Here is a 56,976-nt window from a genome sequence, read left to right as displayed (position 1 = left end):
ATCTGCGCGATACCTGTAGGAGCGGGCGTGCCCGCGAACACCGGCGCAGCCGGTGCCATCCACCGCGCAGGGTTCTTCGCGGGCATGCCCGCTCCCACATGTGCTCCCGACAGACGTACGAGGAAGCCAGCCACCTTCCTCGACGTCGCCGTCACGGATTGACTATGATCCCGCCTTGAACGTTTCAGCATGTTTCAACAAGGATCCAGATGTCAGTTCAGGAATTACCCCCCCTCCCTAGCAAAACCACCGTCGCAAAGATGGAAGCCGCCATGGCGCTGGGCAGCTTTGCGATCGGCACTGGCGAGTTCGCCATCATGGGCCTGATGCCCGACATCGCCAGTAACCTGCAATTGAGCGAGCCCCAGGTGGGCCATGCCATCAGCGCCTATGCGCTGGGGGTGATGGTCGGCGCCCCGACTCTGGCGATCATCGGTGCCAAGCTGTTGCGCAAGCACATGCTGCTGTTGCTGATGGCGCTGTATGCCCTTGGCAACCTGGCTACCGCCTTCGCCCCCTCGTTCGGTGGCCTGGTCGCCTTCCGCTTCATCAGCGGCCTGCCCCATGGCGCCTACTTCGGCATTGCGGCGGTGGTGGCGTCGAGCATGGTGGCCAAAGACCAGCGGGCGGGGGCCGTGGCCCGGGTGATGATGGGCCTGACCTTGGCCATGTTGCTCGGCAACCCGGTCGCCACCTTGCTGGGCCAGTATTTCGGCTGGCGCTCGGCGTTCGTATTGGTCGGCGCGATAGCCCTGTGCACCATAGCCCTGGTCTGGCGCTTCGTGCCCCAGCGCCACGATGAAACGCGCAGCGACCCGCGCAAGGAACTGCAAGCCTTCACCCTGCCGCAAGTGTGGATGGCGCTGGGCATCGCCTCGATCGGCTTTGCCGGCATGTTCTGTGTGTTCAGCTACCTGGCGCCGACGATGTTGCAGGTAACCCAGGTGTCGCCGCAGTGGATTCCGTTCGGCCTGGCAGCGTTCGGCGTGGGCGGCATCGTCGGCAACATCGCCGGCGGCAAACTGTTCGACCGCCTGCAGTTCCGCGCCGTGGGGCTGGTGCTGGTGTGGTCGATTGCCGTGCTGCTGTTCTTCAGCGTTGCCGCGCAGGCGCTGTGGAGCCTGCTGCTGGGCATTGGCCTGGTGGGGACCATGATTGCCCTGGCGGCACCGTTGCAGATCCGCCTGATGGACATTGCCCATGAAGCGCCAAGCCTGGCAGCGGCGTCGAACCATGCGGCGTTCAACCTGGCCAATGCGCTGGGGCCGTGGCTGGGTGGCATGGCGATTACCGCGGGCATGGGCTGGACCAGCACCGGCTACATCGGCGCAGCGACGGCGCTGGTCGGGCTGGGGATCTACCTGGTAGCACGGCGGATGAAGGGCGGGCACTGAAACGGGGCTGCCATGCAGCCCATAAGTCATTGAATTAGCGAGGCCCCTATGGGAGCGGCTTTAGCCGCGAACACCGGCGCAGCCGGTGCCATGCACCGCGTTGGATGCTTCGCGGCTAAAGCCGCTCCCACAGGGTACGAGGATCGCTTGCGAATTCAGTTATCTGTGCGACAGCGCGGCCCAAAGGGCTGGGCAATCTCCCACAGAGACCGCACAATGCTTTAAATTTGTGCGGTCCCTGTGCGGCCCCTGATTCAACGATCAACGCGGCAGGCTGACCCTTGCCACCTCGGCAAAATAGCGGGCCCCGGTCGCCAGGATCGCATCGTTGAAATCATACGAAGCGTTATGCAACGGCGTAGCCCCCGCCTCGCCCTCGGTACCATTGCCGATGAACACGAAGTTGCCCGGCACCTGCTGCAGGAACGCACCGAAGTCCTCGGAAATCATCATCGGCATCACTTCGGCATTCACCGCCTGCGCCCCCACCACATTGCGCGCCGCCGTCACGGCAATTTCCGTGTTAGCCGCCCAGTTCACCGTCGGCGCAAACTCGTGGCTGTACTCGAACCGGCAGGTTGCACCGTGCAAGTGGCAGATACCCTCGCTGATCTCGCGCATGCGCTTCTCCAGCAAGCGTTGTACCTCGGGGCTGTAACTGCGGGTGTCGCCCTTGATCGTGACATGGGTAGGTATCGCATTGCGGATGCCATCAGTAATGAACTCGGTGCAGGAAACCACTGCTGAAAGGCTCGGGTCGACATTGCGCGCGACAATGGTCTGCAAGGCCAGCACGATCTCGGCACCGATCACCATCGGGTCGATGCCCATGTGCGGCCGTGCGGCATGGGTACCCTTGCCCTGGATGTGGATGACGAAGTTGTCCTCGCTGGCCATGATCCCGCCAGCCCGCGTGGCAATATGGCCAGCCGGCATGCCCGGCATGTTGTGCGCGCCATACAGGGCATCGACCGGGAAGCGCTCGAACAAGCCATCGGCCATCATCGCCTTGGCCCCGCGTCCATGCTCCTCGGCCGGCTGGAACAGGAAACGCACGGTACCGTTGAACTTGCGCTCGCGGCACAGCAGGTCTGCGGCCCCCAGTACCATCGCCATGTGCCCGTCATGGCCGCAGGCGTGCATCTTGCCGTGGTTGCAGGACGCATGGGGCCGTTCATGCGCCTGTTCGGTGATGTTCAGGGCATCCATGTCGGCACGCAGGCCGATCACGCCCGGGCCGTCACCGACAGTGAGGCTGGCAACCAGGCCAGTGCCACCGATGCCTCGGTGCACCTCCAGGCCAAAGCTGGCCAGGATGCTGGCGACCTGTTCGGCAGTGTCGAACTCTTCGAAGCCGGTTTCCGGGTGGCGGTGAAACGCGTGCCGCCAGTGCTTGAGGCGCTGTTCGAATGCAGGGTCATTGCTCATGCTTGAAGTTCCTGTTGCTGGGCCAACGTCGGGCGTTGACCGGAAGGGCCGGTATAACCTGGCCCTCAAGGGGTGGATCAGGTGCGTACCCAGGTTTGCTGGCGTGCCAGTACCGAGCTGGCCGACTCGCCCAGCAGATCGGCGTAGACGCCAGGGGCGGTGGCGCCTTCGGTACTGATGAAGAGGATGCGGGCGTTGCCGTCGAGACCCAGGTCGGCAGCTGCGCCAGCATCCGTTACCAGGTGGGCAAGCCCGGCCAGGCCGGCGACGCTGGACTCACCCGCCACCAGTGGAATGTCGCGAGCGCTGCCAGCCGCCAGGCGGCGCATGGCGGCAACAGCCTGGTCATCGGTGATGGTCATGAAGTAATCGACGCTCGGCTCAAGGAATCGCCAGGCCAATGGCGATGTCTCGCCGCACGCCAGGCCCGCCATTACCGAGTCCACCGAACCGGTCGCCCTGGCCGGTTTGCCGAGCAAGGCACTCTGGTACAGGCAGTCCGCCTGCTCCGGCTCGACCATGACCATCAATGGGCGTTGTGCGCCGTAGTGCTCCCACAGGTAGCTGACGATGCCAGCCGCCAGGCCACCCACCCCGCCCTGCAGGAACACGTGGGTGAAAGGCGGCTGGCCGGCAGTGGCTTCGATGATTTCTGCGGCGATGGTGCCGTAGCCCTGCATCACATCACGCGGGATCACTTCGTAGCCCTCATAAGAGGTATCGGAAACCACGGTCCAGCCGTTGCTGGCCGCCAGCTCCGCAGCGTGCTGGACCGACTCGTCGTAATTGCCGGCAATGCGCACGATCCGCGCGCCGTAGGCGGCAATCGCCTGCTCGCGCTCTATGCTGACGTTGGCATGCAGCACGATCACGCAGTGGCAGCCGATGCTTTGCGCGGCAGCCGCCAGGCCCTTGCCATGGTTGCCATCGGTGGCGCTGACCACGGTGAAGGGGGCCAGCAGGTTCGCGTACTGGCCTGCCAGCAAGCCGCGCGGGTCGAACTGCTGCGCGGGGAAGGTACGCAGGATCAGCCGGACCAGGGCAATCGGCGCGCCCAGCGCCTTGAAACTGCCCAGTTCCGAACGCACCGATTCGTCCTTCACCGTCAGCTGGGCAACGCCCAGCTCCGCGGCCAGGTCAGGCAGGCTGTACAGCGGCGTAGCACCTGCATTCAAGCGCGCCCAGCCGGCCAGCCACTGGCGGCTTTCTTCAGCCTTGGCGATGCTCATCACCTCCTGCAACGCTTGCGGGTAAGGCTGGCGGACAGCCTTGGGGTTGGAAACAAACATGCGGCACTCCTTTATACAGGCAACAGGAAGCCCATGCCGCTGAAACCAGGCTTCAGCGGGCGGGGCATTACAGTGGGGATCAGGCGTGGGTCAGGCGACGGCTGACGACATCCAGCAGCACCTGGGCGCCCTGAATCAGTTGTTCGTCATCGGTATGCTCGCGCGGGTTGTGGCTGATGCCGCCCTGGCTGGGCACGAAGATCATCGCGGCGGGGGCAATGCGGGCGATCATTTGCGCGTCGTGGCCGGCGCCAGAGGTCATGCGCCGATGGCTGAAACCGAAACGCCGGGCCGAGGCTTCGATGGCATCGGCCAGCCCTGCGTCGAAGATCACCGGCTCGAAACGCACCAGGCGCTCGGTGGTAATGGTGACCCCTTCACGCTCGGCGAGCGCCTCCAGGTATTGGCTCAGGCGGTTTTCGGCGTAAGCCAGGCAGGTTTCGTCGGGGTCGCGCAGGTCAACGGTGAAGGTGGCCTTGCGCGGGATGACATTGATCACGTTCGGCTCGAACTGCATGCAGCCGACCGTGGCCAGGGTCGTGCCGGAATCCACGGCCATGGCGCGCAACTCGGCGACGATGGCACTGGCGACGAAGCCTGCATCATGGCGCAAGTGGGTCGGCGTGGTGCCGGCATGGTTGGCGTGTCCCTTCACCTCTACATGCTGCCAGGAAATGCCCTGCAGGTTCTCGACCACGCCGATCAGGGTGTTTTCGGCTTCGAGGACCGGCCCCTGCTCGATATGCAGTTCGAGGTATTCGTGTGGCACGATGGCGCCAGGCTCCAGCGTGCCGGCATAGCCGATGCGCGCCAGTTCATCGCCAAGGCGCGTACCGTCGGTGCCAAGGGTATCCAGTGCCTGTTGCAAAGGCAGGCCGCCGGCGTAAACCAGTGAGCCCATCATGTCGGGCTGGTAGCGCACACCCTCTTCATTGGTGAACGCGCCGACGGTGATCGAACGCTCAGGCAAGCGCCCGGCCTCACGGTACGCCCGAACCACCGCCAATCCGGCCAGCACGCCATAGCAGCCATCCAGGGCTCCGGCGTTGGTGACAGTGTCGATGTGCGAACCGATCATCAGCGGGCTTTGCTCGCCGCTGTCAGCGGCTGCGCGTAACGTACCGAAAATGTTGCCGATGCGGTCGACCTGCACGTCGAGGTCAAGCTCGCGCATCCAGCCGACCAGCAGGTCGCGCCCGGCCTTGTCGGCATCGCTCAGGGCGATCCGGGTGCGCCCGCCATGCGTGGCGTCAACACCTACCTGGCCGAGTGCACGGATCTGCTGCAGCAGCAAAGCGCCGTTCAGTTGCAGTGGGGTACTCGCATTCATCAACCGTTTCTCCATGGGTGAAAAGCCTTGGCTCTACACCGCCGTTCTTGTTCACGGGAAATTCTATTCGCTCGCCGCGTATGAAAATCTTGATTTTTGGCCAATTCATGCACTTTTATTACGCACTTTCGGCATTTACCGCTGTTCGCCTACGGAGCCCCTCCCATGCCCCTCGATCACTTCGACCTGGCCCTGCTCGATGCCGTGCAGCGCGACGCCGGCACTTCACAGCTGGACCTCGGTGCGCAGGTCAACCTGTCCTCGGCGGCGGTCAACCGGCGCCTGAAGAAGCTGGCGGCCGACGGCGTGATCCGCGGCACGGTGGCACAGGTGAACCCGGAGCAGCTGGGGTACACGCTGACCGTGATCACCGAGGTTGAAGTGGAGAACGAGCGCCTGGACCTGCTGGACGAGATGAAACGCGCCTTCCTCGCCTGCCCGCAGGTGCAACAGTGCTACTACGTGGCCGGGGAATGCGATTTCGTGCTGATCATGCTGGTGCGGCACATGGAGCAGTACACCCAGCTGACCCGTGAGCTGTTCTTCGAGAACAACAACGTCAAGCGCTTCAAGACACTGGTGTCGATGAGCAATGTGAAGACTGGCCTGTTCGTGCCGACCCTCACGGATTGAAGCCTTTACTGCGAGCCGCTGTAAGAGCGCGCAAGTTGACAGTCAACTTGTCCAGGCTGGCCAGCCCCGAGGAAATGATTACAATGCGCGCCCCGACCTGAAATATGTTTTTCTCATGAAATCACTGCTTTACGCCGTATCCTTACTATTTTCCTTCACCCTCCCCGCCCTGGCCAACCCGCCGGCGACCTTCACCGAGGCCAAGGTAGTGGCCAAGCAGAAGGTGTACATGGACCAGGCCAGTAGTGCCATGGGCGACCTGTACTGTGGCTGCAAATGGACCTGGGTGGGCAAGTCCGGCGGGCGTATCGATGCCGCCTCGTGTGGCTACCAGACCCGCAAGCAGCAGAACCGAGCAGAGCGCACCGAATGGGAGCACATCGTGCCGGCCTATACCTTTGGCAACCAGCGCCAGTGCTGGAAGAACGGTGGCCGCGAGCATTGCGTGGATGACGACCCGGTGTTCCGCGCCATGGAGGCCGACCTGTTCAACCTGTACCCGGCAGTAGGCGAGGTCAACGGCGACCGCAGCAATTTCAACTACGGCATGGTTGCTGGCAATGCAGGGCAATACGGGCAGTGCAGCACCAAGGTCGACTTCGTGCAGCGTGCTGCCGAACCCCGTGACGAAGTGAAAGGCCTGGTCGCCCGCACCACCTTCTATATGTACGACCGCTACAAGCTGAGCATGTCGCGCCAACAGCAACAGTTGCTGATGGCCTGGGACAAACAGCACCCGGTGTCGGCCTGGGAAAAAGAGCGTGACCGGCGCATTGCCGCGATCATGGGGCATGCCAACCCCTTCGTGACCGGGGAACGCAAATGGACCGCCAACTACAAGCCGGTCGGCAGTGGCGTGGTGCAAGCAGTGCCGGCGAAGGCTGCCAAGCCAGAGGCCAAGCCGAGCCTGGCCAGTGCCGAGTCGGTAGGAGCGGTGCTTGGCAACCGCAACAGCCACGTCTATCACCTCTCCGTCGGCTGCCCGGGCTATACCCAGGTTACCGCGAAGAACCAGGTCACCTTCGCCACAGAGGGTGAGGCGCAGGCAGCGGGGTATCGCAAGGCGGGCAACTGCCGCTGATCGGCCCCCTTGCAATCGATCGGGCTGCACAGCAGCCTGATCGAATGACCATCCGTCGCCCAGACGGCACCCCACTCCCCGCCCCCAGCCCAACGAATGACAGATCATCCGCAAAGGAGACGTTCCATGATCCGCATTCGCCCACTCTCGCTGTGCCTTGCCCTTGCCCTGGCCGCCGCCACTGGCACCAGCCTGGCCGCCACCGACACCCATACCGACAGCCACCCGCAAACCGACCAGTCCGGTGGCAAGACTGCCGGTGAAGGTAGCAGCGTCAACAGCCCTGGCAGCAGCAAAGGCAACGACAGCAGCGATACCGGCAGCAACAGCGATGCCGCCGACGGCGCCGCTGGCGGCTCCAACAGCACCGGCGAAGCCACCGGTTCCGGCGCCGGGCGCACCGGCGGCACCGCCGAGGACCAGGACAGCCATTGAGGCCAGCCTGGGCTACACTGCGCCCGAACGCCCTGCCGAGGATTCACCATGAACCTCAAACCCTGGCTGCTTGCCGCCCTGCTGCCGTGCAGCACCCTGGCCGTCGCTGGCGGCCAGGGTGCGCTGTCGATCAGTTCGTCGTCGTTCACCGATGGTGGCGTGATCGCCCTGCAGCAGGTTGGCCCGGACCCGGCCTGCGGCGCTGGCGAAGAGCGCACCCCGCAACTGAGCTGGGACAACCTCCCCGCAGGCACCCGGTCGCTGGCCCTGATCATGTTCGACCCGGACGGCGGCAAGGGTATTGGCGTGGTCCACTGGATCGCCTACAACATTGACCCGGCCCAGGATGGGCTGAAGGAAGGCATCGCCGGGCTGACCGGGCCAGGCGTGACCGTGGGTCGCAACTCGCGGGGCACGCTCAGCTACCGAGGCCCCTGCCCACCCGCCGGTGACAACCCGCACCACTACGCACTGACGCTGATCGCCACCGACCTGCCATTGGGCACCCTGCCCGAGGGCCTGGACCGCAGTGGCCTGCTGCAACTGCTGCAAGGCCACGCGCTAGGGGCGCAGAGCCTGGTCGGGCGCTATGGCCATTGAACCATCCAGTACAAAAACAAATGATCGCCCCCATAGCATTTATCCATTGAATGGCCCGACCGAACTGAAGTAAGCTCGGGCTCATTCACTGGAGAGCAACATGCCAAAACACACCCGCAACCACGCCAACCACACCGGTCGCACCCTGCGTCCTGTGCTGGCCGTTGCCGGCTGCGTGGCACCTGCCAGCTATTACTTCGGGTATTGGTTTAGCCACTAGGCGCCGATACCCACACGGCGCCCACCTTCGAGGGGCCGCCGAACATGAGAATACTCAAACCCCCGGTCGGCTTCCCGACCGGGGGTTTTGCTTTTCAGGCCTTTGAACAACACCGATTCACATTGAGGACAGATTCATGAACTACGCCACCTATTACTACGCAAACACCTACGCCTGGCGATTTAGCCAATCCCGTTCGGGCCAGCCTGCCGCCTCCGTTCGGTCTTCCACAGGTGGCAATGCAGCAGCCAATACGAATTCAACGATCTGTCGAACACCTCGATAGGGCCGACCACGCGGGCCAGAACCCGCCGTCCGCCCAGGGAAAAAACGCCATGCAAGCTTCCAGCCTCGCCCTGACCCAGCCGCAAGCCGCCAACACCACCGTCACCCAGCGCCTGCCCAGCCCGCACCTGCTCAAGCAGCAAATGCCGCTGTCCAGCGAACTTACCCAGCAAGTCCATGCCCACCGCCAGGCCATCCGCGACATCCTCGAAGGCCGCGACCAGCGCCTGCTGGTAATCGTTGGCCCGTGCTCGATCCACGACCCGCGCTCGGCCCTGGAATACGCCGACCGCCTGGCCGCCCTCAGCCGCGAAGTCGACGACAAGCTGCTGCTGGTGATGCGCGCCTACGTCGAAAAGCCCCGCACCACGGTCGGCTGGAAAGGCCTGGCCTACGACCCGCACCTCGATGGCAGCGACGACATGCACGCCGGCATCGCCCTGTCCCGCGGGCTGATGCTGAACATGATCGAGCGCGGCCTGCCGGTCGCCACCGAACTGCTGCAGCCCATGGCCGCCGGCTACTTCGATGACCTGCTGGCCTGGGCCGCGATTGGCGCACGCACCACCGAATCGCAGATCCACCGCGAAATGGTCAGTGGCCTGGAGCTGCCGGTCGGTTTCAAGAACGGCACCGACGGCGGCATCGCCATCGCCAGCGACGCCATGCGCAGCGCCGCCCACCCGCACCGCCACTTCGGCATGGATGCGCAGGGTTACCCGGCCATCATCGAAACCCTGGGCAACCCGGACACCCACCTGGTGCTGCGCGGCGGCCACAAAGGCCCGAACTTTGACGCCAACAGCATCGCCATGGCCCGCCAGGCACTGGCCAAGGCCGGGCTGCAAGCGCGGATCATGGTCGATTGCAGCCACGCCAACAGCGGCAAGGACCCGGCGCGTCAGCCGGCGGTATTCAACGATGTGCTGGAGCAGCGCATGGCCGGTGACCGCTCGATCGTTGGCGTGATGATCGAAGGGCACCTGTTCGACGGCTGCCAGGCGCTGGGCAAGGGCGCGCTGAAATACGGCGTGTCGATCACCGATGGTTGCCTGGGCTGGGCCTCGACCGAAACCCTGTTGCGTGAGGCGGCACAAAAACTGTAGGCAGCGGGTTGCAAGCCTGGCGAGACATACCCCGGACAAGTGCGCTAGGCTTGCCTTTTTACCCCAAGGAGCAGTACCCATGGCCCGTGCAACCGCCCGCCACATCCTGGTCAGCAGCGAAGACAAGTGCAAAGAACTGAAAGCCCAGATCGAAGCAGGCGCCGACTTCGCTGAAATTGCCAAAGCCAACTCCACCTGCCCGTCCAGCCGCCAGGGCGGTGACCTGGGCTCGTTCGGCCCGGGCCAGATGGTCAAGGAGTTCGACACCGTGGTGTTCAGCGCCCCGATCAACACCGTGCAAGGCCCGGTGAGGACCCAGTTCGGCTACCACTTGCTGGAAGTGACCAGCCGCCAGGACTGATTCACCTGTTCAGGTGATGAGATCCCCTGTGGGAGCGGGTGTACCCGCGAATGCGTCAGCCCAGACGATGAGGCTGCATGCTCGGACGCATTCGCGGGCACGTCGCAGCGGCGCACCGCCGCTCCCACAGAGATTGTGGTGCCTGTTCCTGCTTTGCTTGGCTGTCAACGCCCACGCCGCCCCCACCCACGCCCTCACCGTCTACGGCGAAGCACCCCGCTACCACGCCGGCTTCCAGCATTTCGACTACGTCAACCCAAACGCCCCCAAAGGTGGCATCCTGCGCCGTTCGGCCATCGAGATCGGCCAGTTCGACCATATCCTGCCGTACATCGACAAAGGCATCGGCGTCAGCGAGGTCGATGGCCTGCTGTATGCGCCACTGGCCGTGCGCTCGTTCGATGAGCCCTACACCGTCTACGGCCTGATCGCCCGGCGCATGGAGCGCGGCCCGGACGATGCCTGGCTGCGTTTCGAGATCGACCCGCGCGCCACCTTCGCCGATGGCAAGCCGGTGCGCGCCGAGGACGTACGCTTTACCTTCGAGCTGCTGATGAGCAAGGGCAGCCTCAAGTACCGCACCCAGTTCGCCGATGTTGCCGCCGTCATTGTGGAAAGCCCGCACAGCGTGCGCTTCGACTTCAAGCCCGACCACGGCCGCACCCTGCCACTGGACCTCGCCGGCCTGCCGGTACTGCCCGAACACGACTGGCAGCAGCGCGATTTCGCCAACGGTGCCGGCTTCGACAAGCCGGTCGGCAGCGGGCCGTACCGTATCGGGCACATCGACAATGGCCGCAGCATCACCTTCGAGCGCGACCCCGGCTGGTGGGCGCGCGACCTTCCGGTCAGCCGTGGGCGCTACAATTTCGCCAAACTGCGCATCGAGTACTTCGGCGATACCGAAGTGGCGCGGCAAGTGCTCAAGGGCGGTGGCTACGACTACAACCGCGAATTCTCTGCCACCGCCTACACCCTGGGCTACAACGGCGCGCAACTGGAGGACGGCCGCCTGCAGCGCGCCCACCTGGGCCCGGCCAAGCCGCAGGTGGCCCAGGGCTTTGTGTTCAACCTCGACCAGCCGCAGTTCAAGGACCGTCGCGTGCGCCAGGCGCTGGGCATGCTGTGGGACTACGAGTGGAGCAACCGGCAGATGATGCGCAACATGTACATCCGCCAGCAGAGCGTGTTCTCCAATACCCCACTGGCCGCCCGCAAACTGCCGGATGCAGGCGAGTTGAAACTGCTCGAACCGTTGCGCGGCAAGGTACCGGACGAAGTCTTCAGCACCGTGTTCACCGCCCCGGTCACCGATGGATCAGGGATCATCCGCAAGCAGCAGCTGCAGGCACTGGCGCTGCTCGAGCAAGCCGGCTGGCGCCCCGAAGGCGACCGCTTGGTGAACAGCCAGGGCACGCCGCTGGCGTTCACCTTCCTCAATGGCCAGGCAGGCATGGAACGCCTGCTGCTACCGTGGAAGCGCAACCTGGCCCAGATTGGTGTGACCCTGGACATCCGCAACGTCGACTCCGCCCAGTACGTCAACCGCCTGATGGCGCGTGACTACGACATGATCGTCACCGGTTACCCGGTCACCCTGTCGCCCGGTGCCGAGTTGTACAACTACTTTGGCTCGGCAGCGGCCCACGACCCCGGGTCGAATAACCTGATGGTGCTGCAGGACCCCGCCGTGGACCGCCTGATCGACGGCCTGGTGCGCGCCGACACCCAGGCCGACATGCTGCACCACGCCCATGCCCTGGACCGGGTGCTGCAATGGAACTATTACTGGATCCCCAACTACTACCCGCCTGGCAGTTCCACCGTCTGGTGGAACCGCTTCGGCGTGCCCAAAGTCCAGGCTGCCTATGACGAAGGCCTGGACACCTGGTGGGAAGTCAGCCCCACCGCGCTGACCAACGCGCAAATGGCCGAACGCCGGAAATCCTCGCCATGACCGCCTACATCCTGCGCCGCCTGCTGCTGATCATCCCGACCTTGCTGGCGATCCTGCTGGTCAACTTCGCCATCGTCCAGGCCGCACCGGGTGGCCCGGTGGAACAGGCGGTGGCACGCTTGCAAGGGATTGGCGGCGGCGCTCCCGGCGCCCGGGCCGAGGTGGTGCACGGCGAGTCACGGGCCACCCGTGGCCTGGACCCGAAACTGATCGAGGAGATCAAGCGCCAGTACGGCTTCGACAAATCCGCCCCCGAGCGCCTGTGGTTGATGCTGGGCCAGTATGCCCGGCTGGACTTCGGCAACAGTTTCTTCCGCGGCGCCAAGGTTACCGACCTGATCCTCGACAAGTTGCCGGTCACCCTGTCGCTGGGCTTCTGGGCCACGCTGATCACCTACCTGGTGTCGATCCCGCTGGGCATCCGCAAGGCGGTTCGCCATGGCAGCCGCTTCGATGCCTGGAGCAGCGCGCTGATCGTGGTTGGCTATGCCCTGCCCTCGTTCCTGTTCGCCCTGTTGCTGATCGTGCTGTTCGCCGGCGGTACCTCGCTCGACTGGTTCCCGGTGCGCGGCCTGGTCTCGGACAACTTCGACGAGCTCAGCCTGCTGGGCAAGGTCGCCGACTACTTCTGGCATCTGGTGCTACCAGTCGGCGCCCTGGTGATCGGCGGTTTCGCCACCCTGACACTGCTGACCAGGAACGCCTTCCTCGACGAGATTTCCCGGCAATACGTGGTTACCGCCCGCGCCAAGGGCCTGAGCGAGCGTCGGGTGCTGTATGGCCACGTGCTGCGCAATGCCATGCTGCTGGTGGTGGCCGGATTGCCGCAGGCGTTGATCACGGTGTTCTTTGCCGGCTCGTTGCTGATCGAGGTGATCTTCTCGCTCGATGGCCTGGGCCGCATGAGTTACGAAGCGGCTGTATCGCGGGACTACCCGGTGGTGTTTGGCACGCTGTTCATCTTCACCCTGGCGGGCCTGCTGATCCGCCTGATCGGCGATCTGTCGTACACGCTGCTCGACCCGCGTATCGACTTCGACACGAGGGCGCACTGATGCTTTCACCGATTTCGCGTCGTCGCCTGAAACGCTTTCGCCGCAACCGCCTCGGCTGGGTCTCGCTGTGGCTGTTCGCCGGCCTGCTGCTGCTGAGCCTGTGTGCCGAGCTGGTGGCCAACGACAAACCGCTGCTGCTGGGCTACAAGGGCGAGCTGTATGTGCCGGCGCTCAAGCGCTACAGCGAGCAGCAGTTCGGCGGCCAGCTGCCGTTCCAGCCGGACTACCGCAGCGCCTATGTACGCCAACTGATCGAACAGCAAGGCGGCTGGATGCTGTTCGCACCGATCCCGTTCAGCGCCGACACTCCCAACTACGACCTGCAAGTGCCCACCCCCAGCCCGCCAAGCGCGAGCAACTGGCTGGGGACCGACGACCAGGGCCGCGATGTGCTGGCCCGGGTGCTGTATGGCACGCGGGTGTCCTTGCTGTTCGCCTTCGCCCTGACCCTGGTCAGCGTGCTGATCGGGGTGACGGCCGGGGCCTTGCAGGGCTACCACGGCGGCTGGGTCGACCTGTTCGGCCAGCGTTTGCTGGAGGTGTGGTCGGGGTTGCCGGTGCTGTACCTGCTGATCATCCTCAGCGGGTTCGTCGAGCCGGACTTCTGGTGGCTGCTGGGGATCATGGCGTTGTTCTCCTGGCTGACCCTGGTCGATGTGGTGCGCGCCGAGTTCCTGCGCGGTCGCAACCTGGAGTACGTGAAGGCCGCCCGGGCGTTGGGGCTGTCAGACAGCCAGGTGATGCTGCGGCATATCCTGCCCAACGCCATGAACGCGACGCTGACCTATGTGCCGTTCATGCTGACCGGGGCGATTACCACCCTGACTGCACTGGATTTTCTCGGTTTCGGCATGCCGGCCGGGAGTGCTTCGCTGGGTGAACTGGTGACCCAGGGCAAACAGCACCTGGAGGCGCCATGGCTGGGCTTCACCGCGTTCTTTGCACTGGCGGTGATCCTGTCGCTGCTGGTGTTTATCGGGGATGCCTTGCGTGAGGCGTTCGACCCAAGGGGATAGTTTTTCAGGTCTGGCCACTTCGCGGGTAAACCCGCTCCCACAGGTACCCCACAGTCTTCAGGATTTGTAGTGAACTTGTGGGAGCGGGTTTACCCGCGAAGTGGTCGGCCCCGCTTATACAGATTTCAGGATTTTTACCCATGCACGACAGCGACAGCCTCAAGGACTACCCCCAGGTACGGCAACTGGCGATCCGCTCGCTGTTCGAAATCATCGAACAGTCCAGCGAAGGCACGGTAATCGTCGACCGCCAGGCGCGCATCGTCTGGATGAACGAACGGTATGCCCGGCGCTTTGGCCTGGCCGACGCGGCCAGCGCCATTGGCCAACCCTGCGAAGCGGTGATCCCGGGCAGCCTGATGCGCGAGGTGGTGAGCAATGGCCGGCCGATACTGCTGGACATGCTCGACACCCCGAACGAGCCGCTGGTGGTGATGCGCCTGCCCATCCACGACGACCAGGGCGCGCTGATCGGCGCCATCGGCTTTGCCCTGTTCGATGAGTTGCGCAGCCTGTCGCCGCTGCTCAAACGCTACTCCAGCATGCAGCAGGAGCTGGCCTCGACCCGCTCGCAGTTGCGCGCACGCCAGGCCAAGTACAGCTTCGCCCAGTTCGTCGGCAGCAGCGCCGCCAGCCTGGAGGCCAAGCGCCGCGCACGGCGCGGTGCGAGCAGTGACTCGCCAGTGTTGCTGCTGGGCGAAACCGGCACCGGCAAGGAGCTGTTGGCCCATGCCATCCACGCGGCGTCGGCGCGGGCGCACAAGGCGTTCGTCAGCATCAACAGTGCGGCGATCCCCGAGACACTGCTGGAAGCCGAGTTCTTCGGCACCGCCCCCGGTGCCTTTACCGGGGCTGATCGCAAGGGCCGCAGCGGCAAGCTGCAACTGGCCGAAGGCGGCACGCTGTTCCTCGACGAGATCGGCGACATGCCGCTGGCCCTGCAGAGCAAGCTACTACGGGTGTTGCAAGAAAAGGAGTATGAGCCGGTCGGCTCGAACCAGATGCTGCGTAGCGATGTGCGCATCATTGCCGCCACCTCCATCGACCTGCAGGCCGCCATCGCCCGCGGGGCATTCCGCGCCGACCTGTATTACCGGCTGAATGTGCTGCCGATCGAGGTGCCGCCACTGCGGCAACGGCTGGAGGACCTGCCGGCGCTGTGCGAAGCCATATTGGGTGAGCTGGGCAGCCAGTATGAGTTGGAGGCCGAAGCGCAGCAGCTATTGGCGCGGCATGCATGGCCGGGGAACATTCGCGAGCTGCGCAATGTGCTGGAGCGGGCCACGCTGCTGGCGGACCAGCCGCGGCTGGGGGTAGCGGATCTACGGGCGGCATTGGGGCCGTTGAGCCCGGTGGCGGCTACGCCTGTGCGGCAGACTTACCGCGAGGCCTGTGAGGCGTTTGAGCGGGAGCTGATTGCCGGGGCACTGGCCGAACATGCGGGAAATGTACCGGAAGCTGCGTCGGCGTTGGGACTGGGGCGGTCGACGCTGTACAAGAAGATGGTAGTACTTGGTCTCTGATTGGAGACTTTTGTTTCCATTTCAAGATTGCCGCGAGGGCTTTGCCCTCGATCGCGACACAAGGCGGTTCCTACAGGAGATCGCGGTTCACTTGTAGGAGCGGCCTTGTGTCGCAATGGGCCGCAAAGCGGCCGCAACGTCTCAAGCCAGAGACAAAAAAACACAAGAAAACAAAATACTCATATAAATCAATGAGTTAAAAACTGGCACGATTCCCGCTATCTCCTGCTCACCGATAAAAACAAGACTCACCCAGGAGACTCACCCGATGACCGTGCTCATCGCCCTTGCCGCGCTGGCCCTGCTGATGCTGGCTGCCTACCGTGGCTACAGCGTAATCCTCTTTGCCCCCATCGCCGCCCTCGGCGCGGTACTGCTCACCGACCCGTCCGCCGTGGCCCCCGCATTCACCGGGGTGTTCATGGAGAAAATGGTCGGCTTCATCAAGCTCTACTTCCCGGTGTTCCTGCTGGGCGCCGTGTTCGGCAAGCTGATCGAGTTGTCCGGCTTTTCCCGCTCGATCGTTGCCGCCGCCATCCGCGTGCTCGGCACCCGCCAGGCAATGCTGGTGATCGTGCTGGTCTGCGCCCTGCTCACCTACGGCGGTGTCTCGCTGTTCGTGGTGGTGTTCGCGGTGTACCCGTTCGCTGCCGAGATGTTCCGCCAGAGCAATATCCCCAAGCGCCTGATCCCGGCAACCATTGCCCTGGGCGCGTTCTCGTTCACCATGGACGCCCTGCCCGGTACCCCGCAGATCCAGAACATCATCCCCAGCACCTTCTTCAACACCACCGCTTGGGCCGCGCCCTGGCTGGGCCTGATCGGCACGCTGTTCGTGTTCTGCGTCGGCATGGCCTACCTGCAACGCCAGCGCAACAAGGCCCTGCGCGCCGGTGAAGGCTATGGCAGCGACTTGCGCAACGAGCCGGAAACCGCTGCCGACCTGGCCCTGCCCAACCCCTGGCTGGCCCTGTCGCCGCTGCTGCTGGTGGGGGTGATGAACCTGCTGTTCACCCACTGGATCCCGCAATGGTACGGCCCCAGCCACAGCCTGCAATTGCCCGGCATGAGCGCGCCGGTGCAAAGCGATGTGGCCAAGCTCACCGCCATCTGGGCAGTGCAGGCGGCGTTGCTGGTAGGCATCCTGATGGTGCTGGTGTGTGCCTTCGGCGCCATCCGCTCCCGCCTGGCCGAAGGCAGCAAAAGCGCCGTGGGCGGTGCCTTGCTGGCGGCCATGAATACCGCCTCGGAATACGGTTTTGGCGCGGTAATCGCCTCGCTGCCGGGCTTCCTGGTATTGGCCGATGCCCTGCGCGGCATCCCCAACCCGCTGGTCAACGAAGCCATCACCGTGACCTTGCTGGCCGGTATCACCGGCTCTGCCTCGGGCGGCATGAGCATTGCCCTGGCGGCAATGGGCGACAGCTTCATCGCCGCCGCCAATGCCGCCAACATCCCGCTCGAAGTGCTGCACCGGGTGGCTGCCATGGCCAGCGGCGGCATGGACACCCTGCCGCACAACGGCGCGGTCATCACCTTGCTGGCCGTAACCGGGCTGACCCATCGCGAGGCCTACAAGGACATTTTCGGTATTACCCTGATCAAGACCCTGGCGGTGTTCGTGGTCATCGCCACGTTCTACGCCACCGGCATCGTCTAAGGAGCTTTGCATGACCCTCAAAGGCAAGACTGCACTCGTCACCGGATCCACCAGCGGCATCGGCCTGGGCATTGCCCAGGTGCTGGCCCGCGCAGGCGCCAACATCATGCTCAACGGCTTCGGCGACCCGGCACCGGCGCTGGCCGAGATCGCCCGGCACGGGGTGAAGGTAGCCCATCACCCGGCCGACCTGTCGGACGTGGCCCAGATCGAAGCGCTGTTCACCCTGGCCGAGCGCGAGTTCGGCGGCGTCGACATTCTGGTCAACAACGCCGGTATCCAGCATGTGGCGCCGGTGGAGCAATTCCCGCTGGAAAGCTGGGACAAGATCATCGCCCTCAACCTGTCGGCCGTGTTCCACGGTACGCGCCTGGCCCTGCCCGGCATGCGCATGCGCAACTGGGGGCGCATCATCAACATCGCCTCGGTGCATGGCCTGGTCGGCTCGACCGGCAAGGCGGCCTATGTGGCGGCCAAGCACGGCGTGGTCGGCCTGACCAAGGTGGTAGGCCTGGAAACCGCCACCAGCAACGTCACCTGCAATGCCATCTGCCCTGGCTGGGTGCTGACCCCGCTGGTACAGAAGCAGATCGACGATCGTGCTGCCAACGGTGGCGATCCGCTGCAAGCGCAGCACGATCTGCTGGCAGAAAAACAGCCATCACTGGCCTTCGTCACCCCCGAACACCTGGGTGAGCTGGTACTATTCCTGTGCAGCGAGGCCGGTAGCCAGGTTCGCGGTGCCGCCTGGAACGTCGATGGTGGCTGGTTGGCCCAGTGACGGGCGGCCTGGGCCTGGCGGCGGTCTTGCATTCGTTTATCTGCAAGGAGGCCCTATGCGCCCAACCCCGATGACCGCGATCCTGGCCCTGACCCTGGCTGCCGCCGCTCCCGCGATGGCAGCCAGCCTGAAGGACGTCGCGCCCTACCCCGAGGCGGAAAAAGGCTTCACCCGGCAGGTCATCCACCTGCCGGCCCAGGCTGATGAATCGGCCTATCAGCTGGAAATCCTCGCCGGCAAGACCCTGAAGGTGGACTGCAATCGCCAGCGCCTGGGCGGCAGCCTGGAGGAGCGAACCCTGGAAGGCTGGGGCTACAGCTACTACCACCTGGACAAGGTCAGCGGCCCGGTCAGCACATTGATGGCCTGCCCCGATGGCAAGAAGACCGAGGCCTTCGTGCCAGTGGTCGGTGAAGGCTTCATGCTGCGCTACAACAGCAAGCTACCGGTGGTGGTGTATGTGCCCAAGGATGTCGAAGTGCGCTACCGCGTCTGGAGCGCGTCGCAGGACGTGCAAAAGGCTAAAGTAGAGTAACGCGCAAGCCCCTGCTGCCAGGGGGCTTCTTCGCGGGCACGCCCGCTCCCACAGGATATCACTGGGCTGGATGTCTACGCTGTACCTGTGGGAGCGGGCGTGCCCGCGAATAGGCCGTCGAATCCAAATGATCACCTGGAGGTTCGGCATGAACGATGTGCTCTGGCGCCCCTCCACGGCGCAGATCGAGGCCAGCCGGATGGATGCCTTCCGCCGCCGGGTCAACCTGCGCTACAACCTGCAACTCGACGACTACCAGGCGCTGCACCGCTGGAGCATCGAGCAGCGCCCTGCCTTCTGGCAAACCCTTGCCGACTATTTCCACGTTCACTGGTATACCCCGCCGAGCCAGGTGCTCAGCGAAGGGCCGCAGATGCCCGAAGCCCAGTGGTTCGCCAACGCCACCCTCAACTTCGCCGAACACCTGCTGCGCCGCCGCGACGACCGCCCGGCCCTGGTCGCCGTGCGCGAAGACGGCCAACGCCAGCAGTTCACCCATGCCCAGCTGGCCGCCCAGGTGGCCGGCCTGCAAAAAGCCTTCAAGGCCGCCGGCATCGTCCCCGGCGACCGGGTAGCCGCCGTCATGCCCAATACCTGGCAGACACTGGTTGCCATGCTTGCCTGCACCAGCCTCGGTGCGGTCTGGTCCAGTTCCTCGCCCGAGTTCGGCGTACATGGCATCATCGACCGCTTCGGCCAGATCGAGCCCAAGCTGCTGATCGCCTGCGCCGGCTACCAGTACGCCGGCAAAGCCATCGACCAGGTGGACAAGGTGAACCAGGTGTGCGCGCAGTTGCCCGGTCTGGAACGGCTGATCGTGGTGCCCCATACCCGCAATGGTACGCGCGCCGGCGAGTTCCTGGCCGCCAACGTCAGCCTATGGGATGAGTTCTTTCAGCCTGGCGGCGCCCCCAGCTTCACCCCGCTGCCCTTCGACCACCCGCTGTACATCCTGTACTCCAGCGGCACCACCGGCGTGCCCAAGTGCATCGTCCACCGCGCCGGCGGCGTGTTGTTGCAGCACCTGAAGGAACATGGCCTGCACAACGACCTGAAGGCCGATGACGTGCTGTTCTACTACACCACCTGCGGCTGGATGATGTGGAACTGGCTGGCCAGCGGCCTGGCGGTGGGCGCCACGCTGGTGCTGTACGACGGCTCGCCCTTCCACCCCGGCCCCGAGCGGCTGCTGGACCTGATCGACGCCGAGGGCATCCAGGCCTTCGGTACCAGCGCCAAGTACCTGGCGGCGCTGGAGCAGGCGGGCCTGGAGCCTGCGGCAAGCCATCAACTGGGGCGCTTGCGCCTGCTGTTGTCCACCGGCTCGCCACTGTCGCCACACAGCTACGACTACGTGTACCGCAAGATCAAGGCCGACCTGTGCCTGGCGTCGATGTCCGGCGGCACCGATATCGTCTCCTGTTTCGTGCTGGGCAACCCGACCCTGCCGGTGCGCCGTGGCGAAATCCAGTGCAAGGGCCTGGGAATGGCGGTGGAGGTGTGGAACGAGCACGGCCAGCCGGTGCAGGGCGAAAAAGGCGAGTTGGTGTGCACGCGCAACTTCCCGTCCATGCCTCTGGGGTTCTGGAAGGATACGGACGGCAGCCGTTACCACGATGCCTACTTCAGCCAGTTCCCGGGGGTGTGGGCCCAAGGCGACTATGCCGAACAGCGTGCCGATGGCGGGCTGGTGATTCATGGCCGCTCCGATGCGGTTCTCAACCCCGGTGGCGTGCGCATTGGCACGGCAGAGATCTACCGTCAGGTGGAAAAGGTCGAGCAGGTGCTGGAAAGCGTGGCCATCGGTCAGGACTGGCAAGGCGATGTGCGGGTGGTGCTGTTCGTTCGCCTGCGTGACGGCCTGAAACTGGATGAGCCCCTGCGCCAGCACATCCGCCAGGTGATCCGCCAGTACACCACGCCCCGCCATGTCCCGGCGGTGATCGCCCAGGTCGATGACATCCCGCGAACCATCAGCGGCAAGCTGGTGGAATTGGCGATTCGCAATGTGGTGCATGGCCTGCCGGTGAAGAACACCGATGCCCTGGCCAACCCCGAGGCGCTGGAGCAGTTTCGGGATCGCGAGGAGTTGCGTACCCCATAATGAAGGTATTCACCGTCATTGTGGGAGCGGCCTGGTGTCGCGATAGGGCCGCAGGGCGGCCCCAGAAATTCATGCATCGCTGCTGAAATCCTGGGGCTGCCTTGCAGCCCTTTCGCGACGCAAGGCCGCTCCCACAATGGTCTCAACCCGGCTCGATCAGGCATAATGCGCGCCTTTTTCGCCCCCGAAGCACAGGTACCCCATGAAAGCCCAAGCCCGCCACATCCTGGTCAAGACCGCTGACGAAGCCGAAAAGCTCAGGCAGCGCATCGCCAATGGCGAGGCTTTCGACGTGCTCGCGAAAAAATTCTCCATCTGCCCTTCGGGCAAGCGGGGCGGCGACCTGGGTGAAATCCGCCCCGGGCAGATGGTCGGCGCCATTGACCAGGTGATCTTCAAGAAGCCCCTGCGCGTGGTACATGGGCCGATCAAGAGCAAGTTCGGCTACCACCTGGTGCAGACCTTCTACCGCGATTAAGTGCGACGCGCAGCCAGCAGACCCAGGCCGGCGCAACCCAGCAAGGAGGCGCTGACCCGGTTGAACAACCGGCGCGGGCCGGGCTGGCTGAACCAGCGCTGCAGGTACGCCCCCAGGCCGGCGTAGATGGCGATGGCGGCCCATTCCAGCAACAGGAACAACGCACCCAGCCAGAGGAACTGCTCGCTTACCGGAGTGGTACTGCCGACCGAAACGAACTGCGGCAGGAACGCGGTGAAGATCAGGATAGCCTTCGGATTACCAGCAGCCATCCAGAACTCCTGGCGTACCAGGCGCCAGGTGCCGCGCGGCTGATCACCTGCCACCGCCGCCTCGCCCACCGGTGCCCGCCACAGTTGCCAGGCGATATAGAACAGGTAGGCAGCCCCCGCCAACTTGATGGCCAGGAACAGGTATTCGCTGGTGTGCAGCACCACGGCCAGCCCCATGGCCGCCAGGGCGATCATGCCGCTGAAGGCGACGATGCGTCCGCCACCGGCCACGCAGGCCGTGCGCAGGCCGTAGCGGCTGGCATTGTGCAGCGACAGCAGGTTGTTCGGCCCCGGCGCCATGTTCAGGGCGAAACAGGCGGGAATGAAAAGCAGCAGGCTTGAAAGGTCCATAATTGTTTTCCTTTGGCAACAGCCGTCTATTTCGGCGGGTACCGGGCCGTGCGGTCAAGTTACAGCCAGCGGAAAAAACTGTATGGGTGCGCAGCGCCTGATAAGCTGCCGGGCATACCGAGGACCCTGTGATGCCCCGTTCCCATGCCGCGCTGTGGCGCGACCCGGCCCTGCCGCATGTCGAAAGCCGCCGCGCCTGCCATAGCCGCGCCTGCTACAAGGCCCACAGCCACCCGACGTTTTCCATCGGTGTGGTGGATGCCGGCCACAGTCATTTCACCGGTGCCGGCAACGGCCAGCAACGCCTGACGCCCGGCACGCTGGTGCTGGTCCCGGCCCACCGGGTACATGCCTGCAACCCCGAGCCCGGGCAAGCGTGGAGCTACCAGATGCTGCATGTGGATGCCGACTGGCTGGTGCAGCTGCGCCTGGAGTCCGGGCTGGAGGCTACCGGGCCCGGCGAGCCGGCACGTATCTGCCAGGTGCCGGAGGTGTATCGGCAGTTCTGCGAACTGAACAGTCTGCTGTTCTCCAACGCCAGCAATGGTGAGAAGGATGCGGCGCTGATTGCCTTTCTGGGCGACCTGGACTTTGCCAGGCACGCGCCGCTGGCGCCGGCACCTGCCCTGGGGGCGAGCGAGCTGAGTGGGCTGATCGCGCACATCGAAGGCCAGGACCCGGCGCAGTTGAGCCTGGCGGTACTGGCACGGCACGCCGGGCTTGGGCGCTACCAGTTGATTCGCGCATTTCGCGCGGCTACCGGGTTTACGCCGCATGCCTACCTGCTCAATGCCAGGGTCAACCGTGGGCGCCAGTTGCTGAGCGAGGGGCAGGCCCTGGCTGAGGTGGCCTATCGGCTCGGGTTTGCCGACCAGAGTCATTTCCAGCGGGTGTTCAAGGCCCATGTGGGGGTGACGCCAGGGCAGTATCGGGATTTGCACGGACTCTGAGAACCTGGGGCGCTTTGCGCCCCTTTCGCGACCGCAGGTGCTGCGTACGCCGTTCAATGTGGGAGCGGCCTTGTGTCGCGAAAGGGCTGCGCAGCAGCCCCGGCAATGAGCCTGCAATATTGTTCAATACGGCTTGTGCGCCGAAGGGCAGAGTTCGGCTTTTCCGCCAGAGCCGCCCACCCCAATGGAACAATTCCTGATCATCGCCCTCGCCCACTTCCTCGCCCTGCTCTCTCCCGGCCCGGACTTCTTCCTGGTCGCACGTACCTCGGTCAGCAGTGGCTGGCGGGTTGCCAGCGGCGCCTGCCTGGGTATCGCCCTGGCCAATGGCGTGTTCATCGTCATGGCTTTCACCGGTCTGTCAGCGCTGCAGGAAGGCAGCCTGCTGTTCACCATCCTGCAACTGGCCGGTGCCGGCTACCTGCTGTACATCGGCACCCTGTTCCTGCGCCACGCCGGGCACACCAGCCTGGGCTCAGTCACCGGCAAGCAAACAGTCCAGGGGTGGTGGCGGGGATTGGGCATGGGGTTCCTGTCCGGCATCCTCAACCCCAAGAATGCGCTGTTCTATGCCAGCCTGGTCAGCATGGTCGCCAACGCCAGCATTGCCTGGAAAGCAACCTACGCCATGTGGATGTTCAGCATCGTGCTGCTCTGGGACCTGTTGGTTGCCGTGGCCATCGGCAACCCGCTGGTGCTGCGGCGCTTCGCCCGCAGCCTGCCGTGGCTGGAACGGGCCTCCGGGGTCATGTTGGTGCTATTGGCTGCGGCATTGCTGTTTCACCTGGCCTGGGGCTGAGCAGTTGCAGGGTCCGCATGTCCATCAAGGTGAAATGGCCACTGGCCCAGCCCCCGGTATCCAGGTGCCAGACGTTGCCCAGCAGTTTGGCCTCCAGCACTGGCGTGTGCCCCACCAACAAGGCACGCAGGCCCTGTACGGGCTGGGTATCGCCTACCTTCAGCCGCCGCCGCGACCATTGGCACACTTCCCTTACTTCAGGGTCGTCATCCAGTTCCAGCCAGGTCCTTAATACTGCCCAATCGGAATACGGGCTGTCGGCATGCAGCAGGCCTACCAGACCCGCCGCACTTTCAACCTCTATCGCAATCGGCAGCTTCTCGAAGCGCTCCACGAAACGCAACTGCTCGCTCCGTGGAAGGTCAAGAAACCAGCTCCCCCCGGCGGCGCGATACATGTCCAGATCGAGCCGCCCGCCGCGTACGCGGGTAATTGCCAGGGCCTCATGATTACCTTGCACGGCATGGAACCAGGGCTGCGCCAGCCATTCCAGCGCCGCTTCGCTTTCCGGGCCACGGTCGACCAGGTCACCCACGCTGAACAGGCGGTCCACGGCCGGATCGAACCCCACCGCATCCAGGCATTGCTGCAGGCGCTGGAAGTGACCATGGATATCGCCCACCGCCAGGTCACGTCCCCGCAGGTTGGCCATCAGACGCCGAAACCGTCCCATTACAATCTTCCTCTGCTGGTGCCGCCATGCCAGGGGTAAAATGGAGGCACAGCCAACCCACTCCGGAGGTGCATCATGCGTACCGCCCTCGTGTGTGCCGTGCTCATGGCGCTGTCACTGGACAGCATGGCACAAGGTGCTCCGGCCGCGCAGGTCGAGGTGCGTTTCGACCACCCGGAAAAATTCCGCGATGCCAGCCTTGACAGCCACGGGTACGAGCGTGGCGCCGACGCCTATGTGATGAACACCCTGACCCAGTACCTGCAGAAGCTTGGCCAACGCTACCTGCAACCCGGCCAGCAACTGGTCATCGACATCCGCGACATCGACCTGGCCGGGCGCTTCGAGCCCTGGCACAGCCAGGCTTACGATGTACGCTTCATGCGCGAAATCACCTGGCCGACCATCGACCTCAGCTACACCCTCAGCCAACCGGGCAAACCCGACCAGCAGGCGCAGGAGCGGGTCAGCGACAAGATGTACCTCAGCCGCCCGGGCCGGGTCGCCAGCAGCAGCGACCGCCTGTATGCCGAGAAGGCCATGCTCAACGACTGGTTCCGCCAGCGCTTCGCCCTCCACCCGGCATCCTGAAAAACCCTTCACTGGAACAGGCCTCGGTGCCGGTAGTATGCTCAGCCCTTCAACCTGTACCAGGGAAGGTTTTTTCATGAAGTTGTGCGCCGTGCAACTGGCGTCGCTCAAGGGCGATGTGCAAGCCAACCTCGAACGCCACCTGGCCTGCGTCGAGCAGGCTGCGGCCCTTGGCGCCGAACTGGTGGTGTTCCCCGAACTGTCGCTGACCGGCTATGAGCCAAGCCTCGCACGCCAGGCCGCCCTGCCCGTCAGCTCGGCACGGCTGGACCCGCTGCAGGCAGCCTGCGACCGGCTGGGTATCACCGTCGCCGTGGGCCTGCCACTACCGGCACCCGACGGCATCCGCATCGGCATGCCAATCCTCAGCCCCGGGGCACCGCGCCAGGCCTATGCCAAGCGGCGCCTGCATGATGATGAACTGCCCTGGTTCACCCCTGGCGATCAAGCCTTGCTGCTGCAGGTGGGCGCGCATCGGGTAGCGCCTGCTATCTGCTACGAATCGATGTTCATGGCGCATGCGGCCGCCGCGCGGGCACACGGCGCCGACCTGTACCTGGTCAGCGTGGCGAAAACTGCCAAGGGCATCCGCGAGGGTTACCTGCACTATCCAGAGGTGGCTCGCGAGCTGGGCATGCCGGTGTTGCTGGCCAACTGCGTGGGGCCGGCCGACACCTTCATCGGCGCCGGTGGCTCGGCGGCGTGGGACAGCCAGGGGCGCTTGCTGGCCAGCCTGGACGATCACAGCGAAGGGCTGATCGTACTGGACACCGCCAACGCCAGTGCCATGGCGGTCCCCCTGGACCCACACCCGGCATGATCTACCTGTTTCTGGCGTTGCTGAGCTATGCCTGTACTTACTACCTGACTGGTTTGCTCATCCAGGGGCAACTAGCCGATGTGGCCGAGGGTTTGCGTCACCGCCCCGATGCGCCGACACCCGGCGAGTACCTGCGCGCCGTCAAGCCCCATGCACGCCGTGCCCATCGGCAGTACACCCTGATGGCCGGCACGGCGCTGGCCGTGCTGGCCTGCCTGGTCGCCAGCTGGTTCTGACACCTTACAGGTCCAGCGCCAGGCTTTGCCGGCCCTCCAGCGCCAGCAGGTACTGCTTGGCGGCCAGGCCGCCGGCAAAGCCGGTGAGGCTGCCCGAAGCACCGATTACCCGATGGCACGGGGCGATGATAGAGATCGGGTTGCGACCATTGGCGGCGCCGACTGCACGCACCGCGCTGGGGTTGCCGATCTGCCGGGCGATGTCGCTGTAGCTGCGGGTCTCTCCGAACGGTATCGCCAGCAGCGCGGCCCACACCTGGCGCTGAAATTCGGTGCCGGCAAAATCCAGCGCCAGTTCGAAACGCTGACGTTTGCCGGCAAAGTACTCGCCGAGCTGGCGGGCGGTTTCCAGCAGTACCGGGCATTGGTCGTCACGGTGCAGGGCGCCAAGGCGCACACGGTTTTCCCGCTCCTCCTCCCAGAGTACGGCTGCCAGGCACTCGCCACGTGCTACCAGGGTCAAGGTGCCGACGGGCGACTGCATGAAGGTGAATGCGCTGGACATAAGCGGGCTCCTGCCAGGTTGCGATCAACCTACTGTACGCATCCACAGCCCCGCCTGCATCCGCTTTCTTGCTCAAGCAATGTGGGAGCGGGCGCGCCCGCGAACACCGGCGTAGCCGGTGCCATCCACTGCGTCGCCTGCTTCGCGGGTGAACCCGCTCCCACAGGGCCCCCACCAGCTGAAGGAATGCGCCATACCTGTGGGAGCGGGCGCGCCCGCGAACACCGGCGCAGCCGGTGCCATCCACCGCGTCGCCTGCTTCGCGGGTGAACCCGCTCCCACAGGGCCCCCACCAGCTGAAGGAATGCGCCATACCTGTGGGAGCGGGCGTGCCCGCGAACACCGGCGTAGCCGGTGCCATCCAATGCGTCGCCTGCTTCGCGGGCATGCCCGCTCCCACAGGGCCCCCACCAGCTGAAGGAGTGTGTTGTACCTGTGGGAGCGGGTTTACCCGCGAACACCGGCGTAGCCGGTGCCATCCACCGCGGCCTGCTTCGCGGGCATGCCCGCTCCCACAGGGCCCCCACCAGCTGAAGGAATGTGCCATACCTGTGGGAGCGGGCGCGCCCGCGAACACCGGCGTAGCCGGTGCCATCCACCGCGGCCTGCTTCGCGGGCATGCCCGATCCCACAGGGCCCCCACCAGCTGAAGGAGTGTGTTGTACCTGTGGGAGCGGGTTTACCCGCGAACACCGGCGCAGCCGGTGCCATCCACCGCGTCGCCTGCTCCGCGAGCATGCCGGCTCCCACAGGTGCCCATCAGCCAGTCCTGTCAGCGTTCAGAGAAATGCCTGCCGGATCCGCTTCTTGTCGATCTTGCCAACACTGGTCTTGGGGATCTCGTCCACGCAACGCAGCTGCCGCGGTATCGCCCATTTGTTCAGGTGCCCGCTGTCGACAAACGGCTGCAGGTGCCCGGCCAATGCCGCCTGGTCGAACTGCATGCCGTCACAACGGACCACCAAGGCCAACGGTTGTTCACCCCACTGCGGGTCCGGAATGCCGATCACCGCCACCGACGCGACAGCCGGGTGCTGGCTGATCAGGTTTTCCAGCGCCACCGAGCTGACCCACTCGCCACCGGTCTTGATCACATCCTTGATCCGGTCACGAATACGCACCACACCCGCCGGGTCAATGCAGGCCAGGTCACCGGTGTGCATCCAGCCCCCCAGCCACAACGCGGCGCCCTGCTCCGGTTCGTGCAGGTAGCCCTGGGTCAACCATGGCGCACGCACCACGATTTCACCCAGGCTTTCACCATCGCGGGGCACATCATTGCCTTCAGCGTCGACGATGCGCAGGTCCACCAGGGCAATCGGCACACCGGCATCGATCCGCAGCGGCAACTGTTGCGCCATGGGCAGTGCCAGCAGGTCGGCGCTCAGATGGGTGATGCTGAGCAGCGGGCAGCTTTCCGACATGCCATAGCCACAATGCACACTGATGCCGCGCTCGCTGGCGCGTTGCGCCAGGCCCAGGGTCAGGGCACTGCCGCCCAGCAGCATTTTCCAGCCGGTCAGGTCGGCGCAGCGCCCTTCCTCGCTGTCCAGCATCATCTGCAGCACCGTGGGCACACAATGGGAGAACGTCACGCCCTCGTCGCGGTACAGACGCACCAGGCGATTGGGCTCGTAGCGCCCGGGATAGACCTGCTTGATGCCCAACGCCGTAGCCACATAGGGCACGCCCCAGGCATGCACGTGGAACATCGGCGTGATGGGCATGTAGACGTCGCCGCTGCGCAGTAGCGGCACCTCCCCACAGGCAGCCAGGGTGCCCTGCTCGACCAGGGTATGCAGCACCAGTTGCCGGTGGCTGAAGTACACGCCCTTGGGGTTGCCGGTGGTACCGCTGGTGTAGAACAGCGTGGCCAGAGAGTGCTCGTCGAAATCGGCGAAGTCGAACTGCGGCTCGGCAGCCGCCAGCAGCGCTTCGTACTCGCCCAGCAACGGCACGCCCTGCATCACGGGACCGCCGTCACCAAGGCGGATGAAGCCCTCGACCGTCGGCAAGTCCTCGCGTAACTGCGCCATCAATGGCAGGAAGTCGTCATGCACCAGCACCAGGCGATCCTCGGCATGGTTCATGGTGTAGCGCACCTGCTCGGTGGACAGCCGTACGTTCACCGTGTGCAGCACCGCACCCAGCATCGGCACGGCAAAGAAGCACTCCAGCGCCCGGTGGCTGTCCCAGTCGAGCAAGGCCACGGTGTCGCCAGGCTTGACCCCGGCGGCGGTCAGCACATTGGCCAGCCGCTGGATGCGTTCGAGCAGCGTGGTGTAGGTGTAGCGCAGTTTGTCGGCGTAGACGATTTCCTGATTGGGCTGGTAGCGCACGCCCGACAGCAGCAGGCGCTTGATCAGCAGCGGATAGGCGTAGGCCTGCTCGGCCGCGGGCATGACGCGAGTGGTGATCATGTCGGCGGCCTTCACAGTTGCCCGGCCTCGAGCAGGTACAGGCTGTCGCTACCGGCCCTGACGCTGGCGCTCAGCGAGTGAATACGTGGCAGCAGGCGGGCAAAGTAGAACCGCGCGGTACCCAGCTTGCTCAGGTGGAACGGCTCGGGGGCCGCATGGTGTTGGCATGCCACGGCCATGCGTGCCCACAGGTAGGCGTAGAAGGTGTAACCAAACACCTGCAGGTACTCCACCGCCGCCGCGCCAAGCTCGCGCGGGTTGCCCTGGGCCCGGTCGAGCAACCAGTCAGTCAGCTCGTCGAGGTTGCGCACGGCGGCCAGCAATGGCGCGCCGAACTCTGCACATGCCGTGGGCAATGCCTCGGCAAAGGTGGTGATTTCGTCGGACACACTGCGATAGGCCTGGCCGCCATCGCCAAACAGCTTGCGCGCCACCAGGTCTAGCGCCTGGATACCATTGGTGCCTTCGTAGATCTGGGTGATGCGGCAGTCGCGGATCAGCTGCTCCTGGCCCCACTCACGGATATAGCCATGACCGCCCAGCACCTGCTGGCCGTGCACGGTGGTCTCCAGCCCCATGTCGGTGAGGAAGGCCTTGGCCACCGGTGTGAGCAGCGCCACCCTGGCTTCGGCCTGGGCGCGCACGACCGGGGCTTCACTGTATCTGGCCAGGTCCAGCTGCAGCGCCACATAGGTGGAAAAGGCCCGCCCGCCTTCGTTCAGCGCTTTCATGGTCAGCAGCATGCGCCGCACGTCCGGGTGGACGATGATCGGGTCAGCGCTTTGCTGCGGTGCTTCGGCGCCGTTCGGTGCACGGCCCTGCTGGCGGTCACGGGCATAGGCGATGGCACCCTGATAGGAGCGTTCGCCCAGGGCCAGGCCCTGGATACCTACGCCCAGGCGCTCGTAGTTCATCATGGTGAACATCGCGTTGAGGCCTTTGTTCGGCTCGCCCACCAGGTAGCCGATTGCACCGTCGAAGTTCATCACGCAGGTGGCCGAGGCCTTGATGCCCATCTTGTGCTCGATCGAACCGCAACTCACCGCATTGGCCTCACACAGCGCGCCGTCGGCGTCAACCAGCACCTTGGGCACCAGGAACAGCGAGATGCCCTTGGGCCCGGCGGGCGCATCCGGCAGCCGCGCCAGTACCAGGTGGATGATGTTCTCGGTCAGGTCCTGCTCACCGCCAGTGATGAAGATCTTGGTACCGCTGATGCGATAACGGCCATCGGCAACCGGCTCGGCGCGGGTGCGAATCAGGCCCAGGTCGGTGCCAGCATGCGGCTCGGTCAGGCACATCGAACCGGTCCAGCGCCCTTGGTACATGGGCGGCAGGTACAGCGCCTTCAACGGCTCGCTGGCATGGTTGAGCAGCGCCAGGCAAGCCCCGGCGGTCAGCATCGGGTACAGGCCGAACGACAGATTGGCGGCATTGAGCATTTCTTCGAGCTGGGCGCCGATCACTTTCGGCATGCCCATGCCCCCGTACTCAGGGGCGCCGGCCACGCCCACCCAGCCATCCGCGGCGAATGCCCGGTAGGCGTCAGCGAAGCCGTCGGGGGTACGCACCTGGCCGGCCTCCCAGCGGCAGCCCTGCTCGTCGCCACTGCGGTTGAGCGGCGCCACCACCTCGGCAATCAGCCTGCCGGCCTGTTCCAGCACGGCCCGGGCAGTGTCGCCATCGACCTGCTCGGCCAGGGCGGGCGTTTGTGCCCACCAGGCCGGGATGTCGAACACTTCATTGAACAGAAAATCCATGTCGCGCAGTGGTGCAAGGTAATCAGACATGAGGCGAGCACTCGGTTTCTTGGGTTTGCGGAAGCGGCGTGGCCTGGGCCTCGGCAGGCGCCGGGGCGGCCTGGCCACGCAGGAGGAAATGCGACAATGCAGGGATCAGCACCAGCGCGCCGAGCATGTTCCACAGGAACATGAAGGTCAGCAGCAGGCCCATGTCGGCCTGGAACTTGATCGGCGACCAGGCCCAGCCGACCACGCCGGCCGCCAGGGTAATGCCGACCAGCCCCACCACCCGGCCGGTGAAGGCCACGGCTTTCCGGTAGGCCTGGGCCAGGCTCAGCCCGGCGCGCTGGTAGTGCAGCTGCACGCTGAGCAGGTACAGCGCGTAGTCCACGCCTATGCCCACGCCCAGGGCGATCACCGGCAAGGTGGCGACCTTGACGCCAATGCCCATGGCCACCATCAGCGCCTCGCACAGCACCGAGGTGAGCATCAGCGGCAGGATCGCCACCAGCGTGGCGCGCCAGCTGCGGAAGGTGAACAGGCAGAACAGCGTGACCGCCAGGTACACCAGCAACAGCATGCGGTGGTTGGCCTCGCGAACCACCACGTTGGTGGCGGCCTCGATACCGGCACTGCCGGCGGCCAGCAGGAACTGCTGTTCGGCGCTGCTGTTGGCCTGGGCAAAGCGCTCGGCCACGGCAGCCACCTGGGCCAGGGTGTCAGCGCGATGGTCCTTGAGGTAGGCGATTACCGGCATCAGCGAGCAGTCGTTGTTGAACAGCTCCGGGGCGTTGACCGAGGCCTGCTGGGCGGCGTAGTTGAGCACATCCTGGTTGCGCTGCAGGCTGTTCAGGCGCGGGTTGCCTTCGTAGGTGCCAGCGGTGATCTGGCGCACTGCGTTGGCCAGCGACACGGTGGTCTGCACACCCGGCAATTGCTGCAGCTGCCAGGCCAGGCGGTCGGCAAGGACCAGCGTCTGGTATTGCAGGCAGCCTTCCGGAGCGGTCTTGACCATGACCGCGAAGGTATCGCTGGACAGCGCGTAGTGCTGGGTGATGTAGGCGTTGTCGAGGTTGTAGCGGGAGTCGGCACGCAGCTCGGGGGCACCGCTGTCGAGGTCGCCGATTTTCAATTGCAGGCTGCCCCAGATGCCGATGGCGCCCAAGGCCAGGGCCACCAGCAGTGCGGCGCTGGCCCATTTGCGTTCGGTGAAGCGGTCGAGCAGGCCCCATGGATTGATTGGGGCTGCGTTGCAGCCCCAACGAGCATCAATTTCCAGGGCCCGCTCGGCAGCCTTGCGGCCAACACCTGCATAAGACAGCGCCACCGGCATCAGCAGCAGCGAGGTGAAGATCAGTACCGCCACGCCGATGCTGGCGGTGATCGCCAGGTCCTGGATCACCGGGATGTCGATCAGCATCAACACGGCAAAACCCACCGCATCGGCCAGCAACGCGGTCACCCCGGCCACGAACAGGCGGCGGAAGGTATAGCGCGCCGCCACCTGGCGGTGGGTGCCACGGCCGATGTCCTGGAGGATGCCGTTCATCTTCTGCGCCGCGTGGGATACGCCAATGGCGAAGATCAGGAACGGCACCAGGATCGAATACGGGTCGATGGCGTAGCCCAGCCAGGCGACGATGCCCAGTTGCCACACCACCGCAGTCAGCGAACACAGCACCACCAGCAAGGTGCTGCGCACACAACGGGTATAGCAGTAGATGATCAGCAGGCTGGTCAGCACCGCCAGGGCGAAGAACGCCATCACCTGGATCAGCCCGTCGATCAGGTCACCCATCAGCTTGGCAAAGCCGATGACATGGATGCGGTACTGGCCGCTGGCCTGGTATTGGCTGCGCAGTTGTTCGAGCTTTTGCGAGAAGGCATGGTAGTCGAGGCCTTTGCCAGTGGCCGAGTCCTGGTCGAGCAGCGGCACGATCAGCATGCTCGACTTGAAGTCGCGCGCCACCAGGCTGCCGACGATGTTGGCGCGCTCGATGTTCTGCCGTAATTGTTCGATGTCACCCGCCACGCCCTGGTAACCGTCGGGCATCACCGGGCCGCCCTGGAAGCCCTCCTCGGTCACCTCGGTCCAGCGCACCGCCGGGCTCCACAGCGACTTCACCCAGGCCCGGTCCACGCCCTGGCTGAGGAACAGTTCGTCGTTGATGTGACGCAGGGTCTGCAGGTAGCCCGGGTCGAAGATGTCGCCCTGGGTGTTCTCCACCACCACCCGCACTGCGTTGCCCAGGCCACGCAGCGATGGGCGGTTTTCCAGGTAGTTCTGGATGTAGGGATGGCTCTGCGGCAGCATCTTGTCGAAACTGGGGCGCAGCTCCAGGCGGGTCAGCGCCATGTAGCCCAGCACCAAGGTCGCCAGCAGCATGCACAGCAGGAACGGCAGGCGATGGTTGAACACCAGGCGCTCCAGGCCGTTGCCCGAGCGTGGGTCGAAATCGTCGAGATTACGGATTACCGGAAGGGTGTCTTGGCGGGTAGCGGCCATCAGGGTCTTCTCTTGTTATGGGTGCAGCGTGGGGTTACCGGCCTGGTTGCGCACGCCCCGCTCGCCGACCAGTACCAGGCCGTTGCCGGTATCGGTGGCGAGCGCGGTCACCGGGCCACGGGCGCTTTGCGGCACCGGGCGGAAGCTGGCGCCATCGTCCCGGCTGAGCAGCAGGTCGCCGGCCTGGCTGGCCAGCCACAGCTGGCCGTCACGGTCGACACCAGCGGCGGTGAGGCTGGTGTTCACACTGCTGCTGACTGCTTGCCATTGCTGGCCGCCGTCGGTGCTGCGGTAGGCATGCCCACGCAGGCCATAGACCAGCAGTACGCCGGGCTTGCCGACAGCCCCGAACAGCGTGCCGGCGTAGGGTGTTTCGACACGGCTGAAGCGCTCGCCGTCCTGCTTCAGCAGCAGGCCTTGCTCACCGGTGATGTACAGCTCGTCCCCCACCGCGGCCAGGCTGGTCAGGTGCAGGCCTTGCGGGTTATCGCTGTGGTCGAGCCAGGGCTGCCAGTGCTCGCCGCCGTCAACGGTACGCAACAGCAGGTTGAACACCCCGACCGCATAGCCATTGCGGGCATCGCTGAACCACACGTCGAGCAAGGCATTGTCGCTACCCGTGCCCGGCAGTTGCTCGGCCAGCGCCCGGCCATCCAGCTGCTTCTGCCAGTGCACGCCGCCATCGCGGCTGTGCAGCACCACGCCATCGTGGCCCACTGCCCAGCCCAGTTCGGGCGTGGCGAAGCTCACGGCATTGAGGTCGGCGCTGACCGGCACCTGGGCTTGCTGCCAGTGCGCGCCGTGGTCATCGGAATACACAATGTGCCCACGCGGGCCCACCGCAACCAGGCGCTGCCCGGCTTGGGTTACATCGCGCAAGGCGCTGCTGGCGGCCAGGGCGCTGGGCATGGCGGGCAGGTCCAGCACATCGGTGAAGGGCGCCGCCTGGGCCGCGCCCTGCAGCGCGGCCAAGGTCAGAACGACCACGCTGCATCGTTTGAAGACAGACATTGCCATCTATGCTCCGTGCGTTCAGCGGATGCCATTGCCGGCCAGCGACTCGGGCGACCACTGGGTTTTCGACAGCGGGTCGATGTAGCGGATGCCGCCGTAGGCTCCGACTACACCATTGAGGTTGTAGGTGCCGCCGATCAGGTCGTAGATCATGAACGGCGTGGCGTCCGGGGTCTGTTTGTCGTAGCTCTGGGTGAGGAAGGCGAACGAGCCGCGGTACAGCTGGCCACGGGCGTCGTACTGGTCCGAGGCCAGGGCGATCCAGCTGTCTTCGTCGAGGTAGAAGCGGCGCTTGTGGTAGATATGCCGTGCACCGTCCTTGAGCTTGCCTTCCACCACCCACACCCGGTGTTTCTCCCAGCGCACGAACTGTGGCGCCAGGTGGTTGGGGGTGATCACCTGCTTGACGTCGGTGTTGTAGGTCAGCTGATAGGTGTTGTACGGCACGTACATTTCCTGCTTGCCGACCAGGGTCCAGTCGTAGCGGTCCAGCGCACCGTTGAAGACGAACACGTCATCGTAGGTACCCGAACCCGAGGTACCCGGGTTGGGCGTGTCGTATGCCAGGTTCGGTGCCAGCTTGACCCGGCGCTGGCCCGGCAGGTACTGCCAGGCGCTGCGTGGCTGTACCAGCGGGTTGGCGGCATCGCGCAGCATCATCGCTTCGCCGGCACGGCGTGCGGGCCCGGTGTACACCAGCTTCATCTGGTAGTAGGTGTCCTTGGCACCGATCGGCTTGGCCATGTCCTCGTAGATCGGGTAGCTGATATTGGCCTGGCCGGTGGTCGAGAGTGATGGCTTGCCGGCGGCGTCGACGTTCCACGAGTCGTACTTGGCAGTCATGCTCACGCCCTGGTAGCGCAGCAGGAAGTTCCACATGGCCTCGGCGCCGTTCTGCGGGATCGGGAACGGTATGCCGGGCAGCACGTTGTCTACCGCAGTGCCACCCTCCTTGCTGTTGGCGCCAGTGGCGTTCTTGCGGGTGTTGTCGAGTACCGCTTGCGGCAGCGCCACGCTACGGTGGGTCGGGTACACATCGACGCGGTAGCTGGGGTAGCGCTTGAGCAGTTCCAGGGTGGTGGCGGTCAGCTGGCCCTTGTACTGCTCGGCGTTCTTGCCATCGATGACCAGCAGCGGCTTGTCGCTGGCAAACGGGTCGGGGCGCATGCTGGCGCCGCTCTGGTAGCTGGCCGGCGGCGTCAGCAGGCCGCCCTGGTAGGCCGGGATCGAGCCATCGGCGTTGCCGGCCTTTTCCGCGCCAATGACGGTCAGGCTGGTGCCCAGGCGCGCGGCCTGGTCAGTGGAAACGGCGGCCTGGGCAGCACTCAGGGCGGCCAGTGACAGGCACGAGGCCAGCAGGGTACGTACGAAATTCATGATGGTTGTCTTCCTGTGTAGGCTGTAGGAAACATGACTCAGAAGGTCGTCTTGACGGTCAGGTACAGGGCGCCACGGTCCTCGGTGGTGGCACCACCGCCGGAGAAGGAGGCGTAGCCGCCGCCGTAGCAGGTGTAATCCTGTTCGCCGTCCAGGGCGTTGGGGGTGCTGCCGTCGGTCTGGCCGTCCTTGCAGGCCTTGGTCTCACCGAAACTGTCGACGTACTTGAGGTCGACGAAGTACTGGTTGTAGATCGCGGCGCTCACGCCTACCGCATAGTTGCCGGTGTTCTCGGCGCCACCGCCCTGCACCGGCGACACGCCGTCCAGACCAACGTTGACCGACAGCGGCATGCTCAGGTCCATGCCCGGCAGCACCTGGTACCAGGTAGGGGTAAAATTGACGGCGATGCCCCAGTTGTCGCGGGTGGCCTTGTCGATACCGCGGTAGCTGCTCTTGCCCTTGTACAAGGCCTCGTTGTGGCTATCGAGCTTGAGCAGGTTGCTGTAGAACAGTTCGCCAAGCAGGGTTGCCGAATCGAACAGCGGCGTGTCACCAATGGTCATCAGGCCGTTCAAGGTCCAGTGCAGGGTGTCACCGGTGGCGCTCAGGCTGTCGCCATCCTTGGGCACGTCGTAGACCACCCCGCTGCCGGGCAGGCGTGCCGGCAGCAGGCCGAAGCCGCCGCCCAGGCCACCCTGGCCGGGGGCGCTGACGATTGCCGGGATGCTCGCCAGCGGCATGTTGTGGCGGATGTTCAGGTCGCTGCCGACACTGATGCCGCCCACATCCCTGGACAGGCTCAGGCCGTAGATGTCGATGTCGTCGGCGTAGGCGAACTGGTAGGTAGTGCTTTGCAGCGAGTTGTACAGGTTGCCGACAGCGCCCTGACGACTGCCCGGTGGGTTGCCGAACGGGCCGTTGGCGACGGTCATGCCACGTGCGTCGAGCCAGGCCTGCGGGAGAATTTCGGAGGTCTTGCGGTAGTAGAAGCCGAGGGTGCCGCCCAGCCACTCGGGCGACCACTTGGCCATGATGCCCCAGTCGCCGCTCTTGCCCGGTTTCAGGTCATGGCCACGGCGGATGGTGGTCAGCGCGCCGCGCACCGGGATCAGCCCGGGGGTGCCGGTGTGGCCGAGCAGGAAGCTTTGGGCGCCCTCGCCTACCACGTCCGAGCCGCCATAGTAGGTACCGGCTTCGGGCAGGCGGGCTGCGTCCCAGTCGAAGAAGTACTGGGCGCCCAGGGTCAGTTCGGAGTTGACCAGGAACGAGGTCGACAGCTGGTTGCGCGGTACGAACAGCTCCTTGGCCTCGGTGCCCGGCGAGGCGGCCAGCTTGGCCAGATCGAGGCCGGACTGGCCGTAGCTCAGCGAATGCACCGGGTTGAGCAGGGTTTCACCCCAGAACAGGTTGTGCTGGCCCAGCTTGGCGCTGACCTGCGAGGCCTCGCCGACTTCACGGCTGAAGAACACGAAGGCATCCAGCACTTCACCGGACGGGCCGCTGTAGTAACGCTGGGCGTAGTTGCTCAGGTGCGGGCTGCCCAGCGGCACACCGGTGCCGGGCAAGCCATTGAGGCTGGGGTTGATGCCGGACTGGCCGCCGTTGCCGTTGACGAACGGGTTGCTATTGGAACCGGTGTTGTCATAGGCCTTGTCGTACCAGCTGGCGGTGCTGACGCGGAACCCGGTGTTGCCCTGGTAGACCACGTCCAGTTCGGTCAGCAGGTCGACCCGGTTGGTGATGTTGGTGCCGGCCTTGCGGAAGTTGTAGTCACCGTCGTTGCTGTTCGGCGTGCCCAGCATGCGCTTGTCGGCGCTTTCGGTGCGCACGCCATAGTTGTACTTGACGGTGTTGTCGAAGCGCACGGCCCAGTTTTCATTGCCGGTATCGACTTCGAACGCCTGGGCAGCGGGCAGCGTGAGCAGGCCGATGGCGCAGGCGAGCAGGCAGCGCTGTGGTTTCACAGCACGGTGAATGCGGTGTTCTGGCATTACGATGGCTCCACGTATTGTTATTGTTTTTTGCGCCGCCCGTCTTTTGCGAGCGTGGCTGGGGCGTCCATGCGCTATAGCAGGTTGGGCTGGTCCAGTCGCTGGATGAAGGCCTCGGCCTGCGGCCAGGGGCCGAAGCCGGAGGCCGGATTGAGGTGGCCGACAGCCCCCAGTGCGACCAGTTCGCTACCCCAGCCTTGGGCCAGGGTGCTGGCCGCGCTAAGGCTGGCCAGGTGATCATTGCTGCTGGCCGCGACAATGCTGGGGAATGGCAGCGGCTCAAGGGGTAATGGCGACCAGCCGCGCTCGGCCAGGCTGGTCGGGCTTGGGTAGTGGGCCGGCCATTGCGCGCTCAGGTCAGGTGGCGCCGCCAGCAATGCACCCTTGATCGGCCGCCGGTAGCGCGCCGCCCAGTGGGCGACCATCAGCACGCCAGCACTGTGGGCTACCAGAATCACTTCACCTTCGATCTGGTCCAGCTCGCGCTGGATCGCCTCGACCCGGGCCGTGCAGCACAGGCCATCGACCCGCAGTGGCGGTACGCTGCGCACCTTGGCCAGGCGGCCTGCGAGCAGGGTTTGCCAGTGCTCGGCGACATGGTCGCGCAGGCCGGGGACGATCAGCACGGTGGCAGTGGTTTGCAGTTTTTCCACGGTGAACCTCGTGTGCGGTGTAGCTCTTGAGGTTCACAGTAAACAGCCCACCCACTGGGTGCTTCACATTGGGCGTCAGGGGCTTTTCATTTGATGACAATGGCCCATACAAGGCTTTGCTTTTCAATTCATGACACGCAGTCTATAAGACACAAAACGCATGTCGGCATACCCAACAACAAGAAACCGCATGGAAAACAACAAAAGATGCCTGCCCTAGTCCGTGCCGCCAGTTTGACCAATTACCTTGAGGTGTCCCGCCACCTGGGCCTCAATCCCCATGCACTGTTGGCACAGGTTGGCCTCAGCGCCGCGTTGCTCGATGACCCCAACCGGCGGATCCCGGTTGCCAGCGTCATCACCTTGCTGGAGGCCTCCGCCAGCGCCACTCGCTGCGAAAGCTTCGGCCTGCGCATGGCCGAGTTGCGGCAACTGTCGGACTTCGGCGAAATCAGCCTGCTGCTCAGCCACCAACGCACCCTGCGTGATGCGCTGCAGGTGATCGTGCAGTACCGCCACCTGCTCAACGACGCCCTGGCCATCCATATCGAAGAAGCCGGCAAGACCGTGGTCATTCGCGAGGAGGTAGTCAACGAACGCGCGCCCTGCAGTCGCCAGGCCACCGAGCTTGCCATTGGCGTGATGATGCGCCTGTGCGCGGCACTGCTAGGTGCCCACTGGCACCCGGTCAGTGCCAACTTCACCCACGCGGCGCCTGCCGACCTGGCCACCCACCGGCGCATTTTCGGCTGCACGCTGGTGTTCGGCAGCGAGTTCAACGGCATCGTCTGCCCGGCCGCCGATCTCGACAGCGCCAGCCCGCAGGCCAACGATGCCATGGCGCGCCTGGCGCAACGCTATCTGGACAGCCTGCCGGCGGGCGGCACGCCGTCGCTGGAGCTGGAGCTACGCAAGACCATCTACCTGCTGCTGCCCATGGGCCGCGCCACCATCGAGCAGGTGGCACAGACCCAGGGCATGAACGTGCGCACCCTGCAGCGGCGCCTGGAAGAAAGCGGGTTGACCTTCAAGGACCTGATCAACAGCGTGCGCCGTGACCTGGTGATGCGCTACCTGGAAAACCCCGGCTATTCGCTGGGGCGTATCGCCGACATGCTGGGTTATTCGATGCCCAGCTCGTTCACCCGCTGGTTCATCGCCCAGTTCGGCATGCCGCCGGCCAGTTGGCGGGCACAGCGGGATGGACAGATTGTGTCAGGGCCACCAACCGCCTGAGCTGAGATTTTTGGTGATTTTGAGATCGAGCGCCGCGCGGGCGGCGCTCGATCTCACAGGCGCCACAAATCTCAAGCCGTACCCACCCAACGCATCAACGCCAGCACCAAAAGCACCAGAAACACGCTCTCCCCCACCATCAGCGCAATGGGTTTTACCCCGACCGAAGCCAGCGCCTTGAGTTGGGTTTTCATGCCCAGGGCACTGATCGCCACCACCAGGCAGCCACGCGACAGGTCGTTGATACCGCCCTGCACCGCGGCGGGCACCCAGCCTGTGCTGTTGACGCAGGCCAGCAGCAGGAAGCCGACGGCGAACCATGGCAGCAAGGGCGGCCGCTGGCCACCGGCCTCCAGGCCCTGGCGCCGGGTGATCATGGCCGCGCAGACAATGACCGGCAACAGCATGGCCACCCGCATCAGCTTGACCACCGTGGCGATGTCACCGGTCTCGGTGGACATGCTGTAGCCGGCCCCCACCACCTGCGCCACGTCGTGGATGGTCGCACCGAGGAAGACCCCGGCCTGCGCGGGTGACAGGTGCAACCACTGGGCGATCATCGGGTAGAGGATCATCGCCAGGGTCGACAGCGCCGACACGCCGATCACGGTGAACAGCGTTGCATGCTCTTTGCGCGGGTGCTGGGGCAAGGCCGCTGCCAGTGCCAGCGCCGCCGAGGCACCGCAAATGGCCGTGGCACCGCCGGTGAGCATGCCGAACAGCCGTGAAAAACCCAGCACCTTGGCCACCACCACCGAGGCCAGGATCGTCACCACCACCAGGGTGATGACCAGGACCACGGGTTTCCAGCCCAGGCTGGCGATCTGGTCCAGGGTGATGCGCATGCCAAGCAGCGCCACACCCAGGCGCAGTACCGTGCGGGCGGTAAATTCGATACCGGCCTTGCAGGGGCCGTCGACCGCGAGAAAGTTCAGTGCCATCCCCAGCAGCAGGGCAAACAGCATGACCGGCGCCGCGTAATGCTCGCTGAGGAAACTGGCGGCCGCGCCGACGATAAGGCTGACCACCACTCCCGGGGCGAGGGTGCGGATACGCTGATGGGTAGCGCTCAGTGCCAGTGTATTCATTGCCCCGCTTCCTCACTGTCAAACACGATGTAGACCTGCCCGCCCTGCTGCTCGACCGGGTAGCTGGCAACCTTCAAAGCCCTGGAATTGACCAGGTAGCCGCTGGCCAGGTCAAAGCGCAGGCCATGCGCGCAGCACTGGATGACACGGCCCTCCAGCCGCCCGCCGCACAACGATGCGCCCTGGTGCGGGCAGCTGTCTTCGATGGCATAGAGCGAGTCGGCCACGTTGAACAGCGCCACGCTGCGCCCTTCGCAGGCCAGCAGCACGCGGCCGTTACGTTCCGGCACCTGATGGGGGGCCAGTGCAATACGCCGGGTCATACCCGTTCAACCTCTTGCAGCGCTTCGGTCATGGCCGCAAACAGCACCTCGGCAGGCTGCGCGCCAGCGATGAGCGGCCCCTGATTGAAGCGGAAACGCGGCACGGCACTGCCTGCGCGCCCTGCCCCATCGAGGAACGGGCTGCCGTCGTCACGCAGGCAGTCGGCAACCTGTACGGCCTCCAGCCCACAACACTGGGCGATGTCGAGCAATGTGCGGCTATCCCCCAGGTCGCGGCCCTGGTGGAAATAGGCGATGAACAGCTGTGCCAGCAGGTTTTCCAGTTGCGATGCATCCAGCAGCCGGGTGGCCCGTTGCAGCAGCCGATGGGCATTGGCGGTGTTGGGCATGCGGCGAATACGCGTGAAGTCGATGTCCTCACCGACCACGCGAGCAGCGGCGCGCACCTGGGCCTGGCGCTCGCGCACCGCCTCCTCGCTGCCCAGGCGCTGCAGATAAAAGGCATGGAACGGCACGCCACCAGCTGGCAAGCCAGGCAACAACTGCACACCTCGCCATTGCAGTTGTACTTGCACTTGCGGCTGTTCGCGCTGCAACAGCAACAGGGCGGCCTGCAGGTGCCGCTGGCCAATCAGGCACCACGGGCAGACGAAATCGAAGAACACTTCGACGGACAACAGCTGTTTCACGGTTTCAACTCCCGGGGTACGCCAGCAGCGTTCTGTGCCGGTGCATGCAGACGCTCCATGTCGCGGTGGTAATGACGTTTGGCAAGGAAAAACACGGCCGCCGCGCCGATGCTCATCAGCGGCACCAGCTGGAAGGCGGCATGCAGGCCGATCAGGTCGGAAACGCGCCCAGTGATCAGCGGCCCGGTTGCCAGGCCCAACAGGTTGTTGGCCAGGGTCAGGGTTGCGAACGCGGTGCCGTGCACCGAGGCGTGGGTGAGGTTGGCGACCATGGCACTGGACGGGCCGTTGGTGCCGGCGGCAATCATCATGCCCAGGCAGATAAGCACCAGTTGCGCGGTGCCGGCTGGCAGTGCGAAAGCGATGGACAGCAGCGCACAACTGCCCAGGCAGTAGGCAATTGCCAGGCTGATCTTGCGGTCCGGGCGCTGCCGCCCGAGGCGGTCGCAGAGCATGGCACAGAGGATCATGCCGATGCCGCTGCACAGCACGATGACCGCGGCAATCGCCCCGGCGCGGTCGGTGCCCATGGCGTAATAGCGGTTCAGGTAACTGGGCATCCACACGATCACGGTGCCGCCGACGAACAGCTGCAGCCCACTGCCGACGTAGGCCGCGATGACCGAACGGCTGCTGTACAGCGTGCGCAGCGGGCGACTGGCCTTGCCCTGCAAATGCTGCGCGCACCGAGGCACAATACGCGCCTCCTTGACGATCAGTGGGTACAGCATCGCCAGCACCAGGCCGAACAGCGCCATGCCGGCGAATGCCCAGCGCCAGCCCAGGTGCTGGGCCAGCACACCGCCCAGGGCCATGCCCAGCACCGAGCCGAACATGCCACCGGCCATGAACGCCCCGGCCAGGGTCGAGCGCATGTCGCGGGGGAACACGGCGACCACCACTGCAATGCCGACACTGCCGTAGGCCGCCTCGCCCACCCCGACCAGAAACCGTGCGATGAACATCTGCGGGTAGTTTTCCGCCAGGGCGCAGCCGAGGGTGGCCAGGCTCCACAGTACCGCCATCAGCACCAGGCTGCGTACCCGGCCGAAGCGGTCGGCCAACAGCGACAGCGGAAATGTCAGCAGGCCGACCATCAGCGCGACGATGCCGCTGAGCAAGCCGAGCTGGCTGTCGCTCAATGCCCATTCGCCCTTGAGCAGCGGGAACACCGCGTTGAGCACCTGGCGCGACATGTAGTCGGAGATCAACAGGCCAAAGGTCAGGGCGAAGACCACCCAGGCATAGCGCCGGGGGACGCTGTGGGCGGTGTCGGTGCCGGAATCTTCGGCACTGGCGAGATAGGTGGCCATGTTGCCTCCTTGGGTGTGGGGCGTGAGGTTGTTCTTGTTGTTATGGGTTACAGCCAACATTCATGTTGCTTTTGCGGCCCTCTTCGCGGGCTCGCCCGCTCCCACAGGTACCGCGTCAACCGTTGGGCCAACACCGCACCTGTGGGAGCGGGCATGCCCGCGAAGAGGACGTGCCTGCCGTGTCAGGTACGCTGCGGCACACCCTTCACACCCGGCTGGCGATTCGGCGCCATGCCGTTGGCCTTCAAGGTCTGCTCGATACTGTCGTACTGCTGCCCGATGCGGTAAATGGCGCGTGCTTCCTTGCCGCTGGCTATCTCGCGGCCCAGCTCGTGGGCCACGCGCACGGTCTGCTGGATCTGCTGCACCGAGGTGAAGCGCTTGCCATGCTGGTCGATGATGGTGTCTTCGTTGCCACAGCGCGGGTGCAGGCCCATCGCCAGGGCCATGGTGTTGAACGGCAGCACGTTCTTCAGCAACGATTCCGCGGTCAGGGTGCAACCGTCCGGCGCGCGGTGGATGAAGTTGAAGAAGTTGAACGGGTTGGGGCCGTCGAAGCCGCCGCCGATGCCGATCCAGGTCAGGTTCAGCGGCCCCATGTAGTCACCGCGGCGGACGATGCGCTCGAGCGTCTCCAGGGCATGCATGCCGGTCAGCTGGAAATGCGGCTGGATGTTGCTGGCCTGCAGGCGACGCAGGTGCTCGCGGACCCAGGCCGGGCCGGCCGGCACGGTCATCTCGCTGTAGGCGGCATGAATCGCCGGGCTGGCCAGCGAGGTGCCTTCCAGGTACTCGGGGTACAGCAACTCCATGATGTTCATCTGCGTGGTGTTGATGGCCACGGTCACCTGGTCGGGGCGCGGCGTCAGCTCGGCGAGCATGTGCCGGGTGTCGTCCGACAGCCACTTGGCCGCCTCGCCTTCGCTTTCCGGGGCGAAGGAAATCGACCCGCCAACCTGGATGATCATGTCCGGCACCGCCTCACGCACCCCGGCGATCAGCTCGTTGAACTTGGACAGGCGCTTGGAGCCTTTGCCGTCCAGTTCACGCACATGCAGGTGCAACACGGTGGCGCCTGCCTCGTAGCAGTCGACGGCCTTCTGCACCTGCTCGTCCATGGTCAGGGGAATGTCTTCCGGGAAGTCTTCGGGCATCCACTCCGGGCCATAGGGGGCCACGGTGATCACCACCTTTTCCATGTTTTCCGGGTGCAACGAATCGTCGAAGAATTGCATGCTGTAGTCCTCGCTATTGTTATTGTGCGGTTGCCGCCAGCGACGGCGACGAACTCAGAACGTGGGGCTGCCCTTGATCCCGGCGCGCTCCATCTTGCGGTGGCACGGCGGGTAGTCCATGACGGCGTAGTGCTGGGTGCTGCGGTTGTCCCAGATCGCCACGCTGTTGGGCTGCCAGCGCCAGCGCACCTGGTACTCCGGCAGGTAGGCCTGGCTGATCAGGTAGCGCAGCAGGTCGCTGGCACCGGGGTTGGCGTCCTGGCCGAAGCGCACCCGCTGCGGGGTGTGGTAATTGCTGAAATGGGTGGTGAAGGCGTTGACGAACAGCACCTGCTCGCCGGTTTCCGGGTGCGTGCGCACCACCGGGTGCTCGGCATCGGGGAACTGCGCCTTCAACGCCAGGCGCTTTTCCAGCGGCATGGCAGCGCCAAAGCTGGCCTCGATGCTGTGGCGGGCGCGCAGGCCTTCGATCTTGGCCTTCACATCGCCTGGCAGGTTTTCATAGGCCAGCACCATGTTCGCCCACATCGTGTCGCCGCCCACTGGCGGGCATTCGATGCAGCGCAGCACACAGCCCATCGGCGGGGCCTCGCGCCAGGTGGCGTCGGTGTGCCAGGCATTTTCATAGCGGTCGTTGGGCTGGTCCGGGCGCTTGTAGATCTGCACCAGGCCCGGGTGTTCCGGGTCGCTGCCGGCCACCGGGTGGTCCTCCAGGTCGCCGAAGCGGCGCGCAAAGGCCACGTGTTCGGCGCGGCTGAAGTGCTGGTCGCGCAGGAACAGCACACGGTGCCGGAGCAACTGCGCGCGCAGCTGGGCGAACAGGTCGTTGTCGTGGATCGCGTCGGCCAGGTTGACCCCACTTACCTCGGCCCCGATCGCGCAGGTCAGTTGTTCGATGTGCATGCTGTTGCCCTCTTCAGATGACGAAGATCGACGAGCCGGTGGTCTTGCGCGCTTCCAGGTCGCGGTGGGCCTGGACGGCATCCTGCAGTGCGTAGTGCTGGTTGATCTCGATACGGATGCGCCCGCTGCCGACGTGGTCGAACAGCTCGCCGGCCAGGTCGGCCTTTTCCGCCGGGTCGGCGATGAAGTCGGCCAGTGCCGGGCGGGTGAGCTGCAGCGAGCCCTTGATCGCCAGCAACTGCGGGTCGAACGGCGGGATGGTGCCCGACGCCGTGCCGACGCATACCATCAGGCCGCGGCGCTTGAGCGAATCGAGCGAGCCCATGAAGGTGTTCTTGCCAACGCTGTCGAACACCACATTCACCCCCACCCCATCGGTCAACTCACGCACGCGCGTGGCCACGTCCTCGACGCTGTAGTTGATGACGTGGTTGCAGCCATGGGCACGCGCCACTTCGGCCTTGGCCTCGGTGGACACCGTGCCGATCACGTTCAGCCCCAGCAGCCGCGCCCACTGCGCGACGATCAGGCCGACCCCGCCAGCAGCGGCATGCAGCAGCACGCTGTCGCCGGGTTTGAAATCATGGAGCCGACGCAGCAGGTAGGCGGAGGTCAGGCCGCGCATGGTCATGGCGGCGGCGGTTTCGAAGGCGATGGTATCTGGCAGCTTGATCAGCGCGGCAGCAGGGATCAGGCGCTCGGTGCAATAAGCGCCCAGGGTGTTGAGGAAACCGGTGTAGGTGACCCGGTCACCGACCGCCACCTGGGTCACGCCCTCGCCCACCGCCTCGACCACGCCGGCCGCTTCCACGCCAATGCCGTTGGGCAGCGGGATCGGGTAGGTGCCGTTGCGGAAATAGGTATCGGCGTAGTTCAGGCCCACCGCCACCTGGCGCAAGCGCACCTGCCCCGGGCCGGGCTCGCCGACCTCGGCGTCCTCGTAGCGCAGCACCTCGGGGCCACCGGTCTGATGGAAACGTACGACTTTGGACATGCTTGTCTCTCCAATCATCGATCTGGACGCATGGCGTCAGTTCTGGGTGATTGGACTGTATGCCCTTGGTGTGCGGGGTGCTTCGCATCGGACGACAGCGGGTTTTCATTTGATGACAGTACGGGCGTCGACCTGTCGTTCACGAAAACCGCGTTTTATTCATGAGCCTCCTTGATGCTTATCCATGGTCAGACTAATACTTAAGTCTCTGCCTGGGGAGGCACGAAAAATGCAACCAAGATTCGTTATCGTTCCCGCTGTACCGATCGAAAAGGAGTCGTTCCGCGTGGGTAGCCGCTATTACGCCGCTACCGTTTGTGGGGGGTTCGACATTTACGACAACCAAGCGAAGGAGCGGCTCAAGCCCAGCTATCCAAGCAGGACGGATGCGCAGGTGCAGTGCGAGCAGCTGAACAAGCGCGGTGATGTAGGCTGATAGAGCAAGCAATTGCCTTGCTCGCCCCCTGTGGGAGATCGCCCAGCCTTTCGGGTTGCGCTGTCATGTAGAGAACTGAGTTCGCAAGCGGTCCGCGTACCCTGTGGGAGCGGCTTTAGCCGCGAAGAATCCAACGCGCTGCATGGCACCGGTTGCGCCGGTGTTCGCGGCTAAAGCCGCTCCCACAGGGGGTCAAGTGTTCGTGATCTCGCCCTGCTGCCAACCGGCAATCAGGCGATTGGCATCCTCTACCGGAGCACTGCCATGAACAAACCCTTTCATGCGCTGATCTTTGCACTGACAGCGCTTTCTGCCTGCTCGTCCAACTCCGCGCTGTACCACGACCAGCCGCTGGTTGCGAAAGTCGACAACGGCATGAGCAAAGACCAGGTCATGCAGATCGGCGGCAAACCCTCTGCCGAGACTGAGCGCACCGTGGTACCCGGCACCTGCTTCGACTACATGCTGACCAAGGCCGACAACCGGCAACCTTACAGCGTCAGCTTCGACGGCACCGGCAAAGTGGACAATACCGCTTTCATGACCTGCGCCGAATGGAGCAATGCCCAGCGCAGGGCCCGCCTGCCCAGCATGGGCGGCTCAAGCGGCTCGGGCTACTGATTCAGTCCAGGCATTCCTTGGCAGCCTGGCGCAATTTGTCACCAGACAGAAAGCTGCCTTTGTAGAACGTCGCGCGGCTACCCTCGCGGGAATCGACTACGTCCAACACGTCATCGGATGCCACAGCGCTGGGGGCCGTCAGCCGGTAGCCGTGGGCGATCGACTTCTGCGTGGCCTGTGGCGCCAGCGCTTGCCACTTGGGCAGTACGCAGGCGGCGTATTGCTGGGGTGATTTGTGGGTCAGTTTGCTGGCAGTGGGTTTGCCAGGGGTTGCGCAGCCGGCAAGGCCGGTGACCAGTACAGCGGCGAGAAAGATACGAAATGTAGACATTTGCATTTGGCCATCAAGAATACGCTGCATTCTAACGAGCGTTGCACTGACTGACTAATCAACCAAGGTCTTGCTACCCAGGCTGCACCTGATATTTCTACCAGTGGCATGGGCGGGTGGACACTGACAAAGTGCAGCTACCAACAGACACGGGAGCACACGTCATGCCACAGAACACCGTCCGCACGCGCTACTTCTATCAGGATGGAAAACTCGTAACCCTGGAGGCAGGGGAACAAGGCGTCAGTATCTTTCGTACCGCAGATATGCCGATCGCCGAACAACCAATGAAAGGCTCGCAGCCCAGCGGATTGCTGGTGACGGACGACAAGGGGTCAGTGCTGCAAGTGCAGGAAACACCTGATAAAACCTGAGTCTGGCTCTATTAGCCAGCCTGCACCGACAGGCTGAACGGCGCTCCTGACGTTGAACCCAGGTCCAGCTTCAGGAACGCTTCACAGCATCAATCCAGCGCGCCGTTCAATACCTCGTAGATGATCCCCGTAGCGACTGCCACCAGGATCAGGTCCACACCCGCCTGCATCCATTCATAGCCATCATAATGAGGGAGCTGCCCCAGCAGCCTGCCATCCAGCTTCTTGGCGATACCCGGTGGCAGTGGCTTGCCACGGGCCAGGTTCTTCTGGATGCCGGGGGGCAGCGGCGCGCCTGCGCTCCAATAGTTGCGGTGCCCGTCGAGAATGCCAAGCACATCGCCACGGTTTATCGACGGGCCACCATACGCGGCACCGTGACCTTTACTGTGCTGGCCCTTGTCCTTGCCATGGCCCTGCCCTTTACCGTTACCCGGGTCGGCATAAGTGAGCGCAGGTGCCACTGCCAACACGATTGAAGTAGCCACGACTGCCCATCGATGCATTGCCATGCTGTTTCCTTACACAAGGGGACGTCCCCGCACTTTAGACCAAAACCCGGTTCAGGGTGAAAGTCCCCAGACGCGGGGTCAGGGCTTGGCCCCCCGATAGAGCACGATGGCTGCCACATCGAGGGCCAGCACGACAACGGCGAAGAGGAACATGACATACAGATCTTCTGGAAACATTGCCGTATCCCCAAATGCACAGGTTTACAGGGGTACAGCAATTCCCGTTCCAATGCCTCGCTGCACACTGCCGCTCAATAGAGACGGGCCTTGATCAGCGGGCGCAGCAAGTAATTGAGGACGCTGCGCTTGCCACTGAGGATATCCACTTCGGCCACCATGCCGGGGATGATCGGCAGCACCTCCTCGCCGCGCTTGAGCTGGCTGCCGTCAGTGCGGATCAGCACCTGGTAGTACGACTCCTTGCCGTGGGGCGTGTCCTCTTCGATGGTGTCGGCGCTGATTTGCTCCAGGGTGCCCTTGAGATCGCCATAAATGCTGAAGTCGTAGGCGGTGATCTTCACCTTGGCCGGCATGCCCGGCACCAGGAAGGCCACGTCACGCGGCTTGATCCTGGCCTCTACCAGCAGGCGGTCCTCCACCGGAATCACTTCCATGATCGCCTCGCCGGGCTGGATCACCCCGCCACGGGTATTGATCAGCACGGTGTTGACCCGCCCCCGCACCGGCGAAACGATCCCGGTACGGCGCAACTGGTCCTGGCGCTGCTGTACGATCGGCTCCAGCGCACTGAGGTCGGCCTTGCGCTGTGAGCGCTCGGTGTAGGCATCCTGGAAGTAGCTGCTCTTCAGCTCGGTCAGCTTGCCGTTGAGGGTAGCTATGTCCTGGCTCAGCCGCAGAGCCTCCATCTGGCTCACCGCACGCTTGGCCACCAGCGGGCGGACCAGGTCGAGCTGGCTCTGGGCCAGGCTGATCTGCCTCTGGATCGCCTGGCTACCTTCGAGCAGCTTGTCCCGCCGCGACTTGAACAGCTCCCGCTCGGAACGCGCCAGCGGCCCCTGCGGGTCGATATCCGGGGGAAATTCGATGGCCGCCTTGCCCAGCACCTCGGCGTCCAGCCGGGCGATGGCCGCCCGCAGCACGCCGGCCTGGTTGGCCGACTCCTGGAAATTGGTGAGAAAGCGCGTCTCGTCGAGGCGCAACAGCGGCTGGCCAACCTCTACCAGGTCGCCCTCCTGCACCAGCAGACGGTCGAGAATGCCCCCTTCCAGGCTCTGGATCTTCTGGATGCGACTGAACGGCACCACGCGCCCGTCACCGCGCGTCACCTCATCGAGCTCTGCCCAGGCGGCCCAGGCGACGAACAGCACGACGCTGCCGAGCAGGGTCCAGAGCAGCGGGCGATAGACCGGGTGAGTGGTCGCCAGCAAGGGGTCGGCCAGTTGCCGGCGCAACACTACTGAATTTTTTTCAGTTGCCATGGCCAGCTCCTTCGGCGACCTGCGGCGCCTGCACCTGGTTGCCCAGCACCACCTGGTTCAGCGGGCCGTCCATGATCACCTGGCCGTTGCGCAGCACCACCGCACGGTCCACCAGCGCCAGCACGCTTTTCTTGTGGGTGGTGATGATCAAGGTGCGCCGGCCAAGCCACTTCTGCAGGTAGTCGATAACCTGTTTCTCGCTGTTTTGGTCGAAGGCCGCGGTCGGCTCGTCGAGCAACAGGATCGGCGGGTCCTGTAGCAGTACCCGGGCCAGCCCGACCGCCTGACGCTGGCCGCCGGAGAGGCTGGCGTTGCCCTGGATCGGCATGTCCAGGCCCAGCGGGTGGGCGCGTACGAAAGTGCCCAGCCCCACGCCATCGAGGGCGTCCAGCAATTCCTCGTCGCCCAACGCAGCGTTCGCCAGGTTGAGGTTTTCGCGCAGGCTGCCGTGGAACAGCGCCACGTCCTGTGGCAAGTAGCCGATGCCGCGCTGGCGGTCGGCCGGGTCGATCTGGCTCAGGGCGATGTCGTCCAGCAACAGCCGGCCGGATTGCGCGTCGAGCAGGCCACTGAGCAGCCGCAACAGGGTCGACTTGCCGGCACCGTTGCCGCCGAGCAGCGCCACCCGCTCGCCGGCCTGGATGCTCAGCGCCTGTACGTCGACCACCGGCGGGCTGTCGCCGTGGGCCAGGCGCAGCGCCTCGAGGCGGTAATGCCCGTGGAGCCGCTCGCGGTGCACGAAGCGCTTGCCGACGGGACGCTCCTGCTCGGCCGACATCAACTGGTCGAGGCCCTCCAGGGCCACCTTGGTGTGCTGCCAGCGGCCGAGGATGGCGGCAGCCTGGGACAAGGGTGCGATGGCCCGCGAGGCAAGGATCGAACAAGCCACCAGGGCACCGACGGTCATCGCCCCGTCGCTTATCCGGTAGACGCCGAACACCACCACCCCGACATAGCACAGCTGCTGGACGATACTGGCCGAGTAGCTGAGGGTCGAGGCCAGGGCATGGGTCTTCATCGCAGTACCGGCCAGTTCCCCGGTGAGCGTCTCCCACTGCTGGCGGCAGCGGCCTTCGGCACGCGCGGCCTTGACCGTCTCCAGGTGTTCGAAGGCTTCCAGCAGCACGCTGTTCTTCATCGCCCCCTCGCGCAGGTTCTGCCGCGACAGGTGCCCCAGCAGGCGCTGGGTCAGCAACCCCGGCAGCAGCATCAACACGCAGGCCACCAGCGGAACCCAGACCACATGGCCACCGATCACGGCGATGATCAACAGGAAGATCACCACGAACGGCAGGTCGCTGATCAGCGCGGCACTGGACGAGGTGAAGAACTCGCGGACCGACTCGAACTCACGCACCTGGGTGCTGAACGCCCCCATCGACGCCGGTTTGGCGGCGATCCGGGTGCTCAGCACACGTGAGAACAGCAGGCTCGACAATTGCAGGTCCAGGCGCTTGCCAAGTACGTTCAGCAGGTGCCCGCGAAGGATCCGCAATACCCCGTCGACGATGATTGCCAGGGCCACGCCGCTGGCGAGTATCCACAGGGTATCGAAGGCCGCGTTGGGCACCACGCGGTCGTACACCTGCATGGCGAACAGCGCCGAGGCGACGGCCAGGACGTTGGCCACCAGGGCCGCCGCCGTGACTTCCGCGTAGGAGCGCCAGAGCCGCTTGAGCGGCCCGAAGAACCAGTGTTCCGGCAGGCCGCTGGCGTAGTCGCCAACCCGCCCGTCGGGGCGGTAGCGGCACTTGGCAAACACCGCCGTGCCGCTGTAAAGCGCCTCCAGCGCGGGCAGCGCCATGCACTCACGGCCGCCGTCGCTCTGCGGCACCAGCACCTCGTACTGCTCACCCTCGATGCCAACCAGCAGCAGGCTGCGGCCATCGTCGAGCAACAGCAGGGCCGGCAGCAGGTAGGCGTCCATCTGCCGCAACGGCAGCTCCGCGACCCTGGCAGTGATGTCGGCGCGACGCAGGGCGCGGGCGACCAGGCGCAACGGCAGGCGTCCATGCTCCAGCGCCAGGCCGTCGACCAGCTCGGCGTCGCCCAGCGGCCGGCCCAGTTGCCGGCACAGCAGCAGCAGGCCCTGGCGCAGCGGGTCGTCGTGGTTCAGGGTCACGACATTATCCGGGGATTGTTCAACTTCCATGATTCAACCGATTCTCCAGTAATGCCCCCAACAGCCCGACTTGCGCGGCCGCCCGGTACTCGATGCGCTTGCGCTCGATGTGCAGATTGATCAATTGTCGCTCGGCCTCGAAGCGTTCGCGCTGCACGTTGAGCAAGTCGATCACGTCGCGCCGGCCGACCTCGAACTGCTCGCGGTACAGCTCGCCGACCTGTTCCGACTCCGTCACCTGCTGGCTCAGCGACTGTTCCCGCCAGCGCAGCGTGTCACCGTTGTCGAACAGCGTCTGCAGTTGCCGGCGGATGTCACGCTGCATCGCATCGGCCGTCCATTGCGCCGACTCCAGGCGCTGTTGCGCAGCAGTCGGCCGGCGGAAGTTGGAAAGCCCCTGGAAGGTGTCCATGCGAAAGCGCAGCGACATCACCGAGTCGCTTTCCGGGCGACCACCGATCTCCCGGCGCAGCGCGGAGGCCTCCAGGTTCAATTGCGGCAGCAGCGAAGCCTTGGCCTCGCGGACTTGCGCCTCGGCGACATTGGCGTCCTCCAACGCCTTGCGCTGCAACGGCGACTCGCGGATCACCCGCGCCACGTCGCTGGCAGCCAGGTAGCGCTGCAGCGACATCGGCTCGGGCTCGACCAGTTCGGAGGGGTCCTGGCCAACCAGGATCGCGTACTGGTTGCGCGCGTCCTGCAGGTTGCCCTTCTCCAGCGACAACTGTTCCTGGGCACGCGCCAGTTCGAGGTTGGCGCGGTCCAGTTCGCTGCGGTCGGCGTAACCGTCGCTGCCGCGCGCCTGGGTCATCTCGCGGATGCCGTCGAGGCGCTGGATGTGCTGGCGCACCGTCTCCACCCGGCGCTCCGAGGCAAGCACGTCGAGATAGGTCTCTACGATATCCAGCGCCGCATCGTCGCGCGCCACCAGCACCGCCTCGGACAGCTTGCGCCGGGTTGCGCTGGCGCTGTCGACCTTGCTCGTCACCCGTCCCCAGTCATACAGCATCTGCGATACGGTGACGTCGTAGACAACCTCGCCAACGTCGAACTCCTGCGGCCCCCCGGACATAGTGACGGAGGGGTAATAGCCACCCTTGGCGATCTCCACCTCGGTGCCCGCACGATCCGCCTCAGCCATCGCCGAACGCACCTGGGGGTGAATCGCCAACCCCGCCCGCACCGCCTGGTCGAGAGGGATGGCCGGGGCGGACAACGGCAGCCCGAGGCACAGGAGCCACAGGGCTCCCGCGCCGCGGCGCCTTCCCTTGAGCACGGACAGGCCGCGCATCAGACCACGACCTGTACCGTGTTGTCCTCGATCAGCAGGGTACTGCTGCCAAAGTTGTAGACATCGTAAGTAATGCCGTTGACCTGCTGGGTGGTCCCGGTGTTCACGGCACCCACCACGTTGAGGGTGTCGTTGTTCTCGCCGGTGATCTGCAGGATGTTGTTGCCATCGGTGATGGCGTCCACCTCTGCCGCAGTCAGGGTCAGCACGCTCCCCGAGTCGCCCTTGCCGAGGTCGATACGCTCGATGTTGGAGAGCGTGCCAACGCCGACGGCGTTGTAGTCGAGGTCGATGCCGTCGGCCAGGATCAGGGTGTCGAAGCCCCCGCCGCCGTCGATGCTGATGAAGTCGGTCGCAGTGATCTGGATGGCATCGTTGCCGTTGCCGGCCACTACGTGATCGCCGGTCCCCACGTTGAAGATCAGGTCGTTGCCATCACCTCCGTTGATGTGCTCCGAACTGCCGCTCGCCCCGGACATGACATCGTCCCCGGCAGTACCGTTGACATCGATCTGGCCGATATTCAGCGACAGCCCGTTAGGGGTCAGGGTGATGCCGTATGCCGAGCTGTCGTTGCCGTTGGTGTCGGTGGCGACGATGTTGAACGAGATCTGCGAACCGAGGTTGAGGATATCGGTGATGTTCAGCCCCAGCTGGGTGAGGACGGTCGGGCTCAGCAGGTTAAGCGAGAAGTTACCGGCGCTGTCTGCCTGGATCGGCAGTAACTCAACGTTCAGCGCCGGGGTGATGACACGGATCACCACGCTGGAGTCCGGTTCGGTGGTGCCGCTGAAACCGAACCTCGGGTTCAGCGGGTTGAGGCTGACATCGACGCCGAAGTTGCCGATGGTCACTGGCTGCTCGATGCTGCTGCCGACGCCGATGGTCGCCACATTGCTCGGGTTGCCGGCCGGGTCCTCACCGATCACGGAGACTTGGGCATTGAGCAGTTGGTCCAGGGTAAGGTCGATGTCCAGGTCGGTGAGCAGGTTCAGCGAAGCCAGCCCGCTGTTGTCGGCAGTTACCGTGGCGGTGGCAGTGACCCCGCCGACGTCCACGGTGACCGTCAGCTCGGTGCCCGGATCGGTGGAGATGGTCAGGATGCTGCCCACTAGCGACAGCACCGGTGTTGCAGGCGGAATGGTGTCGACGGTGAACGGCACCGGGTTCGACGCGGTACCGCCATTGATATCGGCGGTGACGGTCGAGGCGCCCTCCGGGAACGGCCCCATGCCATCGCCAGGGGGTATGGTCACGGTGACGCTGCCGGCCAGGATGTCGCCGGCAGTGATGGTGTGCGTTACCTGCGTCTCATAACCATTCTGCCCGGCGAACGCGACGGTGATCACCTGGCCGACCTGCAGGGTCGGACGGATCGCCACATCGACCTGAATGCCGTCGCTGATCTCGGCAGCGTTGATCCAGGTATCAGCGGCCTCCGGTACGCTGATGGTCGGCGGCGCCAGGTCTGGCGCGTTGATCGTCGCCGGGCCGCTGAGGTTGCCGGCAGCGTCCACCGCGACCCCGGCGATCAGCTCGCCGGTGATCAGGGGTGGCGCGAACGGCAGGCTGAAGCTGCCGCTGCCGTCGACATTCACCGTGATCGGGTTGGCGGTATCGCCGTCGACCACGATGCGCACCTGGCTGTTCGGCTCGGCGGTACCGGTGAGCAGCGCACCGTCAGCACTGATGCTCAGCAGCGGCGCCGATGGTGCCACCGAGTCGACCGTGGTACTCGCCGGGCCACTGGTATTGCCGGCGGCGTCCTCGGCCACGGCGTTGACCACCGTGCCGTTGGCCAGCGGAGTAACCGGGGTGAAGCTCCAGTCGCCACTGCCGTCGGCGGTCGTCTGGCCGATCGGGTTGCCGCCACCGTCAGTGAGGATGACGGTGGCGCCAGGCTCAGCGGTACCCGTGAGGACTGCACCATTGCTCGGCTCGATAGTCGGCGCGGCCGGGGCGACGGCGTCAACGGTGGCGCTGGTCGGCCCGCTGGTATTGCCGGCCGGGTCCTGGGCCACGGCATTGATCACCGTGCCATTGGCCAGCGGGGTCGCAGGCGTGAAGGCCCAGTTGCCGCTGCCATCGGCGATGGTCTGGCCGATCGGGTTGCCGCTGCCGTCGGTGAGGATCACCCTGGCGCCCGCTTCAGCGGTACCGCTGATCTCGGTGCCGTTGCTCGGGTCGACCACCGGCGCAGCCGGGGCCACCGAGTCCACCGTGGTGCTGGTCGGCCCGCTGGTATTGCCGGCCGCGTCCTGGGCCACGGCGTTGATCACCGTGCCGTTGGCCAGCGGCGTGCCGGGGGTGAAACTCCAGTTGCCGCTGCCATCGGCGGTGATCTGGCCGATCGGGTTGCCGCTGCCATCGGTCAGGGTCACGGTGGCGCCCGCTTCAGCCGTACCACTGATCACCAACCCGTTGCTCGGGTCGATGATGGGGGCGGCCGGGGCGATGGCGTCAACGGTGACGCTGGTCGGCCCGCTGGTATTGCTGGCCGCGTCCTGGGCCACGGCGTTGATCACCGTGCCGTTAGCCAGCGGAGTAACCGGGGTGAAGCTCCAGTCGCCACTGCCGTCGGCGGTCGTCTGGCCGATCGGGTTGCCGCCACCGTCAGTGAGGATGACGGTGGCGCCGGGCTCAGCGGTACCCGTGAGGACTGCACCATTGCTCGGCTCGATAGTCGGCGCGGCCGGGGCGACGGCGTCAACGGTGGCGCTGGTCGGCCCGCTGGTATTGCCGGCCGGGTCCTGGGCCACGGCATTGATCACCGTGCCATTGGCCAGCGGGGTCGAAGGCGTGAAGGCCCAGTTGCCGCTGCCGTCGGCGATGGTCTGGCCGATCGGGTTGCCGCTGCCGTCGGTGAGAATCACCCTGACGCCGGCTTCAGCGGTACCGCTGATCTCGGTGCCGTTGCTCGGGTCGACCACCGGCGCGGCCGGGGCCACCGAGTCCACCGTGGTGCTCGACGGCGCGCTGGTGTTGCCGGTCGGGTCGGTTGCCGTGGCGTTGACCACGGTACCGTTGGCCAGTGGCGTTCCGGGGGTGAAGCTCCAGTTGCCGCTGCCATCGGCGGTGATCTGGCCGATCGGGTTGCCGCTGCCATCGGTCAGGGTCACGGTGGCGCCCGCTTCAGCGGTACCACTGATCACCACCCCGTTGCTCGGGTCGATGATGGGTGCGGCCGGGGCGATGGCGTCAACGGTGACGCTGGTCGGCCCGCTGGTATTGCTGGCCGGGTCCTGGGCCACGGCGTTGATCACTGTGCCGTTGGCCAGCGGGGTCGCAGGCGTGAAGGCCCAGTTGCCGCTGCCGTCGGCGGTCGTCTCGCCGATCGGATTACCGCTGCCGTCGGTAAGGATCACCTTGGCCCCGGCTTCAGCGGTACCACTGATCACCACCCCGTTGCTCGGGTTGATGATTGGCGCAGGCGGCGCGACGGCGTCAACGGTGACGCTGGTCGGCCCGCTGGTATTGCCGGCCGGGTCCTGGGCCACGGCATTGATCACCGTGCCATTGGCCAGCGGGGTCGCAGGCGTGAAGGCCCAGTTGCTGCTGCCGTCGGCGATGGTCTGGCCGATCGGGTTGCCGCTGCCGTCGGTGAGAATCACCCTGACGCCGGCTTCAGCGGTACCGCTGATCTCGGTGCCGTTGCTCGGGTCGACCACCGGCGCGGCCGGGGCCACCGAGTCCACCGTGGTGCTCGACGGCGCGCTGGTGTTGCCGGTCGGGTCGGTTGCCGTGGCGTTGACCACGGTACCGTTGGCCAGCGGCGTGCCGGGGATGAAACTCCAGTTGCCGCTGCCATCGGCGGTGATCTGGCCGATCGGGTTGCCGCTGCCATCGGTCAGGGTCACGGTGGCGCCTGCTTCAGCTGTACCACTGATCACCACCCCGTTGCTCGGGTCGATGATGGGTGCGGCCGGGGCGATGG

Annotated in this window: 51 protein-coding genes; 25 read left to right on the top strand and 26 right to left on the bottom strand. The window is 65.0% G+C overall.

Annotated elements, in window-relative coordinates; all coding sequences use genetic code 11:
• The first annotated feature begins 209 nt into the window (after positions 1-209).
• Entirely contained in the window at positions 210-1,394 is a 1,185-nt protein-coding gene (locus J5M71_RS22775) for an MFS transporter (RefSeq protein ID WP_207837346.1), read from the top strand.
• 261 nt (positions 1,395-1,655) lie between these two features.
• Here J5M71_RS22775 and J5M71_RS22770 read toward each other — a convergent pair whose 3' ends face one another.
• From J5M71_RS22770 to J5M71_RS22760, 3 genes are all read right to left on the bottom strand, one after another.
• Complete coding sequence (locus J5M71_RS22770; protein ID WP_207837343.1) at positions 1,656-2,822, bottom strand: M20 aminoacylase family protein; 1,167 nt, start codon at positions 2,820-2,822, stop codon at positions 1,656-1,658.
• 77 nt (positions 2,823-2,899) lie between these two features.
• Positions 2,900-4,111, bottom strand: coding sequence for a diaminopropionate ammonia-lyase (locus J5M71_RS22765; RefSeq protein WP_207837340.1), 1,212 nt, complete (start codon positions 4,109-4,111; stop codon positions 2,900-2,902).
• Positions 4,112-4,190: 79 nt separating this feature from the next.
• Positions 4,191-5,441 carry a Zn-dependent hydrolase gene (locus tag J5M71_RS22760; protein ID WP_207837337.1) on the bottom strand — a complete coding sequence of 417 codons (1,251 nt, stop codon included), beginning with the start codon at positions 5,439-5,441 and terminating at the stop codon, positions 4,191-4,193.
• Between the two features lie 165 nt (positions 5,442-5,606).
• On the opposite strand from J5M71_RS22760, the gene J5M71_RS22755 reads away from it, so the two are divergent.
• The 15 genes from J5M71_RS22755 to J5M71_RS22685 all read left to right on the top strand — a co-directional run bounded on the left by J5M71_RS22755 (position 5,607) and on the right by J5M71_RS22685 (position 21,271).
• Positions 5,607-6,074: an Lrp/AsnC family transcriptional regulator gene (locus J5M71_RS22755; protein WP_063914760.1), complete on the top strand. Its 468-nt coding sequence runs from the start codon at positions 5,607-5,609 to the stop codon at positions 6,072-6,074.
• Between the two features lie 115 nt (positions 6,075-6,189).
• On the top strand, positions 6,190-7,155 hold the full coding sequence (locus tag J5M71_RS22750; protein WP_207837334.1) for an endonuclease: 966 nt from the start codon (positions 6,190-6,192) through the stop codon (positions 7,153-7,155).
• Between the two features lie 126 nt (positions 7,156-7,281).
• Positions 7,282-7,590, top strand: coding sequence for a hypothetical protein (locus J5M71_RS22745; protein WP_207837331.1), 309 nt, complete (start codon positions 7,282-7,284; stop codon positions 7,588-7,590).
• A 48-nt stretch (positions 7,591-7,638) separates the two neighbouring features.
• Positions 7,639-8,190: a YbhB/YbcL family Raf kinase inhibitor-like protein gene (locus tag J5M71_RS22740; RefSeq protein ID WP_063914763.1), complete on the top strand. Its 552-nt coding sequence runs from the start codon at positions 7,639-7,641 to the stop codon at positions 8,188-8,190.
• Between the two features lie 555 nt (positions 8,191-8,745).
• Positions 8,746-9,801, top strand: a complete 1,056-nt coding sequence (locus J5M71_RS22735; protein ID WP_207837329.1) for a 3-deoxy-7-phosphoheptulonate synthase — start codon at positions 8,746-8,748, stop codon at positions 9,799-9,801.
• 79 nt (positions 9,802-9,880) lie between these two features.
• Complete coding sequence (locus J5M71_RS22730; RefSeq protein WP_207837326.1) at positions 9,881-10,162, top strand: peptidylprolyl isomerase; 282 nt, start codon at positions 9,881-9,883, stop codon at positions 10,160-10,162.
• A gap of 13 nt (positions 10,163-10,175) precedes the next feature.
• Positions 10,176-12,119 carry an extracellular solute-binding protein gene (locus J5M71_RS22725; protein ID WP_207837324.1) on the top strand — a complete coding sequence of 648 codons (1,944 nt, stop codon included), beginning with the start codon at positions 10,176-10,178 and terminating at the stop codon, positions 12,117-12,119.
• On the top strand, positions 12,116-13,174 hold the full coding sequence (locus J5M71_RS22720) for a microcin C ABC transporter permease YejB (RefSeq protein WP_207837321.1): 1,059 nt from the start codon (positions 12,116-12,118) through the stop codon (positions 13,172-13,174). Before J5M71_RS22725 ends, J5M71_RS22720 begins: the two co-directional genes overlap by 4 nt.
• Entirely contained in the window at positions 13,174-14,190 is a 1,017-nt protein-coding gene (locus tag J5M71_RS22715; RefSeq protein WP_207837318.1) for an ABC transporter permease, read from the top strand. Before J5M71_RS22720 ends, J5M71_RS22715 begins: the two co-directional genes overlap by 1 nt.
• Before the next feature lie 140 nt (positions 14,191-14,330).
• A complete protein-coding gene (locus J5M71_RS22710; RefSeq protein WP_207837315.1) occupies positions 14,331-15,713 on the top strand; it encodes a sigma 54-interacting transcriptional regulator in 1,383 nt (460 codons plus the stop codon).
• A gap of 268 nt (positions 15,714-15,981) precedes the next feature.
• The gene (locus tag J5M71_RS22705; RefSeq protein WP_063914769.1) at positions 15,982-17,373 is read left to right on the top strand and encodes a GntP family permease; all 1,392 of its coding nucleotides are present in this window, start codon (positions 15,982-15,984) and stop codon (positions 17,371-17,373) included.
• A 10-nt stretch (positions 17,374-17,383) separates the two neighbouring features.
• Positions 17,384-18,154, top strand: a complete 771-nt coding sequence (gene hbdH / locus J5M71_RS22700) for a 3-hydroxybutyrate dehydrogenase (protein ID WP_207837313.1) — start codon at positions 17,384-17,386, stop codon at positions 18,152-18,154.
• A gap of 55 nt (positions 18,155-18,209) precedes the next feature.
• Complete coding sequence (gene eco / locus J5M71_RS22695; protein WP_207837310.1) at positions 18,210-18,689, top strand: serine protease inhibitor ecotin; 480 nt, start codon at positions 18,210-18,212, stop codon at positions 18,687-18,689.
• A gap of 148 nt (positions 18,690-18,837) precedes the next feature.
• Positions 18,838-20,793 carry an acetoacetate--CoA ligase gene (locus J5M71_RS22690; protein ID WP_207837308.1) on the top strand — a complete coding sequence of 652 codons (1,956 nt, stop codon included), beginning with the start codon at positions 18,838-18,840 and terminating at the stop codon, positions 20,791-20,793.
• Positions 20,794-20,995: 202 nt separating this feature from the next.
• Complete coding sequence (locus J5M71_RS22685) at positions 20,996-21,271, top strand: peptidylprolyl isomerase (protein ID WP_207837307.1); 276 nt, start codon at positions 20,996-20,998, stop codon at positions 21,269-21,271.
• Here the strand turns inward: J5M71_RS22685 and J5M71_RS22680 are convergent.
• A complete protein-coding gene (locus tag J5M71_RS22680) occupies positions 21,268-21,894 on the bottom strand; it encodes a LysE family translocator (RefSeq protein ID WP_207837305.1) in 627 nt (208 codons plus the stop codon). The two genes, J5M71_RS22685 and J5M71_RS22680, sit on opposite strands and share 4 nt — an antisense overlap.
• A 131-nt stretch (positions 21,895-22,025) precedes the next feature.
• On the opposite strand from J5M71_RS22680, the gene J5M71_RS22675 reads away from it, so the two are divergent.
• Entirely contained in the window at positions 22,026-22,844 is an 819-nt protein-coding gene (locus J5M71_RS22675; RefSeq protein ID WP_207837302.1) for an AraC family transcriptional regulator, read from the top strand.
• Between the two features lie 184 nt (positions 22,845-23,028).
• Positions 23,029-23,643 carry a LysE family translocator gene (locus J5M71_RS22670; RefSeq protein ID WP_207837300.1) on the top strand — a complete coding sequence of 205 codons (615 nt, stop codon included), beginning with the start codon at positions 23,029-23,031 and terminating at the stop codon, positions 23,641-23,643.
• Here the strand turns inward: J5M71_RS22670 and J5M71_RS22665 are convergent.
• Positions 23,591-24,316, bottom strand: a complete 726-nt coding sequence (locus J5M71_RS22665; protein WP_087502269.1) for a metallophosphoesterase — start codon at positions 24,314-24,316, stop codon at positions 23,591-23,593. The genes J5M71_RS22670 and J5M71_RS22665 overlap by 53 nt on opposite strands.
• Before the next feature lie 75 nt (positions 24,317-24,391).
• Here J5M71_RS22665 and J5M71_RS22660 point away from each other — a divergent pair, with 75 nt between their 5' ends.
• From J5M71_RS22660 to J5M71_RS22650, 3 genes are all read left to right on the top strand, one after another.
• Complete coding sequence (locus tag J5M71_RS22660) at positions 24,392-24,907, top strand: DUF3016 domain-containing protein (protein ID WP_207837298.1); 516 nt, start codon at positions 24,392-24,394, stop codon at positions 24,905-24,907.
• A gap of 76 nt (positions 24,908-24,983) precedes the next feature.
• Positions 24,984-25,727: a carbon-nitrogen hydrolase family protein gene (locus tag J5M71_RS22655; protein ID WP_207837296.1), complete on the top strand. Its 744-nt coding sequence runs from the start codon at positions 24,984-24,986 to the stop codon at positions 25,725-25,727.
• Complete coding sequence (locus tag J5M71_RS22650) at positions 25,724-25,963, top strand: hypothetical protein (RefSeq protein WP_063914779.1); 240 nt, start codon at positions 25,724-25,726, stop codon at positions 25,961-25,963. Before J5M71_RS22655 ends, J5M71_RS22650 begins: the two co-directional genes overlap by 4 nt.
• A gap of 4 nt (positions 25,964-25,967) precedes the next feature.
• Here the strand turns inward: J5M71_RS22650 and J5M71_RS22645 are convergent, their stop codons facing one another.
• The 8 genes from J5M71_RS22645 to J5M71_RS22610 all read right to left on the bottom strand — a co-directional run bounded on the left by J5M71_RS22645 (position 25,968) and on the right by J5M71_RS22610 (position 38,174).
• Positions 25,968-26,468 (bottom strand): methylated-DNA--[protein]-cysteine S-methyltransferase, encoded by a 501-nt coding sequence (locus J5M71_RS22645; RefSeq protein WP_025339247.1) that lies wholly within the window; start codon positions 26,466-26,468, stop codon positions 25,968-25,970.
• 779 nt (positions 26,469-27,247) lie between these two features.
• Positions 27,248-28,888, bottom strand: a complete 1,641-nt coding sequence (locus J5M71_RS22640) for a fatty acid--CoA ligase (RefSeq protein ID WP_207837294.1) — start codon at positions 28,886-28,888, stop codon at positions 27,248-27,250.
• Between the two features lie 11 nt (positions 28,889-28,899).
• Positions 28,900-30,678 (bottom strand): acyl-CoA dehydrogenase C-terminal domain-containing protein, encoded by a 1,779-nt coding sequence (locus J5M71_RS22635; RefSeq protein ID WP_207837293.1) that lies wholly within the window; start codon positions 30,676-30,678, stop codon positions 28,900-28,902.
• A complete protein-coding gene (locus J5M71_RS22630) occupies positions 30,671-33,136 on the bottom strand; it encodes an MMPL family transporter (protein WP_207837283.1) in 2,466 nt (821 codons plus the stop codon). The genes J5M71_RS22635 and J5M71_RS22630 overlap by 8 nt, the downstream gene beginning before the upstream one ends.
• 15 nt (positions 33,137-33,151) lie before the next feature.
• Positions 33,152-34,147: a YCF48-related protein gene (locus tag J5M71_RS22625; RefSeq protein ID WP_207837356.1), complete on the bottom strand. Its 996-nt coding sequence runs from the start codon at positions 34,145-34,147 to the stop codon at positions 33,152-33,154.
• Positions 34,148-34,168: 21 nt separating this feature from the next.
• Positions 34,169-35,527, bottom strand: a complete 1,359-nt coding sequence (locus J5M71_RS22620; protein ID WP_207837261.1) for a DUF1329 domain-containing protein — start codon at positions 35,525-35,527, stop codon at positions 34,169-34,171.
• A gap of 38 nt (positions 35,528-35,565) precedes the next feature.
• Positions 35,566-37,521: a DUF1302 domain-containing protein gene (locus J5M71_RS22615; RefSeq protein WP_207837258.1), complete on the bottom strand. Its 1,956-nt coding sequence runs from the start codon at positions 37,519-37,521 to the stop codon at positions 35,566-35,568.
• Positions 37,522-37,595: 74 nt separating this feature from the next.
• Positions 37,596-38,174, bottom strand: coding sequence for an alpha/beta hydrolase (locus tag J5M71_RS22610; RefSeq protein WP_207837255.1), 579 nt, complete (start codon positions 38,172-38,174; stop codon positions 37,596-37,598).
• Positions 38,175-38,381: 207 nt separating this feature from the next.
• On the opposite strand from J5M71_RS22610, the gene J5M71_RS22605 reads away from it, so the two are divergent.
• Complete coding sequence (locus tag J5M71_RS22605) at positions 38,382-39,410, top strand: AraC family transcriptional regulator (protein ID WP_207837254.1); 1,029 nt, start codon at positions 38,382-38,384, stop codon at positions 39,408-39,410.
• A gap of 71 nt (positions 39,411-39,481) precedes the next feature.
• Here the strand turns inward: J5M71_RS22605 and J5M71_RS22600 are convergent, their stop codons facing one another.
• The 7 genes from J5M71_RS22600 to J5M71_RS22570 form a co-directional block, all read right to left on the bottom strand.
• The gene (locus tag J5M71_RS22600; protein WP_207837252.1) at positions 39,482-40,498 is read right to left on the bottom strand and encodes a putative sulfate exporter family transporter; all 1,017 of its coding nucleotides are present in this window, start codon (positions 40,496-40,498) and stop codon (positions 39,482-39,484) included.
• Entirely contained in the window at positions 40,495-40,821 is a 327-nt protein-coding gene (locus J5M71_RS22595; RefSeq protein WP_063914787.1) for a Rieske 2Fe-2S domain-containing protein, read from the bottom strand. The genes J5M71_RS22600 and J5M71_RS22595 overlap by 4 nt, the downstream gene beginning before the upstream one ends.
• Positions 40,818-41,471 (bottom strand): DsbA family protein, encoded by a 654-nt coding sequence (locus J5M71_RS22590; RefSeq protein WP_063914788.1) that lies wholly within the window; start codon positions 41,469-41,471, stop codon positions 40,818-40,820. Before J5M71_RS22590 ends, J5M71_RS22595 begins: the two co-directional genes overlap by 4 nt.
• Positions 41,468-42,784, bottom strand: a complete 1,317-nt coding sequence (locus J5M71_RS22585; protein WP_207837250.1) for an MFS transporter — start codon at positions 42,782-42,784, stop codon at positions 41,468-41,470. The genes J5M71_RS22590 and J5M71_RS22585 overlap by 4 nt, the downstream gene beginning before the upstream one ends.
• A gap of 182 nt (positions 42,785-42,966) precedes the next feature.
• Entirely contained in the window at positions 42,967-44,019 is a 1,053-nt protein-coding gene (locus J5M71_RS22580) for a 3-keto-5-aminohexanoate cleavage protein (protein ID WP_063914790.1), read from the bottom strand.
• A gap of 54 nt (positions 44,020-44,073) precedes the next feature.
• Positions 44,074-44,922, bottom strand: a complete 849-nt coding sequence (locus tag J5M71_RS22575; protein ID WP_207837249.1) for a TauD/TfdA family dioxygenase — start codon at positions 44,920-44,922, stop codon at positions 44,074-44,076.
• Positions 44,923-44,935: 13 nt separating this feature from the next.
• A complete protein-coding gene (locus tag J5M71_RS22570) occupies positions 44,936-45,916 on the bottom strand; it encodes a quinone oxidoreductase (protein ID WP_207837244.1) in 981 nt (326 codons plus the stop codon).
• 229 nt (positions 45,917-46,145) lie between these two features.
• On the opposite strand from J5M71_RS22570, the gene J5M71_RS22565 reads away from it, so the two are divergent.
• Positions 46,146-46,352: a hypothetical protein gene (locus J5M71_RS22565; protein ID WP_063914793.1), complete on the top strand. Its 207-nt coding sequence runs from the start codon at positions 46,146-46,148 to the stop codon at positions 46,350-46,352.
• A 264-nt stretch (positions 46,353-46,616) separates the two neighbouring features.
• A complete protein-coding gene (osmE, locus tag J5M71_RS22560) occupies positions 46,617-46,973 on the top strand; it encodes an osmotically-inducible lipoprotein OsmE (RefSeq protein WP_207837241.1) in 357 nt (118 codons plus the stop codon).
• Between the two features lies 1 nt (position 46,974).
• On the opposite strand, the gene J5M71_RS22555 is transcribed toward osmE, so the two are convergent.
• The gene (locus tag J5M71_RS22555; protein ID WP_207837238.1) at positions 46,975-47,334 is read right to left on the bottom strand and encodes a hypothetical protein; all 360 of its coding nucleotides are present in this window, start codon (positions 47,332-47,334) and stop codon (positions 46,975-46,977) included.
• A gap of 134 nt (positions 47,335-47,468) precedes the next feature.
• On the opposite strand from J5M71_RS22555, the gene J5M71_RS22550 reads away from it, so the two are divergent.
• Complete coding sequence (locus tag J5M71_RS22550; protein ID WP_207837235.1) at positions 47,469-47,678, top strand: hypothetical protein; 210 nt, start codon at positions 47,469-47,471, stop codon at positions 47,676-47,678.
• 89 nt (positions 47,679-47,767) lie between these two features.
• Here J5M71_RS22550 and J5M71_RS22545 read toward each other — a convergent pair whose 3' ends face one another.
• From J5M71_RS22545 to J5M71_RS22525, 5 genes are all read right to left on the bottom strand, one after another.
• Positions 47,768-48,190 carry an anti-virulence regulator CigR family protein gene (locus tag J5M71_RS22545; protein WP_207837232.1) on the bottom strand — a complete coding sequence of 141 codons (423 nt, stop codon included), beginning with the start codon at positions 48,188-48,190 and terminating at the stop codon, positions 47,768-47,770.
• 251 nt (positions 48,191-48,441) lie between these two features.
• A complete protein-coding gene (locus J5M71_RS22540; RefSeq protein WP_207837229.1) occupies positions 48,442-49,629 on the bottom strand; it encodes an HlyD family efflux transporter periplasmic adaptor subunit in 1,188 nt (395 codons plus the stop codon).
• Positions 49,619-51,781 (bottom strand): type I secretion system permease/ATPase, encoded by a 2,163-nt coding sequence (locus J5M71_RS22535; RefSeq protein ID WP_207837228.1) that lies wholly within the window; start codon positions 51,779-51,781, stop codon positions 49,619-49,621. The genes J5M71_RS22540 and J5M71_RS22535 overlap by 11 nt, the downstream gene beginning before the upstream one ends.
• Entirely contained in the window at positions 51,771-53,042 is a 1,272-nt protein-coding gene (locus J5M71_RS22530; RefSeq protein ID WP_075045129.1) for a TolC family protein, read from the bottom strand. Before J5M71_RS22530 ends, J5M71_RS22535 begins: the two co-directional genes overlap by 11 nt.
• Positions 53,042-56,976 (bottom strand): Ig-like domain-containing protein (locus J5M71_RS22525; RefSeq protein WP_243434311.1); only part of this gene is annotated, 3,935 nt, incomplete at its 5' end. The genes J5M71_RS22525 and J5M71_RS22530, both read right to left, overlap by 1 nt.

Origin of the sequence: Pseudomonas sp. 43(2021), from assembly GCF_017490805.1 — a bacterium.
Taxonomy (GTDB): domain Bacteria; phylum Pseudomonadota; class Gammaproteobacteria; order Pseudomonadales; family Pseudomonadaceae; genus Aquipseudomonas.
Note: the sequence above shows the minus strand (reverse complement) of the source record. Positions and strands in the feature narration are given on the sequence as shown.

Excerpts from the sequence above, each read along its gene's own strand:
- J5M71_RS22550 (WP_207837235.1), top strand. The coding sequence starts at position 47,469 with ATGCCACAGAACACCGTCCGCACGCGCTACTTCTATCAGGATGGAAAA.
- J5M71_RS22660 (WP_207837298.1), top strand. The coding sequence starts at position 24,392 with ATGCGTACCGCCCTCGTGTGTGCCGTGCTCATGGCGCTGTCACTGGAC.
- J5M71_RS22665 (WP_087502269.1), bottom strand. The coding sequence starts at position 24,316 with ATGGGACGGTTTCGGCGTCTGATGGCCAACCTGCGGGGACGTGACCTG.
- J5M71_RS22720 (WP_207837321.1), top strand. The coding sequence starts at position 12,116 with ATGACCGCCTACATCCTGCGCCGCCTGCTGCTGATCATCCCGACCTTG.
- J5M71_RS22655 (WP_207837296.1), top strand. The coding sequence starts at position 24,984 with ATGAAGTTGTGCGCCGTGCAACTGGCGTCGCTCAAGGGCGATGTGCAA.
- J5M71_RS22600 (WP_207837252.1), bottom strand. The coding sequence starts at position 40,498 with ATGAATACACTGGCACTGAGCGCTACCCATCAGCGTATCCGCACCCTC.
- J5M71_RS22555 (WP_207837238.1), bottom strand. The coding sequence starts at position 47,334 with ATGCAGCGTATTCTTGATGGCCAAATGCAAATGTCTACATTTCGTATC.
- J5M71_RS22675 (WP_207837302.1), top strand. The coding sequence starts at position 22,026 with ATGCCCCGTTCCCATGCCGCGCTGTGGCGCGACCCGGCCCTGCCGCAT.
- J5M71_RS22705 (WP_063914769.1), top strand. The coding sequence starts at position 15,982 with ATGACCGTGCTCATCGCCCTTGCCGCGCTGGCCCTGCTGATGCTGGCT.
- hbdH (WP_207837313.1), top strand. The coding sequence starts at position 17,384 with ATGACCCTCAAAGGCAAGACTGCACTCGTCACCGGATCCACCAGCGGC.
- J5M71_RS22585 (WP_207837250.1), bottom strand. The coding sequence starts at position 42,784 with ATGGCCACCTATCTCGCCAGTGCCGAAGATTCCGGCACCGACACCGCC.
- J5M71_RS22740 (WP_063914763.1), top strand. The coding sequence starts at position 7,639 with ATGAACCTCAAACCCTGGCTGCTTGCCGCCCTGCTGCCGTGCAGCACC.
- J5M71_RS22645 (WP_025339247.1), bottom strand. The coding sequence starts at position 26,468 with ATGTCCAGCGCATTCACCTTCATGCAGTCGCCCGTCGGCACCTTGACC.
- J5M71_RS22735 (WP_207837329.1), top strand. The coding sequence starts at position 8,746 with ATGCAAGCTTCCAGCCTCGCCCTGACCCAGCCGCAAGCCGCCAACACC.
- J5M71_RS22690 (WP_207837308.1), top strand. The coding sequence starts at position 18,838 with ATGAACGATGTGCTCTGGCGCCCCTCCACGGCGCAGATCGAGGCCAGC.
- J5M71_RS22530 (WP_075045129.1), bottom strand. The coding sequence starts at position 53,042 with ATGCGCGGCCTGTCCGTGCTCAAGGGAAGGCGCCGCGGCGCGGGAGCC.
- J5M71_RS22605 (WP_207837254.1), top strand. The coding sequence starts at position 38,382 with ATGCCTGCCCTAGTCCGTGCCGCCAGTTTGACCAATTACCTTGAGGTG.
- J5M71_RS22620 (WP_207837261.1), bottom strand. The coding sequence starts at position 35,527 with ATGAATTTCGTACGTACCCTGCTGGCCTCGTGCCTGTCACTGGCCGCC.
- J5M71_RS22595 (WP_063914787.1), bottom strand. The coding sequence starts at position 40,821 with ATGACCCGGCGTATTGCACTGGCCCCCCATCAGGTGCCGGAACGTAAC.
- J5M71_RS22775 (WP_207837346.1), top strand. The coding sequence starts at position 210 with ATGTCAGTTCAGGAATTACCCCCCCTCCCTAGCAAAACCACCGTCGCA.
- J5M71_RS22635 (WP_207837293.1), bottom strand. The coding sequence starts at position 30,678 with ATGTCTGATTACCTTGCACCACTGCGCGACATGGATTTTCTGTTCAAT.
- J5M71_RS22615 (WP_207837258.1), bottom strand. The coding sequence starts at position 37,521 with ATGCCAGAACACCGCATTCACCGTGCTGTGAAACCACAGCGCTGCCTG.
- J5M71_RS22710 (WP_207837315.1), top strand. The coding sequence starts at position 14,331 with ATGCACGACAGCGACAGCCTCAAGGACTACCCCCAGGTACGGCAACTG.
- J5M71_RS22730 (WP_207837326.1), top strand. The coding sequence starts at position 9,881 with ATGGCCCGTGCAACCGCCCGCCACATCCTGGTCAGCAGCGAAGACAAG.
- J5M71_RS22540 (WP_207837229.1), bottom strand. The coding sequence starts at position 49,629 with ATGGCAACTGAAAAAAATTCAGTAGTGTTGCGCCGGCAACTGGCCGAC.
- J5M71_RS22765 (WP_207837340.1), bottom strand. The coding sequence starts at position 4,111 with ATGTTTGTTTCCAACCCCAAGGCTGTCCGCCAGCCTTACCCGCAAGCG.
- J5M71_RS22750 (WP_207837334.1), top strand. The coding sequence starts at position 6,190 with ATGAAATCACTGCTTTACGCCGTATCCTTACTATTTTCCTTCACCCTC.
- J5M71_RS22755 (WP_063914760.1), top strand. The coding sequence starts at position 5,607 with ATGCCCCTCGATCACTTCGACCTGGCCCTGCTCGATGCCGTGCAGCGC.
- J5M71_RS22630 (WP_207837283.1), bottom strand. The coding sequence starts at position 33,136 with ATGGCCGCTACCCGCCAAGACACCCTTCCGGTAATCCGTAATCTCGAC.
- eco (WP_207837310.1), top strand. The coding sequence starts at position 18,210 with ATGCGCCCAACCCCGATGACCGCGATCCTGGCCCTGACCCTGGCTGCC.
- J5M71_RS22535 (WP_207837228.1), bottom strand. The coding sequence starts at position 51,781 with ATGGAAGTTGAACAATCCCCGGATAATGTCGTGACCCTGAACCACGAC.
- J5M71_RS22545 (WP_207837232.1), bottom strand. The coding sequence starts at position 48,190 with ATGGCAATGCATCGATGGGCAGTCGTGGCTACTTCAATCGTGTTGGCA.
- J5M71_RS22580 (WP_063914790.1), bottom strand. The coding sequence starts at position 44,019 with ATGCAATTCTTCGACGATTCGTTGCACCCGGAAAACATGGAAAAGGTG.
- J5M71_RS22650 (WP_063914779.1), top strand. The coding sequence starts at position 25,724 with ATGATCTACCTGTTTCTGGCGTTGCTGAGCTATGCCTGTACTTACTAC.
- J5M71_RS22565 (WP_063914793.1), top strand. The coding sequence starts at position 46,146 with ATGCAACCAAGATTCGTTATCGTTCCCGCTGTACCGATCGAAAAGGAG.
- osmE (WP_207837241.1), top strand. The coding sequence starts at position 46,617 with ATGAACAAACCCTTTCATGCGCTGATCTTTGCACTGACAGCGCTTTCT.
- J5M71_RS22715 (WP_207837318.1), top strand. The coding sequence starts at position 13,174 with ATGCTTTCACCGATTTCGCGTCGTCGCCTGAAACGCTTTCGCCGCAAC.
- J5M71_RS22625 (WP_207837356.1), bottom strand. The coding sequence starts at position 34,147 with ATGTCTGTCTTCAAACGATGCAGCGTGGTCGTTCTGACCTTGGCCGCG.
- J5M71_RS22685 (WP_207837307.1), top strand. The coding sequence starts at position 20,996 with ATGAAAGCCCAAGCCCGCCACATCCTGGTCAAGACCGCTGACGAAGCC.
- J5M71_RS22670 (WP_207837300.1), top strand. The coding sequence starts at position 23,029 with ATGGAACAATTCCTGATCATCGCCCTCGCCCACTTCCTCGCCCTGCTC.
- J5M71_RS22570 (WP_207837244.1), bottom strand. The coding sequence starts at position 45,916 with ATGTCCAAAGTCGTACGTTTCCATCAGACCGGTGGCCCCGAGGTGCTG.
- J5M71_RS22680 (WP_207837305.1), bottom strand. The coding sequence starts at position 21,894 with ATGGACCTTTCAAGCCTGCTGCTTTTCATTCCCGCCTGTTTCGCCCTG.
- J5M71_RS22770 (WP_207837343.1), bottom strand. The coding sequence starts at position 2,822 with ATGAGCAATGACCCTGCATTCGAACAGCGCCTCAAGCACTGGCGGCAC.
- J5M71_RS22745 (WP_207837331.1), top strand. The coding sequence starts at position 7,282 with ATGATCCGCATTCGCCCACTCTCGCTGTGCCTTGCCCTTGCCCTGGCC.
- J5M71_RS22640 (WP_207837294.1), bottom strand. The coding sequence starts at position 28,888 with ATGATCACCACTCGCGTCATGCCCGCGGCCGAGCAGGCCTACGCCTAT.
- J5M71_RS22575 (WP_207837249.1), bottom strand. The coding sequence starts at position 44,922 with ATGCACATCGAACAACTGACCTGCGCGATCGGGGCCGAGGTAAGTGGG.
- J5M71_RS22760 (WP_207837337.1), bottom strand. The coding sequence starts at position 5,441 with ATGAATGCGAGTACCCCACTGCAACTGAACGGCGCTTTGCTGCTGCAG.